The organism is Porphyromonas sp. C0026D3 (assembly GCF_056590775.1).
This window is the reverse complement of record NZ_JBWPWU010000001.1, coordinates 1-57,671: the sequence shown is the minus strand read 5'-3', so window position 1 is coordinate 57,671 and position 57,671 is coordinate 1. Positions and strand designations below refer to the sequence as shown.

Sequence of the window (57,671 nt, the reverse complement as noted above, 5' to 3'; positions counted from 1 at the left end):
TATTTGATTTTTTCAACGACATTACCGGGTCAGTTGAGAGGTTGGGACATGATGTAAGGAGTTTTTTCAGTCTGAACACTAAAGAGTAAAGTAATGGATATTCGTACAGCTGTATTTTACAAAAGTAGCTCTGTGCTAGAGCAATGCCCATCAGATGGTCGGGCAGAGTTTGCGTTTATTGGTCGATCTAATGTAGGGAAGTCTTCTCTGATCAATATGTTGCTACAAAAGGGGACTCTTGCCAAAACATCTCAGACGCCCGGTAAAACACAGCTTATCAATCACTTTTTGGTGAATGACCAATTTTATATTGTCGACTTGCCCGGATATGGTTTTGCGAAAGTTCCGAAGCCAGTCCAGCGTGACCTGACTCGAATGATTGCGGACTATACCGAAAAGCGTAATGAAATGGCGTGCCTTTTTATTCTTCTGGATATTAGGCATGACCCCCTTCGGATAGACTTGGACTTTATCAACAAAATGGGGGTGGCAGGGGTTCCTTTTGCGCTTGTTTTTACCAAATCGGATAAACTTTCCGCCACAGCCGCAAAAATCAAAGTCCAAGATTATATGAATAAACTAAGTGAGACCTGGGAGGAGCTTCCACCGTATTTTATAACCTCGTCCGCCAAGAAAAGTGGGCGAGAGGAACTCCTAGACTACTTGGAGCAAATCCTTGAGTCAATGTGATCCGTATCTCACTTTTGTATGCGATAGTACTCCATGAAGCTAAGAACTGAAGACCTCGTAAAGAAATACAAAAATAGGACTGTCGTCAATCATGTCTCCATTGATGTCTCCCAAGGAGAGATCGTGGGACTATTGGGACCGAATGGTGCGGGCAAAACGACTACATTCTACATGACAGTCGGATTGGTTACACCAAATAATGGTCGGATTTTTCTCGATGATCGAGAGATTACCAATGAGCCAATCTACAAGCGTGCTCGCCTAGGAATAGGCTACTTGGCACAAGAGGAGTCAATATTTCGCAAGATGTCAGTGGAGGACAATATCCTGTCTGTATTGGAAATGACCGGAATGACTCGTGAGGCCCAGATCAATAAGCTGGAGCAGTTGATCGATGAATTTGGCTTGGAAAAAGTGCGTAGAAACCTAGGTGAGAGACTGAGTGGTGGCGAACGTAGGCGCGCAGAGATAGCCCGATGCCTTGCGATTGATCCAAAGTTTATCATGCTGGATGAGCCCTTTGCCGGTGTGGACCCCATAGCAGTACAGGATATACAGTCTATAGTGGCAAAGCTCAAGCGACAAAACATAGGCATACTGATTACCGACCACAATGTCAATGAAACTCTCTCCATCACCGATCGAGCGTATCTCCTTTTTGAAGGGAAAGTGCTCTTTCAGGGCAGGGCTGAGGAGTTGGCAGATAATGAGATCGTACGAGAAAAATACTTGGGAAGAGATTTTGTCCTACGTCGCAAGCACTTCGATGATCTATGAGTCTTGGTAGCTATTCTCGACTGTTGCAGAAGGCCGTGGATGCTTTCTCGGGACTACCGGGAGTTGGTCGCAAGAGCGCTATGCGCCTGGCGCTCTTTTTGCTCCGACAAGACAAGGATTTCACACACCAGTTTACAGCTGATCTAAACGCCTTTGTTGATGAGATCCACTTTTGTGAAAAGTGCCACACTATCTCCGATGATCATATTTGCAGTATCTGTAAGGATCCTCAAAGGGATGATAGCATCCTCTGTGTCGTGGAGAGCATCCGTGAGGTGTTGGCCATAGAACGTACCGGGCTCTATAGAGGTAGATATCACGTGCTGGGAGGGCTTGTTTCGCCCATGGATGGAGTTCGAGCGAGTGACCTTTTCTTGGATGATCTTCCCAAAAGAGTGCAGGAGGAGGGGGTGACCGAAGTGTTGTTGGCCCTGAGTACGACTATGGAGGGGGATACGACCAATTTTTATGTCTATAAGTTGCTCGAGCCTCTCAATGTCCGAGTCACCGTTATTGCGCGAGGTGTGTCCATAGGTGATGAGCTGGAGTATGCCGATGAGGTTACTTTGGGCCGAAGTATCGAAAACCGTGTGGACTTCTCTTCTACCCTGAGAAAATGAATAAAGAAGCCCACTGTTACAGGAGACCAGTGGCTGATTTGGCTTTTGATGAGTGCTCGTTTTTGAGTAGGTTTGTAGGCTACCGTTGCGCTTTTGCTGGGTAGCGGAGCTGTTTTTACCAACAAGAACATCCAATGAAGGACGAGGATAAGGATCAATACATTGACGAAGAAAATCAAGTGAAACCATCAGAGGAGATCCCTCATGCCTCCAATCGAGATGCAAAGGGGGGGTACATCTTGAGTGGTATGTACCGCTCGTGGTTTTTGTCGTATGCTTCTTATGTCATATTGGAGCGTGCTGTTCCCCACATTTCTGATGGGCTCAAACCCGTCCAGAGAAGGATCCTCTATACCATGTCCGGTATGGGTGACCGCCTTACGAAGGTGGCAAATATCGTTGGTCAGGTGATGCAGCTGCATCCTCACGGTGATGCCAGCATTGGTGATGCGCTGGTTCAGCTGGGACAAAGAGAGCTACTGATCGATACGCAAGGAAACTGGGGAAATATTCTTACCGGAGATGGCGCGGCAGCTCCTCGATACATAGAGGCTCGACTGATGTCGCTGGCCAAGCAAGTCCTTTTTAGCCCCAAGATTACGGAGTATATGCCATCGTATGATGGCGTAAATATAGAACCCGTGGCATTGCCGGTGAAGTTCCCGTTGCTCTTGGCTCAGGGCGCGGAGGGTATCGCTGTAGGTCTGTCGTGTAAGATCCTGCCACACAATGTATCCGAGCTTTTGGAGGCCTGTGTGAAGTATCTGCGTGGTGAGGACTTTACACTTTATCCCGACTTTCCCACAGGTGGCCTGATCGACATAGGACGCTACAACGATGGTGAGCGTGGAGGGCAGGTAAAAGTGCGTGCCAAAATCGAAAAACGAGACTCCAGGGTCATTGCTATCACGGAAGTGCCGTTTTCTAGGACAACTACCTCACTCATCGAGTCCATCTTGAAGGCCAATGACAGTGGCCGGATCAAGTTGAAAAAGATTGAGGATAAAACCGCTGCAACAGCCAATATCGAAATTCACCTCCCCCCAGGAACGTCCTCGGACAAGATGATAGATGCTCTATACGCTGTCACCGACTGCGAAGTGAGTATCTCTCCTAACTGCTGTGTGATTAAAGATCAGACCCCACAGTTTTTGTCCGTGAGTGATGTGTTGCGTGATGGATGTGATCGGACGATGGGGTACATTCATGATGAGTTGCAGATTCAGCTCAATGAGTTACAGGAGAAGCATCTTGCAAACTCTTTGGAGCAACTTTTCATAGTTCGTCGGATATATAAGGATAGGGAGTTTGAGGACGCAACTGATATTCAGACTGCCCTCCGACACATACGCACACGTCTTGATGATGTCCTATGTACGATGATTAGGCCCGTTACCGACGATGATCTGAGGGTTCTGCTAGATATCCGGATGGCTCGCATACTCAAGTTCAACGAAGAGAAAAGCTCCCTCCTTATTGTCCAACTTGAGTCCGAGATGGAGGAGGTTCGTCTAAAGCTGGCAGATGTGCGTTCGGTCGCCATACAGTGGTATCAAGACCTATTGGATCAGTATGGCCCGCTTTTTCCAAGAAAAACAAGCGTTCAGAGCTTTGAGGTTATCGAGGTGGCTAAGGTTGTCATGAAAAATGAAAAACTGTATGTCAACCGCGAAGAGGGCTTCATCGGGACCTCCTTGAAAAAGGATGAGTACGTATGCGATATTTCAAATATTGATGACGTCATAGTCTTTTTGGAGGATGGGACCTACCAGATCCTAAAGGTTGCAGAAAAGACCTTTGTCGGGAAAAATATCATCCATGTGGCAAGGTGGATCCGCAATGATGCACGCACGATCTACAATGTGGTCTATCGGGATGGCAAAAGTGGCACCTCATACATCAAGCGGTTCAATGTAAAAACTGCGACACGAGACAGAGCGTACGATGTGACGCAGGGTACTCCGGGATCCAAGGTCCTTTATTTCTCTGCCAATGGCAACGGTGAGGCCGAAATGGTAAAGGTGGTACTCCGTCCCGGAAAGGTGAGAGGACACCGGCAACGAAAGCTCGTTTTTGAAAAAGACTTTGCCGAAGTCCTGATCAAGGGACGAGGATCCAAGGGAAATATATTGACCAAGGGGAGTGTATTCAAAATCACGCTCAAGGAGCAAGGCGGAAGTACTCTGGGGGGACGTAAGGTTTGGTTTGATTGGGATGTGTATCGGATCAACTACGATGATCGTGGAGAGTACTTGGGAGAATTCAAGGGGGAGGATAGAGTGCTTGTCATCCTGGAGGATGGCACAGTATATACCACCAACTACAGCGACACCACTCACTTTGAGCGGACTGTCTACCAGATCGAAAAATATGACCCTCAAAAGATCTGGACGGCAGTCTACTTTGACAAAGAGGCCGGTTATACCTATATCAAGCGCTTCCCGATAGAGGAAAATGTCAACCGCGAGAACCTTATGCAGGAAGATGCCAACGAACTCATTTACTTGACCGATGAGCGTTTTCCCCAGTTTGAAGTCCGCTTTGGCGGTTCTGATGAGCAACGAGAGCCTATTACCATTGATGCCGACGACTTTATAGGCACGAAAAGTATTCGTGCAAAAGGCAAGCGCATCAGCAACTACAATGTTGCGGAGGTGGAGGAACTTGAGCCTATCGCCAAATCTCACAAGGAGCCGGATGATCAAGACTCGGATCCCGCAGGAGAGCCTTCGCAGGATTCGCTGGACGATTCGGAGGATGATTTGGCTTTGATTGAGGAGGTGACGGGACAAAAAAGATTAGCTTTTGACGATCTCGAAGAAAAAGAAGATGAAGATATTCCGTAAGGCCCTATGCCTGGGGCTTATTTTTAGTGTTGGTCCGTGCATCGTATCTGCACAGACCTTTGGTCAAAAGCTGACGGAATGGATCGGAGGGATCCCATACCAAGCGACCAATCCACTTCCGATGACCCACACTACACTCCTGATGGGTGGAGGACAGGTAGGAGTTTTGGACACCTACCTTAGCGAAATCCCCCATACCGGTCATGCCTTTCAGCTCCTCTTCATGACAGACTATCCGGCCATACGTGGAGGAGCGTGGCACATCTATACGGACGCCAACCTACACTTAGGTCTTCCCAAAAACAAGGGAAATGGCTCCTTCATGTACTTATTGGGTGCGCGCTATTCAATTGCCGGGGTCTATCGGGCTTGTAGTTGGCGCGGTATGACAGTAGACTTAGCACCTATGCTGACCCTGCAGGCGCAAGGAAACCTCAAGTCGGCCAACACCAATAATATAGGGAATATCAAAGCCGGCATCGGACTGGATGGTTGGACAAGGATCAGGTATGTCCTACCTATTGACGCCATGCCCATAGCTATCGGGTACACTCTTCAAGTTCCACTGGTAGGGCTGGCATTTCAGCCGGACTATGGCCAGAGTTACTACGACTATGCGTCCGGTGGAAACAATGCCCCTATTCGTCTCCATCTTTCCTCTTTTCCCAACTACCGCTGCCTCCGACAACGCTTGCTATTGGAGCTTCCGATCCGAAACCTCACCGTCAGTGTGGGTGCTGAGCATGGCTACCAGAATCAGATGATTAGTCACCTAAACTTTCGGCAAGGGTACTGGTCCGTCCTTTTGGGCATCTCCTTTGACTCCTTTGCCTTGTCCGGAAACAGGAGTGCACGCTCCACAAACGTAATAAGATCCATAGAGTGATGAAAAAATATACTTCCGTATTACTCCTGCTTGCTTTGTCCCTATCCTGCATATGGGGCTGTATCCCCAACCAGCCACGTGTGACGGACTACGAAAAAAACTTTGAGGCACTGTGGCGGATCATCAATGAGCGTTACTGCTTCTTGGATGAAAAGGAGGTGGACTGGGATCAGGTGCATACCGAATACAGCAAGCGTATCAAGAGCGAGAAGCTAGACGACCTTACTTTCTTTAATATCATGGCAGAGATGCTCGAAAAGCTCAAGGATGGGCATGTCAATCTCATCACCCCCTTCAACACTTCGAGGTATAGTCCATGGGAAAAGCAGGATCCTACAGAGGGATTGAATATCTATGCACGTCGAAAAACTCTGGGAACAAAGCTGTTTATATCCGGTGGTATGGCGTACCATGTCTTTCTGAGCAAATCCGAGCAGTTGAAGTTCGGGTACATTATGTACGGTAGCTTCACCAGCTCCTTAGGCAACATGCCACTTATCCTGAGTCTCTTCAAGAATAATTCGGTAGACGGCATCATACTAGATCTTCGAGCAAATGGCGGTGGGTCGCTCCAAAATACGACGAAGCTACTTAGCTACTTTTTTAGTGAAAAGACACTCGTTGGTTACACCAGCCACAAGGTAGGCCCCGGTCGTAATCAGTTCTCGGAGCTGCGTGCGTTGTATGTGGAACCCGACAAGACGATCACTTGGGTGGACAAGCCTGTGATTGTCTTGCAGGACAAAGGGTGCTACAGTGCCACCAACGACTTTTTGTACAAGATCGCTTGCGCACCAAACGTGACCAGAGTCGGCATCAGGAGTGGCGGAGGAGCCGGACTGCCGGCCACTCAAGAGCTGCCGAATGGCTGGAGGATACGATACTCGGCAGTCAAAAACTACAATCGGGATCGCAAGTATGTCGAGGCGGGAGTGGAGCCGGATGTCTACGTCCAAAACCAAGGATACGGTATTGATCCGGGCGCATCGGACCTGATCCTACAGAAAGGAATCAAGGAGCTAAAAGAGCGGGTGAAAGAACAGAATAAAACGACAAATAACAATGGAAAATAACCCAAAAGAGAATGAATTCCTCCAGATAGAGGAGGACATTGTCTCCATCCTACACACTGTATACGATCCTGAAATCCCTGTGAACATCTATGACCTTGGGTTGGTCTACGATGTGGAGGTCAATCACGAGACCGGGCATGTGGATATCACGATGACTCTCACCGCTCCCAACTGCCCGATGGCAGACTTCATCTTGGAGGATGTGCAAATGAAGGTTGAGAGCATCAAAGGGGTAAAGAGCGTTGAAGTCCACCTCACCTTTGACCCGGTTTGGTCCAAGGATATGATGTCCGAGGAGGCGTTGCTCGAGTTGGGCTTTCTCTAGTATTTCTTGCCGGCATGAGAGACAAGGTCTACTTTGCTTCCGATATGCACCTGGGTGCCAAGTATCACACCGACCCCATGGCTGTGGAGCGCAAGCTCGTCCGGTGGCTTAGGGCCATTAGAGAGGATGCCTATGCCTTGGTGCTCGTGGGAGATGTCTTCGACTACTGGTTTGAGTACAAGCATGTAGTACCGAGAGGGTATGTCCGCTTTTTGGGTGCATTGGCCGATCTTGCCGACAGTGGGGTGGAGATTCACTACTTTACCGGTAACCACGACGTCTGGATCTTTGACTATCTCCCGAGTGAGATCGGGCTGACGTTGCACAAGTCTCCGGCGGAGCTGGAGTTTTTTGGCAAGCGTTTTTTCGTTGCCCACGGGGATGAATATGAAATTGAAAACAAGCGTTTCCAATTTCTCAGGCAGATTTTTCACTCCCCTATTTGCCAAAAACTCTATTCACTTATCCATCCGGACCTTTCCTCTGCTTTGGCGCAAGGGTGGTCCTTTAGCAGTCGCAAGCGCGGAACTCGTGAGTACGATGTCTCTCCGTACCAAGGGGAGCACGATGAGTACTTGGTGCGTTTTGCCAAGGAGTATACGGCGAAAGAGGGAGCAAATGCTCCCGACTTTTTTATTTTTGGTCACCGTCACATTATGTTGCACCTCATGATCACCCACACGACACAGGTTGTCATCCTAGGTGACTGGATACACTTCGATAGCTATGCGGTCTGGGATGGAGAGCGTCTTGCGTTGGACACCTTTGCCCCCCAACAATAGGAGTGCCCCCAAAATTAACCCCATCGCTTTCAAGCTGAGAGGCAAGCACTTGGTGGCCCGATAGAAGCAATCACTTCTATCGGGCTACCTTTTTCGTATTCTGTCTTTCGCTGACTCGGTCTTTTTACTTTTTCTTCCTAAAGTGTACCAGTCTCTTCCGATGAGACTATAGTCTCATCCCATTGAAACTTTAGTTTCTACCCGTTGAAACTGTAGTTTCTCCCCATTGAAACTACAGTCTCACCCGTTGGGACCAAGAGTTTAGTCCAGGGGAGCTAATTTTTCATCCACTTGCTACTCTTCTCATATAGCAAAGGGGGTGCGCCAAAGCTTTGGCACACCCCCTTTGGGGAAAATTAGGTGTACGTTGATCTAGAAGATGAGTCGTGCTCCGAAAAGCATGCCCCAGGTAGAGGTTATCCCGAGAACGTTGTCCCACCTATTGGCACGTTCTCTGAACTGCTCCACACTCGTGACCCCATTGAGTATGACACCGGTGCCCTTTCCCGCCATAGCGATGGGTAAAGTGTTGCCCCAGCTACTCTCGAGTGCGGCTTTTTTTCGAGTGCCCCAGTTGGGGTTGAGCAAGTTGCCAAAGTTGATGACATCCAGACTTAGCTGTAGGGTGTAGTCGCGCCTGGTCCCGAAGTTGTGATAAAAGTCTTGCTGGATCTTTAGGTCAAATCTGTTGAGCCATGGCTCCAAGGCGCCGGCGCGTTCTGCGAAGTTCCCTTTGCGACTCCGAAGGTAGTCGTTGCCGTTAACAAAGTCCATGAATGCCTGGTACTGATCGGCAGCGGTGGCGAGGAGCTTACCTTTTTTGTCTTTTAGGTCAACAAAGGTGAGCTTTGGGTCATTGACTCCTGTGGGGATGTAGAGCAAGTCACCGCTGGAGCCATCATGGTTGATATCCTTGGGGTATATGTAGCTGAAACGCCCTTGGTGTGATCCGCTGTAGTAGACCCCGATCGTCGTGGCCATGTGTCGTAGGTAATCTACCCTGTAGTTGAGTGACCCCACGACGCGGTGTGGCAGTGCGAACTGCGAATAGCTCATTTCCGGATCGTTTATGTCGGTGTAGGTGTGGTTGTAGGCCCACGCTGATGCTCCATTGTTACCGGGGTTGTCGGACTGACACTTTGCCACCGAGTAGGTGTAGGCAAGCATTAGGTCCAGACCTTTGATCGCTTTGTTGCGTATCTGAGCCGTGAAGGAGCCTTGGTAGCCCTTATTGGTATTCATGAGGACAGTCGCATTCTTCACCCCTTTTACGATCCGATTGCTGCTGTATTTTGGGCGACCATCTGGCATTGTGCCGGAGGGTGCAGGCAGGTTCACATTGCGCTGGATGAGTGCTTGGATATCCTTGGAGTAGAGAGCCTCCAATGTCAGGGTGGTGTTGGCTGGGAGGGCTATATCCACTGCGAGGTTGCTTCGCCAGATCTGTGGCATGCGGAAGGTTTTTTCAACCTGTGCGATATTTCCCTCAAAGTTCTTGTCTGTCTGCAGATTCTCCGGGAAGAGGTTGGGGTACTTGGCGATCTGATCTCTGAACTTTGGTTCAAACCTAAAGTCGTCGGGAAGTTCATTGCCTGGGATTCCCATCTCAGGGCTTTGTACGACACCGGAGTTGGAGGGCTGGTTGGTAAACCATACAAAGGGTAGCAGGCCAGAGAATAGTCCTGTACCACCACGTAGCTGTACGGAGCGGTCTCCCAGTAGGTCCCAGTTGAACCCGATGCGAGGGTTGATCATGATCTGGGGCTTTGGCCAACTGCTGACGTCTAGCTTGTAGTCGTAGCGAAGTTTTCGGATACGATCTACCTGTGGGTTGTTGGTGAGCTTGCTGTGGTATATAGGCATCTCAATTCTGATCCCCGGAGTGAGCTTGAGGCGTGATGAGATACTCCACTCGTCCTGTAGATAGAGCCCCACAAGGCCAAAGCTCATCCGGACTCCCTTGGGATCTTGACCGTTGTATCCGTAGGTGATGCCAAAGGCGTCCGGCTTTTTGTCGGTCATGAAGTCCTCCATACTGCGGTAGCGATAGTACGAGGTGCCGCAGCGGATGTACTGGTTGTGTACATAGATGTTGTCGTATCGAATACCGGCCAGCAGGGTGTGGTTGCCGAGTGTGTAGGTTAGGTCATCGGAGATCGAGAGGGTGTTGTTGACCACTTGGTTTTTGTAGCTAAAGAGCTCGTAGCCAAAAGTCATGTAGTACTTTCCATCTTTTAGGATATCCACGTGTGGAAAGATCGTCGATGGGCTTGTCCGTTGTGGGTCAATGGTGCCGGTGTAGGTGATCATCAGCTTGTTGGTGATGTTGTTGCCAAAGCGACTATTGAGCTCTCCAGCAAAGCCGTGGACCTCATTTTTGTTGCCGTACCAAGAGTTGGAGAAGGCCATACCTGTCTCTGAGATGCGACCAGGGTTTATGGGTTTGCCGATGCCATAGGGTATGGAGGTTTGGTTGGTGGTACTCCAACTAAAGTTTCTCAGATAGTTGTATCGGAGAGAAAGCTTGTGGTTGTCATTGATATTCCAGTCAATTTTGGCAAGAATTTTGTAGTTCTTTTGGTCCAAGCTAGGGAAGTGCTCGTACTCGCCGGGGTTGTATCTGTACTTTTTGAGCAAGAAGTCTTTCATGGCGGCCATGTCGGATAGCTTTGCTCGAGATAGGTTTTCGGCCTTTTTGGCAATTCCGTCTGCACTAGGCATGTATCCTAGGTAGGGATTTGCCTGGTTTTCAAACTCTCCGTTGACGAAGAAGAAAAGCTTGTTTTTGAGGATTGGACCACCGATGGAGAAGCCGTAGACTTGCTCGTCCTTTTGACTGTGCTTGCTGAGTGTCGCTTTGCCTACTTTGGTGCCGGTCATTCCTTTGCCCCTTTGGTAGGTGTAGGCTGATCCGGCAAAGGTATTGGTACCACTCTTTGTTACCGCATTGATGCTGGCACCGGTAAAGCTCGACAACCTGACGTCAAAGGGGGCAATACTTACGCTCACGGCCTCGATGGCGTCTAGCGAAATCGGCTGTGCAGAACCTCCGGGCATGAGCTTGTCGCTTAGACCAAAGTTATTTCTGAACTGCCCACCATCAATGGTAATGTTGTTTAGCCGTCCGTCTCGTCCACCAAAGGCAGAGCCATTGGCCTGTGGAGTCAGCCTCGTGAAGTCTGTGATGCTCCTACTGATCGACGGAAGTGTGGATATTTCTCGCTTGCTGATGGCAGTCATAGCCCCTGTCCGTTGGCTGTTGAATACGGGGTTGTTGCTACTGGCTGTCACGACGACCTCTCCGAGCTGTGCCACATCCTCCTCCATCTTTATATTCAGGACGAATGTCTCTCCAAGTGCCAGCTGAACGTTGGTGGCCGTGTGATCTTTGTAGCCGACAAAGGTGACTTTGACGTTGTAGGGGCCACCTATGCGCATGTTGTTGATAAAAAAGTTGCCCTCCGCATCGGTCAGCGCATGGTACCGTGTGCCGGAGGGTTCGTGCGTGGCTATGACGGTAGCGGCCATCAGTGGCTCGTGACCATCGGTGACCTGCCCTCGCAGAGATGAGGTCGTCACCTGCCCTTTTGCTCCCTGCGCAATGGCGAATGCGAAGAGGGAAAACAAGAGAAACTTGATTGTTTGTTTCATCGGTTGTTGAAAAATATTAAGTGAAAAAATCGGAGTGTTTTTGTGCTTTGTGAATTTTTGCCTTGATGCTTTGACGAAACTGAGAAATACAAAAAGCAGTCACCCTTGACCTTCTGGGCCAGACTGGGGCTATATTGGGTCAAGGGTGATCTGTCGCATTGTGCTGTCTTGGTGCGAACCCTATTTGATGGCTAGCTTTGATAGACTTCGGGCTACGTTTAGGAGGATGTATAGTCCAAGGCCTATGGCAAATCCTCCCCATCCAAGCCAGATAATCCCTCCTAGCGTGGACAGTGAAACGACGATGAGCATGACTAGCTCTGCCGAACCTTTGTCAACTTTCTTTAGCCCAAACATCGGAATGTCACTGACAAGCAAGAAACTCAATGACAAAATCAATACAAGGTATCCACCTTGAACCTTGTACTCGATCATACGGGGTAGGGTGGTCAGGATGTCGTTGTACTCCCTAAGCAATACGGAAAGCCCGGCGATGAAGAGTGCGTTGGCCGGAGTCGGAAGTCCCAAGAAGGAGGTAGACTGGCGCTCGTCGTGATTGAACTTTGCCAGCCTGTATACCGACGCGGCAATGATCAGAACTGATAGCCAAGGAGCGAAAAATGAAACCTGCTCAAGAGAAATCGCCAAAAGGATACTCGGAACAACGCCAAATGAAACGGCATCGCTAAGAGAGTCGATATCCTTGCCAAGTGGCGAAAAGGCCTTGAGCTTGCGAGCCGAAAACCCATCAAAAAAGTCGCAAATAAGACTGCCTACCATGCACCACAAGGTGTACTCTATGGCTTTGCCCTGTACGATGAAGTAGAGGCCAAGGCCACCGAAGAAGGCATTGGACAGGCTCAGAAGGTTGGGAATGAAAGCGCGTACTTTGTTCATGATTGTGCAGAGAGGTCTGCAATGACCGTTTGGTTGGCAACAACTTTTTCATCAAGATGTACACGGATCGTACTGTCTATCGGCAGGTAGAGATCAACGCGCGAACCAAACTTAATGAAGCCTAGGATATCGTTGGGGTGAACACTTTCTCCCTCTTCTATATAGGTGACGATGCGTTTGGCTAGCGCACCCGCTACCTGACGGACCAAGACTTGTCGACCGCATTTGGTCTCAATCAGTATGGTGGAGCGTTCGTTTTCGACACTACTTTTTGGCAGGTAGGCTTTCATGAAGTTGCCCTCGTGGTGTCTCACAACTCTCACAACGCCCTCTACAGGCACCCAATTGGCATGGACATTGGTGGCAGACATGAAGGTAGACACCTGTATGCACTCGCACTTGAGAATCTCAGGCTCATATACAGGCTCAATCGCCACAATGTGTCCATCGGCACTTGCAACAACGAGGTGCCCTGTGTCACCATCAAACTTCCGGTGTGGAATCCTAAAGAAGTTGATTGTCAACCAGGTCAAGGTCAGTACTACCGGCAGTACTAGCCAAAAGGCCAGTTTGTTTTCAAAAGCTAGGTACAGGTAGGCTTCGGTAAACCCAAAGAGCATAATAGCGCCAATGATCATCCCTGTGCCTTCATGGTGTATCTTCACGAGTATATATAGTTTTGGTTTTTATCACATTTGTTGCCGAGAATCCTTGCTGACCTTTCGGGGCAATTTCTTTGGTTCTTTTGCAACAAACCGTCAGATCTATTCTCAACTATTCCCACTCAATCGTGGCCGGCGGTTTGGAGGAGATGTCGTAGACGACTCGGTTTACCCCGCGTACCTTGTTGATAATCTCATTTGAGACTTTTGCGAGAAAGTCATAGGGAAGGTGTACCCAGTCTGCAGTCATGGCATCACGCGAACTCACAGCCCGAAGTGCTACTACCTGGTCATAGGTCCGTTCGTCACCCATCACGCCCACTGAGTGAATGGGCAGGAGTATTGCACCGGCTTGCCACACTTCATCGTAGAGCTTGTACTCACGCAAAAGGGAGGTGTAGATATGGTCAGCCTCCTGTAGGATTCGGACACGCTCCGGAGTGATCTCTCCGATGATGCGTATGCCTAACCCCGGACCCGGGAAGGGATGTCTGTAGACTAGGTCATGCGACATTCCCAACTCTAGCCCGACACGCCTTACTTCATCCTTGAACAGCAGACGTAGTGGCTCAACAAGCTTTAGCTTCATTTTGTCCGGCAATCCGCCGACATTGTGGTGGCTCTTGATCACCATGCCGGTGATTGAAATTGACTCAATGACATCAGGATAGATGGTACCCTGCGCAAGCCATTTGATATCCTTGAGCTTGAGGGCCTCTTGCTCAAATACGTCGATGAAGCCCTTGCCGATTATCTTGCGCTTTTGCTCGGGGTCGGTTATCCCAGTCAGTTGTTTGTAAAAGTAATCTTTCGCATTGACCCCCTTTACATTGAGTCCAAGGTGCTGATAACTTTCAAGAACGTTTTCAAACTCATCTTTTCGGAGCAGACCATGGTCCACAAAGATGCAGTGCAACCTTTGACCTATAGCTTTGTTGAGCAAAACAGCGGCCACGCTGGAGTCTACTCCTCCACTGAGTGCAAGCAACACGTGGTCTGTCCCTAGTTTCTCTTTCAACTCTTGGACAGTCATGCTTACGAACGATGCCGGTGACCAGTTTTTTTCGGCACCACAGATGTCTAAGAAGTTTTGGAGCAAACGGTTTCCATCTTCGGTATGCTGTACTTCCGGATGAAATTGCACGCCCCATACTTTCTTGCTCTTGGAGCGGTATATGGCAGTGGGTATGGTGTCGGTTTTTGCAAGAGCGCAAAAGCCTTCGGCTAGTTCAGTTATCGTGTCTCCGTGGGACATCCAAGCCTGCGAACCATTGTGAATCCCTGCGATAAGTGGGTCCTTTCCGTCAATGATGCGAAGGTTGGTGCGCCCATACTCTCTGGTCTCGGACTTCTCCACCTTTCCACCCAAGGCGTCCATCATCAGCTGTGCACCATAGCAGATCCCCAATACAGGTATGTCCTTGTCGAGTAGTGCAGGGATGTCTATCTTGAAAGCCTTTGCGTCGCTCACCGAATACGGACTGCCAGATAGGATGACCCCCCATACGTCGTCAAGGTTTTCCGGAAGACTATGGTAGGGAATAATCTCAGAATAGACGCCTAGGTCTCGTATGCGCCGTCCTATGAGCTGAGTGGTCTGACTTCCAAAGTCAAGTATGAGAATTTTCTTTAGCATAACTGTTTATTTAGTGTCTTCTTCGTTTTCGTGTAGTAGGTATGGGCGTAGTCGCTTGGTACGCTCTATGGCCTGAGATTGGCTCCAGTCAGCAATCATTGAGGTATTTCCGGAGAGTAATACTTCCGGTACCGTCCAGCCTTTGTATTCAGCCGGTCTTGTGTAGACCGGTGGCGCCAAAAGTCCGTCCTGGAAGGAGTCGGAGAGGGCACTTTGTTCGTCTCCTATGGCTCCGGGGAGGAGGCGGACAATGGCATCAGTCATTATGGCCGCCGGGAGTTCGCCCCCTGTGAGCACGTAGTCGCCTACACTAATCTCTCGGGTGATCAAGTGCTCTCGTATCCGGTGGTCTATTCCTTTGTAGTGCCCACATAGGATGACCATATTTTGGACCATGGATAGTTGGTTGGCAAGTGGTTGAGAAAACTCCTCCCCATCAGGCGAGGTGTAGATCACTTCATCGTAGTGGCGTTTTTCCTTGAGTGCACTGAGCGCCCTATCTACCGGCTCAATCTGTATGACCATACCGGCACTGCCTCCATAGGGGTAGTCATCGACTCTCCTCCATTTGTTGGTCGTGTAGTCACGGAGATTGTGTACCACAATATCCACCAGCCCCTTATCCTGTGCTCTCTTTAGTATAGAAAGGCGCAGAAAAGGCTCCAGCATTTCAGGCAGTACAGTTAGTATATCTATTCTCATTTGCTGAATTAGTGTATCTACCGCACAAAGTTAACCAAATTCACTCAGACTGTACGTTGCTAGTGCTACCGAATTGGTGGCCTAGAATGAGTGAGCAGTATTTTCAAAAAACGGCGAAGTTTTGACGGAAAACATCCGAAGGAACTCACGAGACGATACAGACTAAGAAAACCCAAGTTCCCGAGCACTTTTCAAAGTCTTCTTGTTAAATTTGAACCACTGTTGCACTAGAGGGTAAGGAGTCATGGCTATACAAAGTTGGGTTTTTACTTGGATAATAGTTTTTTGATTAGTTTTGTGCTGATATGGATGTAGCAATCATAGGGACAGGATATGTGGGCCTTGTGACAGGCGCTTGTTTTGCAGAAATGGGGGCTCGTGTGCATTGTGTGGACACCGATTCGAGCAAGATTGATGGACTTCGACGTGGTGTAATACCAATATATGAACCCGGACTTCAAGAATTAGTCTCAAAAAACAGTTCGGCCGGTCGCTTATCATTTCACAAGGATCTGCGTGAGTGCATAGAGACAGTCGATGTTGTGTTTATCGCAGTAGGGACCCCCTCTACCGATCGAGGAGAGGCGGATCTTAGTGCGGTGCATGCCGTTGCCGAGTGTATAGGCAGTGTGGCTATCCGACCGGTATTGGTCGTCACCAAGAGCACAGTCCCCGTGGGAACCACTTTTCGCGTAAAAGAGATCATCCTCTCAAAGATGCGAGAACGTGGACTGAACTTTCCACTTGAGGTGGCAAACAATCCGGAGTTTTTGAAAGAGGGAACAGCAATCAAGGATTTTATGAGTCCGGATCGTGTGGTCGTCGGAGTGGAAGGCGAGAGAGCCAAGCAGTTGATGAGCCAATTGTATCGCCCTTTTTTGATTAATCACTTTAGGGTCCTTTTCATGGACATACTATCCAGCGAACTGACGAAGTACGCATCCAACTCCATGCTGGCCACGCGTATCAGCTTCATGAACGAATTAGCAAACTTGGCTGAAAAACTAGGTGCTGACGTTGAGATGATTCGCGAGGGTATGGGGGCGGACAAACGAATCGGAAAATCCTTTTTGTATCCCGGATGTGGCTATGGGGGCTCCTGTTTCCCTAAGGATGTACAGGCTCTATCGCATACAGCTAGGCAAAATGGTATGCAAATGAGCATTATAGACCGGGTACATGAGGTCAACGAACAACAAAAGCGACGTCCGTACGAAAAGATTGTCAACCACTTTGGCCCCGATCTCTCGGGACGGGTAATCGCCCTGTGGGGGCTCAGCTTCAAACCCGAGACGGATGATATGCGAGATGCGCCCTCATTGGTTGTGGCTGACCTTTTGCTACAAGCCGGAGCAGAGGTCCGAGCCTATGACCCTGTCGCCATGATCGAGGCACGCAAAAAATTCCCTCACGGGATATACTATGCTGAGGATATATATGATGCGGCTCGTGGAGCAGATGCGGTAGTGCTTCTGACGGAGTGGAAACAGTTTCGACTGCCGGACTGGACTCGGGTAATGAATGAGATGAAAGAGCCGGTCATTGTAGATGGCCGAAATATATATGTTCCGGACGAACTGAGAGCCTTGGGCTTTTGGTACTCCGGTATTGGACGAATATAGAAATGAATAAAAAGGAACCAATCATTAGGAGCCTGCTTGACACAGACTTGTACAAGTTTACGACCGGATATGCCTACACCAAACTTTTTCCTCGGGCTTATGGTCGATTTGAATTCGTGGATCGTGATGGGATGGCGTACCCCAAGGGCTTTGGAGACAAGCTAATGTCGGAAATTCGGAAAATGAGTGAGCTCAAGCTTCAAGAGTCCGAAGCAGAGTTTTTGTCCCAAGAATGTCCGTACCTACCGCCATGCTATATAGACTTTCTGCGGGGGTATCGTTTTGATCCGAATGAAGTGACGGTTCACCAGGATGATGAGGGGCGGTTGCACATACAGGCCGAAGGATTGCTATACAGAATCACCCTCTGGGAGACCCCAATCTTGGCTATTGTCAGTGAGCTGTACTACGAGGAGACCGGACAAAAGCCGGATATTGCACACACCGTGCAGCAGGCGATCGAAAAAGCGGAGGAGATGAAAGCTCATGATCTGCAAGTCTCAATGTTTGGGATGCGCCGACGCTTTAGCAGTGATGTGGAGGATCGTATTACCGCTCTCCTGAAAGAGCATGCCGGCAAGAGCCTTTTTGGTACCAGCAATATGTATTACGCCATGAAGCACCATTTGCGTGTGACCGGTACGCATCCGCATGAGTGGGTGCAGTTTCATGCAGCAATATATGGGTACAAGATGGCCAACTATATGTCTATGGAGGACTGGATCAATGTCTACGATGGAGACCTGGGCACCGTGCTGACCGATACCTACACTACGCGTGTCTTTATGAGCAATTTTTCCAAGAAGCATGCCCTCCTCTTTACTTCGCTAAGGCATGATAGTGGTGATCCTTATCTTTTTACCGACATGGCGATTGCACGATACAAGGAACTCAAAATAAATCCGGCCACTAAGTATCTAGTCTTTTCTGACGCGCTGGATATCCCCAAGGCAGTGAAAATAAAGGAATACTGTGATCAGCGAGGTATCCGAGCTACCTTTGGCGTCGGTACCAACCTGACTAATGATGTCGGAAATCATACGGAGCCACGGAATATAGTCATGAAGCTCTTTGCTTGTAAAATCACCAAGGATCAGCCGTGGCAAAGCTGTGTGAAACTCTCAGACGTTGAAGGCAAGCATACAGGTTACGACAGGGAAATAGAACTAGCAACACAAACATTAGGAATAAAGTGACATGACCGACTCTAACCACATCAAGCGTGGCGAACTCGCCGATAATGCCTATCGTCCTCTGAAACCGGGCGAAGAGTACCATCCTTTTGTTCCCGATAGCCCCATGCCAAAGGAGCTAACCGGTTATAGCCTATTTTGGGGAATTCTGATGGCGATAGTCTTTAGTGCCGCAGCCGCTTACTTGGGACTAAAGGTAGGACAGGTATTTGAAGCCGCTATCCCAATTGCTATAATTGCCGCAGGGATCACCTCGGCAACCAACCGAAAGAATGCACTTCTCGAGAATGTCATGATACAAAGTATCGGTGCATCCAGTGGAGTAATAGTGGCCGGGGCGATCTTCACTATTCCGGCCATATTTATCTTGCAGGAGAAGTATCCGGAGATCTCTGTTAGTTTTTTGCAGATTTTTGTGAGCTCTCTTTTGGGAGGTGTCTTGGGAATATTGATGTTGATTCCTTTCCGAAAGTATTTTGTGAAGGATATGCATGGTCAATATCCTTTTCCGGAGGCTACCGCAACAACTCAGGTACTACTCAGCAGTGAGAAGGGTGGTGCTCAAGCAAAGCCTTTGCTGATTTCCGGCTTGATAGGTGGCTTGTACGATTGGTTGGTCGCTACCCTAGGTGCGTGGCATGAGACGATCTCGTCTACGGTTGTGTCGTGGGGCGCAATGGTTGCCGATCGTGCCAAACTGGTCTTCCAACTCAATACTAGTGCCGCTGTCCTTGGACTGGGCTACATCATCGGGCTGAAATATGCTGCTATTATTTGTGCGGGATCAGCACTGGTTTGGTGGGTCATAGTTCCCTTGATGAGTATGATTTGGGGTGGGGATATCTTGGCTTTTGGAGATCCTACGATCACAACAACAGTGGGCGAAATGTCTGCGCAAGAAATCTTCTTGCACTACGGACGTAATATCGGTATTGGAGGTATCGCTATGGCCGGTGTGATCAGCATATGGAACAACCGGAAGATTATTGGATCGGCTGTAGGCCTTGCCAAGAAAGAACTCGGAGGGGCTACTCATGCAAACGAAAACGATGAACTTGGGAAGGCTTTGCCTCGTACGCAACGAGATATCCCTATGGCGATAATCGTGTGGGGGATTGTTTTGGCTTTGGCTTGCATTGGTGTGTTTTTCTATTTCGGTGTTGTGCAACAAAACCTTCTATGGGCAGTAGTGGGACTTGTCCTTACTTCGCTCATTGCCTTTCTCTTTACGACCGTGGCTGCCAATGCTATTGCTATTGTTGGATCCAACCCTGTCTCCGGGATGACCTTGATGACCTTGATCGTTGCAAGTGTTGTCTTGGTCGCTTTTGGGATGAATGGCCCTTCGGGAATGGTCTCAGCTTTGGTTATTGGTGTTGTTGTCTGTACGGCGTTGTCAATGGCCGGAGGGTTCATTACGGATCTAAAGATAGGCTACTGGCTTGGATCTACACCTAGAGTCCAGCAAACATGGAAGTTTCTAGGGACTTTGGTCTCTGCCGCAACCGTATGTGGGGTGGTCATTGTGCTCAACAAAACCTATGGCTTTACCGGCCCTGATGCGCTGAATGCTCCCCAAGCCAATGCTATGGCTGCACTTATAGAACCATTGATGACCGGTCAAGGCGCCAAGTGGCTCCTCTATGGGCTTGGCGCAGCTCTGGCTTTGGCGCTAACTGTTGCGAAAGTGCCGGCATTGCCGTTTGCGTTGGGGATGTTTATACCGCTAAGCCTGAACCTTCCTCTCCTGGTGGGTGGGGCTGTAAGTTGGTATGTCTCCTCTAGGTCCAAATCTGCAGATCTCAATAAAGCCCGACGTGACAAGGGTACGCTGATTGCTTCAGGGTTCATTGCCGGTGGTGCCTTGATGGGTGTTGTCAGTGCGATCATGAAGCTTTCCGGAGTTGACTTGGTGCAGAAGGAGTGGCTAGACTCGGCATGGAGTCATGCCCTGACGGTTGTCGTGTATCTCCTTATTGTTTACTATCTGACCCATGCAAGTAAAAAGGCTGATGAATACAGAGACAATTAATTCGGCGCTACGGGTCGTAGACCGGCTCATCACAGAGGAATGCACCGCCCTGCACCGTTGTGAGCCAAAGGGCTTATATGAGCCTATCGCATATATCCTGGAGTTGGGGGGCAAGCGCCTCAGGCCGTTGCTTGCCTATTTGACCTATGAGCATTTTTCCGGAGCGGACTTTGACCTTCTTCAGATCGAGCCTATCGTTAAGGCAGTAGAGCTTTTTCACAATTTTACCCTCCTGCATGACGATCTGATGGACGACGCTCCGGTCCGGCGCGGACAACCGACAGTCTACAAAAAATGGGGGGCAAATACTGCCATCCTCTCCGGAGATGCCATGATGATTGAGTCCTACAAGGCTCTTAGTCAAGTGGATCCCAGTTTGTTGCCCAGGGTGTTGGCCATTTTCAATGACATGGCAACTGGTGTCTGCGAAGGTCAACAATTGGATATGGAGTACGAGTCCAAGGACTTGGATGCAATCACGATAGCAGATTACCTAGGTATGATTCGTCTCAAGACATCGTACCTCTTTAGGGGAAGCATGATGATGGGAGCATTGGTTGCAGGACTCGACAATGTGGCACTCAATACCATTGCCACAGCTGCCGATCGAATGGGGCTTGCTTTTCAGATCATGGATGATTATCTGGATGTCTTTTCTGATAAACCGGACTTTGGTAAGGTTACCGGAGGGGATATTGTTGAGGGAAAACGTACTTGGCTTTTGCTCAAGGCCTATGAGCTAGACCCTGCCAACCTTACTGTCGCATTGGGCTCTGAGAGTACAGAAAAACGTATCGCCGAGGTGACGCAAGTGTATATCTCCAATCACGTTGACCGTTTGGCACTTGCCGAGGTGGACAGACTTACAGAAGAGGCCATAGAGATGCTTGACTCTCTAGACAACCCACCGATCATGATCAAGAGCCTGTTTCGGGCTTTGGTGCAACGAATTTCGTAAATATAATCGCAGGGGTATTGTATTCATCAGAAATATTTGTATCTTTGCAACCAGAGAGTTCGGGATGTAGCTCAGTCCGGTTTAGAGTGCGCGTCTGGGGGGCGTGAGGTCGCTGGTTCGAATCCAGTCATCCCGACTAGTTAGAAGGTGTGTCAAAACAATTGTTTTGACACACCTTTTTCATATAGTTCTATAGGTGTTTCCTGTGACTGAGCTGAGTACATGGGTGAGAGTCCTCATGGGGCGCTCTTTCTGGTGGTTAAACGGTGGCCAAATAGTCCTCTGCACCACTACTTTACCATCCTTGTTCTCGCCTTTGTTTTTAGCATTTTGCAAATGATAGATAATCAGCAGATTGCAGGTCAGTGCGAGTTTCACGGATAGAAGCGAAAGTTTTCACGGATAGAAGCGAAAGTTTTCACGGATAGCAGCGAAAGTTTTCACAGATAGAAGCAATTGGTTAGATCGGATAGAAGGAAATACGAGGTATGGACGGATGAAAAATCAGTCCTCCTTTTTCAAGGATTTGGTTCTTGATGAATGGTTGGCAGTTTACTTTTGAAGCCCACTTGCTTTTTGGTACATTTGTACTACAAGACGATTTATTCAATAATACCCAATGAAAGGAGGTACGAGCATGCGAGATCATCCGGAGAATAGTGAGGAATATAAGGGACTGAAGGTGAATGCCGGTGTCCATGTTGCTCCTATGGTAAACCCTCACTTCCGAAGGGTGAGAAAAAAGGAGTTGACGGTGGAGGACTATGTCTCCGGTATCCTTGATGGAGACCGAGTGATGCTGTCTCGTGCCGTGACACTTGTGGAAAGTCGTCTGCCCCAGCACCGAGCGATGGCCCAAGAGGTTATTGAGCGATGCTTGCCCTTCAGCAAGCATTCTGTCCGTGTCGGGATTACCGGTGTGCCAGGTGCCGGTAAGAGTACATCTATAGATGCCTTTGGGATGCATGTTCTGGAAAAGGGACACAAGCTTGCTGTTTTGGCAATAGACCCTTCGAGTGAACTTACCAAGGGATCTATACTGGGAGACAAGACATGTATGGCTGAGCTGTCGAAGCAAGAGAATGCCTTCATCCGTCCCAGCCCGTCAGCAGGGTCCTTGGGTGGTGTTGCTCGGAAAACGCGCGAGACAATAGTATTGTGTGAGGCCGCAGGGTTCGATACCATATTTGTGGAGACTGTGGGGGTGGGGCAGAGTGAAACAGCAGTCCACTCGATGGTAGACTTTTTCTTGCTCATACAGTTGGCCGGAACAGGTGATGAACTTCAGGGGATCAAGCGAGGCATCATGGAAATGTGTGATGGTATCGTGATCAATAAGGCTGATGGTGATAATGTGAAAAAAGCTGAGCTGGCAGCCTCGCACTTTCGCAATGCGCTACACCTTTTTCCAAAGTCTGAGAGTGGCTGGACCCCAAGGGTCGAAACCTACTCCGGCTTTTATGGCCTGAACATAGATAAGGTATGGGCGATGGTGGAGGAGTATATTGACTTTGTGAGAAAAACGGGCTACTTTGATCATAATCGCAACAAGCAGGCCAAGTACTGGATGTATGAGACCATCAACGAGGCACTGAAGAGTTCGTTTTACCAAGATCCACGTATTCGAGCTCTATTACCACGTATGGAAAAGGAGGTGCTTGACGATCACATCAGCTCATTCGTGGCAAGTGGTCGATTGTTGGAGACCTATTTCCAAGAAAAGAGACCGTGTGATGAATAATCGATCGTTCTACATGATTATCTCCGTCCTTTGTTTGGTGGATATGGTGCTTCTGCTACGACCTAATCCTGAGGTTGCCTCTGTGGTTCGGACGATAGTCTGTGGTGGTGCGCTCTACTATGCGGTGAAGCGACTCCGCCGTCCTGGGCCAATGACTGTTCTTTTTATTGCCGTGGCTGTGGTGTACAATCCATTTTGGACACTACGTATGGAGCCTGTTTGGTGGTTGCTGTGCGATGTGGTGTCAATGGCTCTCTTTTATTTACTTTCCCGTATTACTCCTATTCGCGAGTCGGGGGTGAAGCGTTATGTTGAGTGCGATGAGTCGGATAAGTAGGTGTGTTTGGCTCTGCCTACTCCTCGCTCTTGTCGGGTGTAAGTCCGAGAGTTCGCAAGATCTACCAACCCTTTTGCGCGATCTAGGCGAGGTCCGAAAGTTGGACCTCGTAGAGATGCGTACTGAGGAGACGATTATTATCTCCGGCAGCCCCTATACGTTAGCGACTATTCGTTCGTTGGATGATGCCGTGGGGTATATTGATGACCTACTCAGAACCGGGAATCGGGTGGGGGTGTACTCTTTTGTGAGCTATGTAGGGGCTTTTGTGGACTTATCCTCATTGGCCGCAGCTGATGTCCGGGTTGATCCTTCGCGGCACAGGGTGGAACTTACGTTACCGGCTGTGCAGGTCGAACCTCTTGGGCGAGGTACAACACTGGAGAAACTGCACGAACGGGTGACCGGTACTCAAAAAAGTATCACGAATGAGGAGCGAACTGCTCTCCAAAACAAAGCTTCAGAGCTTCTCCGCCGGCGGATAGAGCCCGGAGAACCACTCTATAACGAATTGGTGGTACGGGGACAAAATAAGGCGAGAGCCTACTTTGTCGGCATGCTCCATGCTCGTGGATATGATGAGGTGACGGTTTCGTTTCAGAAAGAGGTCTTGGAGCATGAATAAGCGTATCCTGAAGTTGGGCGTTGGAGTGATCGTCCTTTTTGTTGTCGCCCTTTCCGCCTTTTTTATCGTCAAGCATCGTACCACCGGACACCAAAATAGTGAGGCAGTCTACGCCTCCATGATCAAGGACATCAAGGAGTTGATCCGTGTCACCACACTAGAGGGAGATCGTATGATTCCGGTGACACTGGAGGATAAAGGGGTGGGGGCTTTTGCACTCGGAAGCTACAAAGTGAGGATCTCGTACAATGTAGAGGCCTTGGAGACCTATCAACTGGGAGATACACTCTTGGTGCGCCTTCCGCGAGAGGAGGTGACTATCCTGGAGAATGATCGGGTGGGATTTCGGGTCATTGATGTGTGGGGAACAACCGTCTGGTCACGGTTGCGTGGTGTCACACTCACCCTTGAGCAAGAAAATCGTATGCGTGAGATAGCCAAAAGCCGGCTCCGAAAAGACCTACAGAGAGATGGCTCCATCCAAGAGGCTCGGAACAATGCGATACATGCGGTCAGCGATATGCTCAGTGTGGTCCCAGGCACTGTGATTGTACTCGAGCCGGCAGCGACAAGACCGGGTTTGCCACCGGCAACCGTCCGTCGACTGGGCACTGAGGTCTTTGAAAAAGAGCCCTCCAAACAATTTTAAATAAACAACAACAATACTTCTATGCGACCAACCAATATCTCTCTATGCTTGATGCTCTTGCTAGGGCTGACAGCTTTTGCATGCGACGACAAGGGAAAAGGCGATGAAGAAAAGGAGACCGTAGAGGCGCAAGTGGTGACCGACAGCCCTTTCTCAGGAGACAATGCCTATGAGCATGTGCGAGCTCAGGTGAAGTTTGGCCCAAGAGTCCCCAATACCGATGGACATGAGGCTTGCCTAGCCTATCTACAGGAAACTCTTGTCGCTACCGGACTGGAGGTACGCACCCAGCCGATGCTACTCACGGCCTACGATGGTACGCAACTCCGGGCAACAAATATCATTGCGAGCTACAAGCCTGAGCGAAAAAACAGAGCATTGCTCTTTGCCCACTGGGATACTCGACCAATGGCTGACCACGATGATAATCCTGCCCTGCGTGACAAGCCCATAGATGGGGCAGATGATGGAGCGAGTGGCACGGGGCTTTTGCTGGAGATGGCTCGGCTGATAGCGACGTCCGACCTGAAAAATATAGGGGTGGATATCCTCCTTTTTGATGCTGAGGACTATGGGGTCCCCGAGGGAGTCGACTACAAGGGGCGTACCGAAACAACCTGGGCACTGGGTACCCAGTATTGGACTAAGCACCCACACGTGGAGGGATATATGGCGGACTTCGGGATATTGGTGGACATGGTTGGGGCCAAGGATGCCACTTTTTACCGTGAGTACTTCTCTGTCAATTCTGCCAGCCGGTATGTCAATAAAATATGGGCTACCGGACGCCGTCTAGGGCATGCCAAGTACTTTATCAATGAGATGGGGGGAGCCATCACGGATGACCACTACTTCGTGATCGAAAATCTACGCATTCCGTGCGTCAATATCGTTAATTATGACCCGACCCGTGCTAAGGGATTTGGCGACTATTGGCATACGCATAATGACAATTTGGACAACATCAGCCGAGAGACACTGCAAGCAGTCGGAGAGACTGTCTGGCAGGTGCTTTTGGACTACGATGCGGAGCAGGCGAAGCAGTGACTCATAGGGCCCTCTATTTGTGGAAAATCGCCTGTGAACGAATAGACAATAGACTTTGATATTTATGGAAACAATCAAGGAGCGTCAGGACGAATTGATAAGCGAATTTTCGCTGCTGGATGATTGGATGGATCGCTATGCACTCATTATTGAAATGGGAAATGAGCTTGAGCCTCTCTCCGATTCCGATAAAGTGCCCGAGCATACCATCGAAGGGTGTCAGAGCAGAGTGTGGATTGTAGGAACTCCACAGCCGGACGGAACGCTCAAGCTACGGGCCGACTCCGATGCGGTCATCGTCAAGGGGATAATCGCTATGCTTTTGCGTGTCCTTTCCGGACAAAAGGCGCAAGACATAGCATCGGCCGACCTCTACTTTATTGATCAGCTGGGGTTGCACGAACACTTCTCACCCACTCGGTCCAACGGACTGCTCGCCATGGTCCGTCACATCAAGATACTTGCACAGGCAATGCTCATGAGGTCATGATCAAGATTCTAGCTGAGCAGTCAATCCCCTATTTGCGTGGGGTGCTAGAGGAGCTGGGCGAAGTCACTTACTTGCCCTCGGCTGAGTTTACCCCGTCATCTGTCCGAGATATGGACTGGCTGATCGTCCGCAGTATCACCAAGTGTACCGAGCAGTTGTTGGCGGGCTCTCGTGTCCGCCTCATTACTTCTGCCACGATTGGGTATGACCATATAGATACGGACTATTGCGACCGTGCCGGGATTGCTTGGTACAATGCCCCGGGTTGTAATGCCGGCGGGGTGGGGCAATATTTTGGGGGCGTGCTGTCTTACTTGGCGGTGAACCACCTTTTTGATCCTAGAGGAAAGACGATCGGTATCGTAGGAGTGGGACATACAGGTACGTATGTCGCACGCTATGCGGAGGCGATGGGGATGAAGCTGCTCCTGAACGACCCTATTCGTGCCGAGCGTGAGGGATCGCAGGGATTTGTCGACTACCCCACACTGATGCACAAATCGGATCTGATTACGTACCATGTGCCTCTTACCTACGATGGAGAGCATGCCACCTATCATCTCTTTAGCGACGCAACACTCCGGCTAATTGGCAAGCGTCGACCTTTGTTGGGCAATTTTTGCCGTGGCGCAGTGACTGATACTTCCGCTCTCCTAAGAGGGGTGCGCAACGGCTACCTAGGCGGTCTGCTCATTGACTGCTGGGAAAATGAGCCCCACATATCTACGGACCTTTTGGAGCGAGTCCTCATCGGGACGCCACACATTGCCGGCTTTTCGGCCGATGGCAAGTCCAATGCCGCACGTGCCTGTCTCCTCCGAGGGCTAGAGTTTTTTGGACTAAAAAGTACACGTCTCTCTCGTGTGGCTCCGGAGCCACCTCAGGTTTCCACGATTGATCTGTCGGATTTTCCGAATGATGGTCTGCGCCTTTTCCGAGCCGTACTTTCTACCTACGACCCCTATCCCGTAGACCGTCGGCTGCGAAAGGAGTATGGAGACTTTGAACTCCTGCGACGTACCTATTCATATCCTCGTGAACCACATGCCTACCTCGTCCTAAATGCTACGGATGAGGAGGCCGAGCCTTTGAGCCACATTGGCTTCGGTATTGGATAAAAAACATGGAAGCAAAACTCATTGCTATAGCTCACTCCCCGAAACAAAAGTTGCAACTAGAGGTCCAGCAGAGTGGATCGGATCTTTCTTTCAGTTTGATCCACGGGGGATGTCTCCTTTTTGACCGCTCATCGCTTGGCTTGGATTTTGTCGGTGGCGGTAAGGAGCCCATCACGCTCACTTGGACAGATATGTGTGCGATGCCTGAGGATGGGGTGGAGCTGATGACCACCTTTTCCAGAGGAGCAGAGTGGTTTGTGATCCGTTTTTTGTTGCGCGATGATTGTTTGTCGTTTCGCTACGAACTGTACAATACCGGTGATCGGAGCGTTGTGGGAGAAAAGACCTGCTTCCACTTCGGCCCCGATGCTAACTTTCTCATAGACCAAGATGTCTACAAGGTAGTCGATGCTCGGGGGCTGAAGTTGCCTGTGTTGCTCGAGATGGACAATGGTCTCTATGTCGGTGTTCGTCGGACTCCCTCGCTCTCCTCATCTGAGCCCATGCTTCGGCTAAAAAGCGGACGACATCTCGAGGTCCTTTGTGGTACCGAGCGGGAGTCCAAGGAGGCAGTCGGCCATCTCATTACTCCGTGGTGGATCCTTGCCATCACTCAGCCGTAGACGCTTGGTGAATGTCCTGATCTTATCGACGTTCGTGTCGGGTGGAGGTGCGGCCGCTGCCGCCTACAAGCAGTTGGAGGCCCTGCATCGGGTGGGTGTACCTGCTCGTATGTTGGTGGCGGCACCGCTCACCGGATCGGATGACCACTTGCCCATTCGCTCTGTGGGGGGCATGCGGTGGCGACTTTTTCGCTACTTGGAAAAGCTGGGTACGCTCTTGAGGGTAAAGGATCGGTCGTTGTTGTTTCGTTTCTCGGACGCTACGCTGGGGGTGGAGGTGGCGGATCATCCTTGGGTCAAATGGGCTGACGTCGTACATATTCACTGGGTGCAGCAGAGTTTTTTGTCCTTCTCGGGTCTTCAGTCCTTGCTTTCGTTGTCGGACAAACGCTTTTTTTGGACACTTCATGACCTTTGGCCCATCACCGGAGGTTGTCACTCGCCCTATGTGTTGGGGGCGGGCGGGACTACTCTGTGTGATCACTTCTTGCATGGCTGCGGGGGATGCCCCTTGTTGCCCGGACAAGCGGAGGAGAGCTACACGAGGCATCATTTTGACCAAAAGCTCCGACTGCCCCTGGACAAGGTCCACTTCTTGGGGGTGAGCCGTCCGATCGTGGAGCTTGCTCAAAAGTCACCCATAACTCACAGAGTCTCTTACTTGCCTAATTTTTACGACTCCACCTTGTTTTTCCCAGCCCCTGAGCGACGGGCGAATGAGATGCCATTTCGCTTGCTTTTTGTGGCAGCGCGTCCGGACGATCCAGTCAAGGGACCGGATCTGCTCCGTGACATTCTAGACCGATGCTGTCGTCTCTCGGAGTCGTTTCGGTCACGGGCTGTGTTGATCTGCATCGGTAGGCCCAAGCGACCGGAGGTGTTTCGTGATTGGCCGATCAGTCTGGAGCTGCACGGACCGGTCTTTCCGGAGGCGTTGGCAGAGTATTACCGCGCCTCAGATCTGACCCTCTCCACCTCCCGCCATGAGACGTTTGGGCTGACCTTGCTTGAGTCACAAGCTTGTGGCACTCCGGTTTGTGCCTTTTCGGTGGGGGGTATTCCTGACGTTGTTCCTCCGGAATCTCTTGTGGCGCCTTATGACACGCTGCAGTTTGCTCAGCGGATCTTGTTTTATTTCGATCGGCAAAAAGGCTCCGACTCCTTTTCTATGGGCACGAGTGTGGAGCGTTTTTCTCAACATGTGGTTCTCCCGAAACTTTTGGCACTCTATGAGGCTGAGGCCTAAAGGCTTCTCGTTGCCTTGTCGTCCTTGGAATTAGACCTCGGTAGTATGTGCCGGGGTGTACTGTCGGTTAATACCGGTTTTTTCCTCTTTTTTCCGATTTCTCCTAGTCCGACTTGATGGCCGATGGCCTCTAGTCCGGATTTTCGTCTTTCATTTGCCTGTCGCCTTTCTCGTCTTAGGATCGTCCTAGAGTCTCTTTCGCATGAGACTGTAGTTTCTTCCGCATGAAACTACAGTTTCTCCCCGTTGAAACTGCGGTTTCTCCCCGTTGAAACTACAGTTTCAACAGATGGAACTTAGAGTTTCGTCCAGCGTGGATTTTTTTCTCAAGGGGATGGCGTGGGTGGAGGAGTGTGCTGATGGTGACCATTGTCTTTGTATTGGGCAAGAAAAAGTCCGCAAGTCATTCTATGTGGAATGGCGTGCGGACCTAGGTCTCTGTGTCTCGTTGCTTTTGGTGCGGGTGATCGGTCTTTAGTTGTAGCTGAAGGCGCGCTCGGTGATGGTGTATTGGTACTCTTTGCCCCTTTTCTTTTGGGTGGTGATTCGGCGGTTCCAGTTGCCTTTTTGGTCGTAGTTGTAGAGGTAGGCTCTGATCGCCAGTGTGTCTGTGGCATTGGTCTCGATCTCTTGTGTTGGGTCTCCCATTTTGTTGATGGCGTAGACTTTTTTGGAGACGATGATGCCGTTGGTACTTTGTGTGATGGCTGTGACGTTCCCTCTGACGTCGCGTTCCCAGAGGGTTTCGTCAATGGCTTCTCGGGCGTCGGAGGGAGTGCTTGTGGCCTGAAGAGGTAGGGCCTTTTTGTTGATTTTTATTTGGATGGTCTTGGTGACTTGTCCGTTGTTGTCCCGGTAGATTTGTTGCATGGTGCCGGCTTCAAGGTCACGGGTGGTGGTCACAGTGCCTTCGGATGTGGTCATCACGGTCTCTTTGGGGCTGTCTTTGTAGCTTCGGTGTGTTTCGGATAGGGTGTTTCCGTTGGCGTCCATCACTTTTTGGTGGGTGATCATGCCTTGGTTGTCAAAGGTGTAGTCGGAGGATTCGATGGGGTCTCCCAGGGTGAAGGCCAGGTCGCCGTTGCCTTTGGTCGCCGTGTAGTCTTTTTGGGACATCTGTACGACATTGCCGTGTAGGTTTAGGAGTAGTGTGTCTCGGGTCATGTGTGCGACACTTTTGTCGCATCCGGTGGTGAGGAAGAGTGTGGAGAGGGTGAGGAGGAGAGTTGTTTTTTTCATGGTGTCAGTGGGCTTTGGGGTGGTTGTTTAGTGCGAGCTCAAAAGCTTGTCGGTAGTCTTGGAAGAAGTGTTTCCAGTCGGCTTGAGAGGCCAGTTTTTGGGCATTTTGGTGTGCTGTTTCTTTTAGGGAGTCAGGTGCCTGGCTGTAGTTTTGGATGGTTTGGGCGAGCTGATTGGCCACGTCATCGTAGTTGTCATCGCTTCGGTCGAGTACGAGTACTCCACTGTTGAGTGTGTCGGTGTTGACAAGGCTCCTTGCCCATAGTCCGAACCCCGCCTTGTCGGTCGTGACGGTAGGTATCCCAAAGGCGATGCTCTCAAGTGGGGTGTAGCCCCAGGGCTCATAGTATGAGGCAAAGACGGTGAGGTCTATGGCAGGTAGTAGGTCGTAGTAGCGGATGTCCAAGATGCCGTCGTGTCCGTCGAGGTAGGCGGGGATGAAAAGAGGGTAGACGTGTTTGCCCCAGGTGTGTCTCAGCCGATCGAGCTGACGGATGAGGATGTTGCTATCTTGGTCGTTGAGCCAGTGGGTGCAGTAGGGCTGTTTGGCAGGAAGGGAGAGCTGTCGGTCACTATTCAGCCCGAGCCGGATCTCCGGTCGGGGTTCTTTCACCCAAGCCGGAACAGCGATGATCGGGAGTATGTCGGTGGTGGCTGAGGGGATGCGAGCAAGTGCATCAACAAAAAGGTCAAGCCCCTTGTTTCGGTACTCGAAGCGACCGCTCGATAGGATGATGCTTGCATCATCGCTGATCTTGGCTCCGTAGAGGGTTCGTGCGATATTGAGCAACTTTTTTCGTCCCTCTGCGCGGAGGAGGCTCCGCTTGTTGTTGCTTGGGACAAAGTCCGGCTCAAAGCCGTTTTTGGTCACGACGTCCACCGGTCGCTCCAGTAGCTGGGCGCACTCTACGGCGGTGACCTCACTCACGGTGCAAAAGACAGTGGCCTCGTGTGCGGCTTTTTTTTCCACTGCATGCTTGGCGACTACCCCTAGCTCCTGGGCCATTTGGTCGCCATGGTAGCCGGTCATGTACTTGTAGAGCTCTTTGTTGTTGCCTGATATAGATCGGCCGACTGTCGTGGCATGGGTGATGAATATTGTGGGGAGGCCAGGTTCATTTTTTTTGAGCCAAAGGAGCCCCATGCCTGTGGTCCACTCATTGAATATCGCCACTGGGCGCTCGCTCCCGTGTAGGGTGCTGTATGCTTTCATGACACGTGCGGATGCGGTGGCAAAAAGGCAGCTCTCATCGTAGTCACCGTATCCACTCTCGCTGCTGAGACGGTAGTCCTCCCACATGTCGTAGTAGATGAGGTCTCGTTCGGCATAGAGGGGCTGAAAGTCTACCAATGCCACTCTAGGCTCTCCGGGAACAAGCCAGGTGCCGAGGTAGGTCGGCAACCCACAGAGTTGGGAGAGAACGCTGTCGGGCTCCTCGCTGTCGAGGCGGACATCTTCTTGCCTGAAGTGTCGCCGGAAAGGCCCGACGAATAGGACGGCATCTCTGCCATAGCTCTCCACCATAGTGGCTGCACGAGTGCTGAGAACGGCATAGATACCGCCCACTTTGTTGCAAACCTCCCATGAGGTCTCCATGATCAGGGTGGGGGCTGTGCTTTGTCTGAGTGCTGTCATCTTTTTGTCTTTGTACTGAAGGATCTTTTTGCTCTGTCGGTGGACACCAGCGTAGGGAAAGAGATTGCTTGTATTTGTTGCGAACAGAGACAAAAGTACTGATTTTTTGATGATTTCTCATCTCGGCTCATCGCTCAATTGTGAGTTTAGTTGAGTAGTCACTTTGTTTTTTTTGTACCTTTGTGCAGTTTAATTAGCGTCAAATCAGTAATCAACAAAATATGCTACAACGCCAATACAAGCAGTGGGAGCGTCTGCTTAGCTACTTGGTCTTTATCGCTAGCACTGTGGTCTATCTCCTTACGATGGAGAAAAGTGCCAGTGTGTGGGACAACCCCGAGTTTATCACGACATTTAGCAAGCTGGAGGTGGGGCACCCGCCCGGAGCACCATTCTATATGCTGGTGTACAACCTCTTTTCCCACTTCTTTCCAGCGGGGATTCCTTGGATTGCGATTTCGGCGAATAGCTTGAGTGCCCTCCTTGCGGGGCTGACCATCCTGATCCTCTTCCGGACCATTAGCCACTTGATCCGTCGTAGCTATGGCCTTAGGTCCTCCCTGATGCTTGATTCGGCATTACCTATGGAGCAGGCAATCCTAGGTCTCGGGGGTGCCTTGGTGGGGTCTTTGCTCTTTGCATTCACGGATAGCTTTTGGTACAGTGCTGTGGAGGCTGAGGTATATTCCTTCTCCTCTTTCTTTACCGCTTTGGTCTTTTACCTCATGCTGAAGTGGGAGGAGAGTGCGGACGATGCTCAGGCGGACAGGTGGCTGATACTTATCGCCTATCTCATGGGATTGAGTGTCGGAGTGCACTTGCTTAACCTCCTCACTATCCCGGCGATGGCGTTGATCTACTACTTCAAAAAGTCCGAAAAGACCACTTGGAAGGGCGGAGTCGTGGCGATCTTGACTTCGTTTGCCCTGATTGTGATTATAATGTTTGGGATCATACAGGGGGTTCCGCAAGTGGCCGGTTACTTTGACCTGTTTTTTGTGAATACCCTTGGGCTGCCGTTCAATAGTGGTTTAGCCTTTTATATCATCTTACTCTTTGTTACGCTGATTGCAACGTTTGCCGGCATAATGTCCGGTCGGAGTACCATCTTGGTTCGTGTAGGCTTTTTGTGCAGCGTAATATTGATGGGTATCCCATTCATGGGGAATGGCTGGGTGGTACCACTTGTGCTGATTGCAGCCTTGGGTTGGTACCTCTTTAGTCGCAAGAGCCTGCCCTTGCATACATTGGGGCAAAGTACGCTGGCGATGTTTGTGTTCTTTATCGGATTGAGTACCTACGGTGTGATTTTGATTCGTGCCAACTCGGATATCCCGATGAACCAAAACACACCATCGGACGTCTTTTCGCTCCGGTATTATTTGGCACGCGATCAGTACGGTAGCACACCGCTTATCTACGGTCAGACCTATGCCTCATTGCCCAAATATGATGCTCAGGGGAATGCAGTAACGACCAAGACAACAACCTATCGTCGTGCGCCAAAGTACGATCCATCCGACAAGGATAGGTACATGGCGGTTGAGTCCGAGAAGCTGGAGTATCGTGACGATATGAAGATGTTCTTTCCGCGTGTCTACAGCAATATGCTCCCTCACTTCAAGCAAGGCTATGAAATCTGGGGTAATATTACGGGCGAGCCGATGAATATCGTCCAGCGTGGTGAGCACCGGACAGTAGTGGTGCCAACTTTCTTTGAAAACCTCCGGTATTTCTTTTCGTATCAGCTCAACTACATGTACTGGCGCTACTTCATGTGGAACTTTAGCGGTAGGCAAAATGACCTCCAAGGACAAGGCGAAATCACGAAAGGAAATTGGCTTACCGGGATACCACTTATAGACGGACTGTTTTTGGGGCCTCAGAAAGACTTGCCCACATTTGTCAAGGACAACCCAGCATACAATCGCTACTTCATGCTACCCCTAATATTGGGAATACTGGGGTTGTTGATGCAGCTGTATGGTCGACGGCGAAGTCAGGAAAACTTCTGGATCGTCATGGCTCTCTTCTTTATGACCGGGATAGCCATTGTGCTGTATGTGAATCAAACCCCTGCTCAAGTCCGGGAGCGTGACTACTCGTATTTGGGATCATTTTATGCTTTCGCGATATGGATTGGATTTGGCGTGCCTGCTCTTTACAACCTCTTTGCGAAAAGGAAAGGTACCGGAGCCCCCAAGCTGGCGGCACTCATCACGATCCTTTGCCTAGGTGTCCCGGCTCTGGTACTCGCCGAAAACTATGATGACCACAACCGAAGTGGTCGCAGCTTGGCGAGTGACTTTGGACGCAACTACTTGGAGAGCTGTGAGGAGAATGGTATCATTTTTTGCAATGGTGATAATGACACCTTCCCTCTATGGTATGCCCAAGAGGTGGAGGGGGTACGCCGTGACTTAAAGGTCTGCAACACCTCCTACTTGCAAGCGGACTGGTACATTGAGCAGATGAAAAGGTGGCACTATGACTCTGCACCACTGCCTATCACCTGGGGACTGAAGGAGTACGGAGGTGACCGTCGAGGAGTGGCCTACATCATACCGTCCGGGAGCGAGTCTATCCAGGTACGTACAGCTCTGGACTTTATCGCCAGCGATGACCCCAGGCTCAAGCGAGTGCCCGGTATATCGCAGGAGGTTGATTACCTTCCGACCAACAAGCTAACCCTGGCCTACAATCCAGAGAAGCTCATACAAAGCGGAGCCATCTACCCCTCCGATACAGCGTACATCACCGAGCCTGTGATGCGCTTTGACCTCAGCAAAAAAAGCTATCTGGGTAAGCAGGAGATGATCATCTTGGATCTGATGGATAGTAACCGCTTTGAGCGTCCTATATACTACTGCATCACTGTGGGCGAAGGTGAGCATGTGGGGATGACACCCTACATGCGCCAGACCGGTATGGCCTTTCAGGTTATGCCTTTTGTGACAGAGGGTACACCGGCCAGGATAGATACTGAGAGAATGTATCAAAATGTTACTAAAAAGTTTCGTTGGGGTGGCGCCGACCTTCCCGGGGTATATATGGACGAAAACAATCGCCGTATGTGCGAGACCTACCGCTCTCAGGTATTTGGAAAGCTCGCCCTTGCCCTGATAGAAAAGGGTGATTCGGTCCGTGCAAAAGAAGTGCTAGACTTGTCTCAGCATGCTATTCGGGCAGATGTTATTCCGCACGGTGCATCCTCTCTCAGTATCATCACAGCATATACTGCACTAGGGGCTATTGATGTGGCGGAGGCCATCTCAGCAGAGATTCTCGATAATGCTTTGCAGGATCTGGACTGGTACTACAGGCTCAGGGCCAACTATTTTGCACTCAACCTACGTGAAGTAGAGATGGAGGTGATCATTGCCTCCGAATTGCTTCGGATCAATGAGGCTGCAGGAGGTAAGCTCAAGGCTAAGTATGGAGAAAAAGTAAAGTACTACCAAGAGAGCTATCTGCAAATAGCCAAGCAACTACAAAAGTAGACGACATATGCTCATAGAGCAGCCCCCCGCACTATACCGCTTGTTATTTAGACGAGCAACATGGCGCATGCCCACGCTGGAGCTTACCGGTCGCAAGACTGTTTACCTCACTTTTGATGATGGTCCTATACCTATTGTTACTCCTTGGGTATTGGAGCAGCTTCGTACCAGAGGTATTCGGGCCACTTTTTTCATGGTGGGGGATAATGTCTATAAGTATCCACACGTCTATCAGCAAGTGATTGATGCCGGTCATGAGGTGGGAAATCACACGCATCATCACCTCCATGGGCTCCTATTTCGTACCAAAAACTACGTGGAGGATGCTCTGGAGGCGCACGACCTGATACAATCTTCGCTCTTTAGACCCCCAAATGGTCACATGCGCCTTCGTCAGAGCCTCTCCATCGCCAAGTATTTTGATACCATCATGTGGGATGTCGTGACGAGGGACTATAGTAATCTAGTCACACCACAGCAGGTGTTGCATAATGTCAAGCAATACACACGTGATGGGTCGATCATTGTTTTTCACGACTCCATAAAGGCATGGGAAAAACTCACCTATGCACTCCCTCGAGCACTTGATTGGCTAATAGGTGAAGGCTACGTCTTTCAGACTATATCGGAAGGGCTAAGGATCAAGGAGAGGGCAAATCGACGCTAACAGTGTGTCTATGCGTGTCTTGGTGATCGCACTCAGATGACTCAGAAGGGGATTGTTATGAAACGATCCCCTTTTTTATGTTTCATAGGCTCTCCGATGATACTGCAATGGTGAACTGCCGTGGAGACTCCCCCCAGAATTTGCCTAAGAGAGGAGAAGAACGACAAGCAATTGGGCAATGATGACCCTCAGAAACATCCCCATCGGATAGACACTCGCATAGCTAATGGTAGGCGTGTCGTCCTCCAGTCGCCCGGCCATGTAGTCCAGCGCAATGGGATTGGCCATGGCACCACAGATCCATCCGGCAATTGTACTAAACGTCTGCTTGGTCATAAGGAGTGCCAGCAGACCGACTAAAAATGTCGGGACAATCGTGAGTACAGCACCCATCCCCAGCCACGATAGTCCGGGACCCTTTGTGAGCATACCAAAGAACTCCCCACCACTCGCCAAGCCAAGCCCGCCGAGGTACAGTGTGATACCGAGTGTTCGCAACATGAGGTTGGCGGAGTGTGTAATATAGGTATTGAGCCGAAATCGGACACCATATGCACCGATAATGATACCCATGATGATGGGACCACCCGCTATACCTAGCTTGATAGGAGAGTCCATCAGAGGCAAGTGTATAGGGATTGCCCCAAGGATCAGTCCCATCCCCATGCCTAAAAATATACTGACCAGATAGGGGGTGTCGAGTGGCTTTAGCTGATCGCCAAGTTCTTTGGCCAAGCGGTCGACTTTGTCTTCTGGCCCGACGGCTGTAATACGGTCTCCAAGCTGTAGAATGAGGTTGGGCGTAGGCACAAGATCCATTTCCGAACGATTGACACGCGTGATATTGACTCCGTATCGATTGCGCAATTTTAGTTCGCGCAGGGAGTGCCCGTTCACTTCAGGTTTGGAGACAATGATCCGCTTGCTCACAAGGGTGTCACTGCTCTCTATGCTATGCCAGTCCGTGCGCTTTTCTTCCTCCCCTACAAGTTGACCAAATACATGCTCCAGCGCCTCCGCAGAGTCGACCTTGCAGACGACCAAAAGATGATCCCCCAGCTCATAAGTGGTGTCGGGGGTTGGTGTAATCAGTTCTGATCCACGATAGATACGGGAGATGACATAGTCGTGCTTGAATGTCCGATGCACCTCCTCCAGAGTATGTCCCACGATTCCTTCGTTTGCAAGGTAGTACTCTGCCACAAAGTGTTCGTTGGGGTCCTTTGTGGCCTTTTCCTTCGCCCGTTTCGGAAAAAGATAGCGCAGTGCCTCTAGGACGACAAATACACCGACAGTGCCGATAGGATAGGTTATGGCGGTGGCAAGAGCCATGTTGTTCATGGCCACGTTGGTTGACTCACTGCCTCCTTGTGTACTTAGGAGTGCTTGCTGTGCGGCACCAAGTGCAGGCGTGTTGGTTACGGCTCCGGATAAGATCCCCATGACATTGCCAACCGTATCGTAGCCAACAAGGATCAGCAGGATTGCGGCTAGGGTGCCGGCAAGGATGAGAGCTAGGCTCCATAGGTTCAGACTCAGACCGGCGGTCTTGAATGTTGCCACGAAACCAGGCCCAACTTGCACACCAAGTGCGTAGATAAAAAGCACAAGACCGAAGTTTTGTGCGAAGATAAGCATAGGCTCATTGACTCGTACCCCAAAGTGAGCCATCATGATGCCCAGGAAAAACACACAAACACCCCCAAGCGAAATGGGTCCCATGCGGAGTTTGCCAAGCCACAAGCCTATGCCACAAGTAAAACACAGCACAATGATCGTTTGCACAAGTGACTCTTCGACCAAAAAAGCTTTAGTAATCTCCCACATTTGCCAATATCATTATTTGTTGTGTCAAGGGAACCCTTTTTATCTCTACTCATACTTTCCGTATGAGATTATCTACTGTTACAGGTTGCAAAGGTACCAAAAAGAGAGATGTCCTTTCTTCATGAGCAATTCTTCTATCCGTGAAACCGATCACTTCTATCCGTGAAACCGATCACTTCTATCCGTGAAAAGTTTTGCTTCTATCCGTGAAACCGATCGCTTCTATCCGTCTAAAATTTAGAGATCTATAATGCTTTTGTTTTCAGCGGTTTGGATTTTTGTTTTTTGCACTCCTCGGAATGTGGTAAATTTGAGTAGATCAATAAGAAAAATGAGGAATAGATGATAGAAGATAAAAAAGGCATTGATGCGATCCGACGACGTTTTCCGGGGTTGGATCAGCAGCTCTACGACGACAAGCGAAGACTGGTGTACCTAGACAATGCCGCCACTACGCAACGACCGGAAGAGGTAATCCGGGCATATGAAAAACACAGCCTGTACTGCAACGCCAATATCCACAGAGGCGACCACTATCTTAGTCGCAAGGCAACGGAGGCGCATGAGGAGGCTAGGGCGTATGTAGCGGACTTCGTGCACGCTGAGGAGGCAGCTGAGGTGCTTTTTACGCGTGGAACGACTGAGGGGATCAACCTCGTGGCAAGTACCTTTTGCTCTACTCTCATGAATCCGGGGGATGAAGTCATCGTCTCCGAAATGGAACATCACTCAAATATCGTACCGTGGCAGATGGCTGCCGATCGGTATGGGATCAAAGTAGTCCCGGCTCGTATACATGATGATGGAACCCTGGATCTAGATCATCTCTATGGGTGCATGGGCGAACGAACTCGTTTAGTTTCGCTCTGTTTTTCCTCCAATGTGCTAGGGACCGTGAATCCCATACAGCAGATCACCGAGCACGCTCACGAGATGGGGATCCCAGTACTTGTGGATGCTGCTCAAGCTGTGGCACATCGACCAATCAATGTCCAAGAACTGGGCTGCGACTTCTTGGCCTTTAGTGCTCACAAAGTATATGGCCCTACGGGGATAGGTGTGCTATATGGTCGACGTAAGTGGTTGGAGCAACTGCCTCCGTACCAAGGTGGCGGAGAGATGATTCAGCGGGTTAGTTTTGGGGGAACCACGTACGGCGAGATACCGTATAAGTACGAGGCAGGTACGCCGGACTTTATCGGAAGTGTCGCTCTGAAAAGGGCTTTGGAATTTGTCCAAGAAGTGGGCTATGATACGATTCGCCGGCATGAGGACGACCTACTGAACTATGCGACCAACAAACTCTTGTCAATAAGTGGTCTGCGAATATATGGTACCGCTTCGGACAAAGAGCCGGTCCTCTCCTTTTTGGTGGACGGAGTGCATCCATATGATCTCGGAAAATTGTTGGATCGTATGGGGATAGCTGTCCGAACCGGTCACCACTGTGCGCAACCGCTGATGGAGCACTATGGTATCGAGGGAACCTTGCGGGTGAGTTTCGCTGTCTACAATACAAGGGAGGAGGTCGATGTGTTGGAGCGTGCGTTGACCCGATTGATCCCGATGTTGCGTTAGAGAATGCAGAGCTGTTTTTTCGAGAAAATGGACGTGACAGAGAGAAGTGATTTGCTTTGTGACAGCTTCATGTTTCTAGACATGTTTTTATGAGTACACAGATGGAGGAGAGAATGGTGCAGGTGGAACTTGGAGGTGTTGGCAACCTTAGCAATAACCCCGGGGTGGTTGTTTTGCTCCTGACACCTGTTGATTCTCTATATAGACCGTACCCTGATCGGCATGAGCCTGTATTTCCGGTGCCGATAGACTATCTCACGGGACAACTGTACTTGAGTAGACTGTATCAAGTCCTGAAAGGGCACTTCACCAGCAATGAGGTGCTGGCAGGCTACTGTAGAGCCCTAAATATTTCTCTTGATCGGGTGAATATACGCCTAGAGGACTCTTCGGTAAAGACTTCACTGGAGGTTACACATGCGCAGGGGATGAAGGAGTCGCTGACGGTGCATTTGCACCGAACCGTACTGGGGGCCGTACTAGGTAGAATTCCTATTTTTGTGGAGGCTACCTTGCTAGATCGGATGGCACAACGGGTAAGGATACAGGGGCGAGACACGATTTCGGGTGAGCCAATAGATCTCAATCAAATCCAAGTGAAAGAGCTCCGGCAAATGATTGCAGATGGAGCTACTCCTGACCACATGACAGAAGTACAAGCGCAGTTTTTGCAAAATCAGAAGAGCGATGTACTGGAAGAGTTGCTGGAGGTGGCAGTTCAGGTTGAAAACTTTGAATGGGCAGCTTGTCTGCAAAAGATGAAAAGAAAAAATGCTGAATAACCTAAGTGACTTTGGCGCAGAGATGGCTCCCCCCATTGATCACACGATCCAAATGTCCTACAACCGAATAGTGAAATCCAACGATCGATCTATGGTCGTCCTGAGAGCTGTGGAATCAGCCGGGAATCCGAGTGAGTACTCTGTCGTTATTTCGAAACAGGACGAGCATGACTTTGAGACGGCCGAGAGGTGCTTTTCCGGACTATTACGAGAGGATCAGGATTTGCTCGGAGAGCTGGTGGAGCACTTTGGGGTCTCAATCAGTTCTGTCCTGATATGGGAGTCTATTTCGGACGAAAAACTCTGTGCACAAGTATCTCTGCTAGCTTTATCAGGGGAGCGGGTGTCATTTCCGACAAGACCTCAGGAGGCGATACTCTATGCAGTGTTGCATAATATCCCGATCTTGGTGGAGAAGGGTTTGGCCAATACGACAGAGCCCCAAAGTGAAAAGCATGGTAGGACTTCCGTAGCCGGTAGGGATTATCTGGAATCTTACCGTCGGGCTATAAAGTCCGGAAAACTGCCTGCGGACTATAGTGTCCCGGAACTAGAGTGGGGATTTGCTCAGATAGATCAGACTGCCCTTTTGGCACTTAGACAATTGGCGATAGAGCTTGAGTGCTATGAGTGGGCTCAAGTGATCAGTGATTTTTTGGAAAGTGACGACTTGGATATTGATCAGACCGATTAAAAAATGGAGGATTATCCGCTATTTGTTGTGCCCGATGTGGCGATTACAGGCATGCTTTCGGAGGAAGAGTCCCATCATGTGGGGCGCGTATTGCGTATGCAAATCGGTGAAAAACTGTATGTGACAGATGGGGCAGGATCTCTATATCTGGCTGTGCTGAAAGGAACTGACGGGAAGGAGCTGCCTGTGGAGTTGGTCGAAAAAGTACGAGAGGTCGCTACACCTCATCCTGAGCTTCACCTAGCAGTCGCGCCCCTAAAAAATGCAGACCGACTGGAGTGGTTGCTGGAAAAGCTCGTGGAGGTGGGCTTGGCATCGCTCTCCTTGGTTATGACGGAGCACACGATCCGAAAACACAATAATATGGTGCGTCTCCAAAAAGTGATGCTTGCGGCAGTGAAACAATCTAGAAAACGAATGGTGACCCGGATAAATGAATACCCCGGCGGAATTCGTGACTTGTGCCAATCCGAGTTGCCGACGCAAAAATTCATTGCCTACTGTGGCGATGAATACCCAAAGCTAGAATTGGCAAAAGCTTTGCGTCCGGGGTGCTCGACGGTCGTACTTATAGGGCCGGAGGGTGACTTTTCGTCGGAGGAGGTTGAGATGGCAGTGCGGTATGGATTTGTCCCTGTCGCACTTGGTACGGAGCGTCTAAGGAGTGAAACAGCCGCCGTATATGCAGGAATGCTCCACCATATCATTAATACACAAGCAGAAAAATGAAGATAGCGTGCCCATACTGTGCCAAGGATATAGAGATCATTCCGCCGAATGTGGTGAAAGCAAAGGCTGAAAAGGTGGTGTGCCCTCATTGCCATAGACCAATAGCTGTGTATGCCAGCCAAGCTACCTTGCAAATGCATAGAGATAGGGCTGTAAAAGCAGTGGCAGTCAGTCTACATGACTTTTCTGAGCAAGACCCTTACCTCGAGATAGTGGAGAGCCGGTTAGCTGATTCTCAGAGGTTGCCTATTCCGATAGGAGAGTCTGTCCTCGGTCGATTTACCCCAAATAGTAAGGCAGAGATACAAGTACTCACTGATGACATTGATCTAGGGCGAAACCATGCACGGCTATGGCTTACCAAGAAAGGGAGCTTGTCAGTCGCTGATAATGACAGTGTCTCCGGAACCTATGTGAATGGACAACCTTTGGCCCCGACCGATAAGGTGCGCTTGTGGGACGGTGATGTATTGACTTTGGGAGCCACTACCTTCATTGTCCACTTGTAGCAATTACTCGTCGTTTCTTAGAAATTTACGCCGCTGTTTTCTTAGTTTTCTGTTGTAGAAAAACCTTGTGGCGTACTGTCCTATCCTAATCACGATAGCAGTACAACCAAGGAGGTAAAACCAACTCTTATCATCGGCGAAGGTGAAAAACACAATTGCGCTGGCAATTGCCAAAAGCATAAAGAGTACAGTGACGAGGGAGTCTATTTGTTTGAAATCCATATTGATAAGTTGTGGTTGTATAGCAGTGGATCTTTGAGTAATGCGCAAGGACGCCTTGCGTCTCATGAATGACCCTTATAGCACGGCTTGAATATCTTTGGCAACAATGTGTTCGTGGTTGTATCGGTCTACGCGAGTGATGGTAAACGATACTTTGTACTTCTTTCCCAGATCTAAAGGCCTATATCTTGTCGCATTGGTTATGGCGGTGATGTTTTCTGCTTTTAGGATTTCTCGGATAGGTGCTTTGCGTTGATGCGTATAGATGACGTAGTATCGTGTCTCAAGTCCTTTGGGCATGGTCATGTCGCCCAGCCATACAAGCTCTTGGTACAACTCTCCTTTCAGCAGGTACGCTGATCGCGTTGGTTCTTTATAGCCTTTGAGGTCAGCAGGGTAGGGGGTCGGTGGAATCAGAGCCGGGTATTTCCAGTAATGATTGGCGATAATACTTCGGATCCCTTTGTAGTTCGCAAATAGCTCATCTGCAGGCCAGATGACATTGCCCTCTGAGGTCTCTCTTGCAATATTCAGTTTGGGATGCAATTGCTCATGATCCATGGTGGGACGTACAGATTGCCCGATGTAGTAATGGGCATTTTGAATGTTTTTGTTCCACCAATAGGCCAACTCGGTATAGTCAGCTAACTTGTGTCCCATGTGCCAGTAGATCTGTGGGACTATGTAATCTACCCAGTGCATCTGATCCCAAAGTAAAATGTCTGCATATAGGTCATCATAGTTTTGTAAGCCCTTTGTCTTGGATCCTGTGGGATCGGTCCGTTCATTGCGGTAGATGCCAAACGGACTGACTCCAAATCGTACGTATGGCTTGGCCTGCTTGATGGTCTGATGCATTTGCTTGATCAGAAGGCTTACATTTTCCCTCCTAAAGTCAGCGATAGACTGTCCGCTTTTCTTCATGCGGTTGTAATCATTTTGGTCAGGAAACGGGACTCCTGCTACGGGGTATGGGTAGAAATAGTCATCGATATGTAGACCATCAATGTCGTATCTATTGACTATGTCAGCCACTATCCGGCAGGTGTAGTCGCGTACTTCTTGTAGTGCGGGGTTGAATAGCAGTAGGTCACCATACTGTACAAACCACTCCGGGTGCCGATAATACGGATGGTTGCTTGCCAAGGGTTGTCCTACCTTTGTGGAGGCTCTATAGGGGTTGATCCAGGCGTGTAGCTCCATACAACGTTGGTGGCACTCATCGATCATAAAAGCCAGAGGATCCCAAAATGGCTTTGGTGATGTTCCCTGTTGTGTCGATAAAAACCTGCTCCAAGGCTCGTATTGTGACTCATACCAGGCATCGGCTTCGCAGCGTACTTGAAAGAAGACGGCATTGACTCCCATCTCCTTGAGTTGGTCTAGTTTGGCTCTGAAGTAAGCCTGAAGTTCCTCAGCCCCCATCTGTGCATAGTTGTTGCGAAACACAGTCGGAATCCATGCCGCACGCATCTCGATGCGTGCGGGGATGTAGTCGGACCTGGTGGCTTTTTCAGCATGCTTTTGGGTGACAGTCTTCTCGGGACCACAGCCTATGACCAAAAAAAGTAGTGCGAGCGAGCAAAGGATCCTCTTCATTGTAGAATAGCAAAAAGCATCTGGGTAATGGTCATGTAAATAAACATCCCGACAAGGTCATTGGTGATTGTGATAAAAGGCCCTGTCGCTCTTGCAGGATCCATCTTCAGCTTGTTCAACGTCAAGGGTACGATTGTTCCAAAAGTGCTGGCAAAGAGCACAACGGTAAACAGACTGATAGAAACACTAGCCATGATGATGAGATCACGGATATAGAAGTAGTTGTAGACAAAAACCACAAGTGCTATAATACTGGCATTGATAATAGCAACAGCCAGTTCTTTCCCTATTAGGTGCAAAGTCTTCCCCGGACGTAGTGAGTTGCTTGCGAGGTCTTGGACAATAATAGCAGAGGATTGCATCCCCACATTACCACCGGTCCCGCCTATCAGGGGAATGAATACTGAGAGTGCTGGCAGTTGGGCAAAGACGCCATCGTATTGTCCAAGGAGGACGGAATTGAATATCCCCCCCGCCATACCTATGAGCAACCAAGGTAGTCGTGCACCCGTCTGGCGGAAAACCGAGTCTGAGCTTTCAATGTCTTGCGATAGACCGGAGGCCAATTGGTAGTCTTTCTCATGTTGTTCGCGCATCTCGTCCACCACGTCGTCTACCGTGATTACCCCGACAAGTCTGCCGATAGAGTCTACTACCGGTATAGCGACTAGGTCGTAGCGGTCAAAAGCGTTGATGACCTCCTCTATTGAGTCACTTACGTGTAGCATTATCGGATCACGTTGCATGACATTTCTGATCCGATTGGCCGATGGGTTGGTGATCACTTTTTTGATCGGTAGAGTACCTACTAGTTTTTTGTCATCATCTACGACATAAATATAGTAGAGTTCGTTTAGGTCTTCTGCCTGAGAACGCATTTCGTCCACACACTTCGGCATGGACCAGTTCTCGTTGATCACGACCATCTCCTTGCGCATGACTCCACCGGCTGTGTCCTCATCGTAGTGGAGCAGGTCTATGATATCCCCAGCTTGTTCGACGTTATCTACCTTGGAGAGGATCGACTCTTGCTGGTCTTCGTCCAGGTCACGGATGAGCTCGGCAGCATCATCGGTATCCATGTTGGAGAGGAGTTTCGTCGCGATATCCTCATCCGAGATGTGCTGTAGGATGTTTTGCTGGTCTTCATCGTCAAGCTCCAGGAGCACATCCGCCGCCGTCTCATTCGGCAGTAGTTGGTGCAGATAGATGGCATCGTCCGTCCCGAGCTCCTCCAGCAGTTCGGCAAGCTCGGTGGCATGGAGTGTTGGGATCACCTTATTCAGTTCCTCATCATTGTGCGCTTTGATGAGGGCTATCAGTCTGTCCTTTTCCTTATACTTTTGGTCCATTATCTTTCGGCTTGGTTCACTGCATTGGTTAGTATTACAAAGTCCTCCACGCCCATTTGCTCAGGTCGCATTGCCATGAGTCGGTCTACACTGTCGGGTAGGTTGGCGGTTCCGAGCAGTGGTTTGATGGAGTTTCGGATCGTTTTTCTCCTTTGGTTGAACGTTGTCTTGACCACACTCCTAAATAGTTGTTCGTCACAGCCCAGCTTTGTACGACCATTCCGAGTGATTCGGATCACTCCACTTTTTACTTTTGGAGGTGGGGTGAATACTCCGGGTTCTACGGTAAATAGGTACTCTACATCGTACCATGCTTGGAGCAATACGCTCAGGATTCCGTACTCTTTGCTACCCGGCGGAGATGCGAGACGGCTTGCCACCTCTTTTTGGAGCATTCCCCCGGCTACCGGTATTAGGTCTTTGTACTCAAGGATCTTAAAAAAAATCTGTGACGAGATGTTGTAGGGGTAGTTGCCTATGACCATAAAGGGTCTGCCGGCACCAAACAGTGTGGAGAGGTCTACCCTGAGAAAATCCCCGTTGATGATGTCTTGCTTGAGGTCCGGAAATGCGACCTTCAGGTACTCTACCGACTCGGTATCTAGTTCGATCACCTTGACCGTCCTGTGCTCTTCCAGCAGATATTTGGTCAGTACTCCCATTCCGGGGCCCACCTCCACTACGGGTAGGCCCTGACCGGGTAAAATCTGGGCAATACGCTCAGCTATCCTTTCGTCTCGGAGGAAGTGCTGTCCTAGTGCTTTCTTGGCGTGTACCGGCTTCATGAGTTTTGATTTTTTGATTTGACGCAAAACGATGTCCATGAAATATGGTACTTTTGCGAGTAAAAATAGCCACAGGCTTGCGCAAACTTACCAAAAATGGACGGGATAGTGTCGGGCTTGATGTGGAGTATCTAGCTCATACTCCGATTGTGAGTTGGGAAAAATCATATTTCCGTTTATGAATATTACATCCAAAGGGGTATTGAAAGTTGTGTTGCCACTATTGCTCGGTGGGGTGATCCTCTGGTTTTTGTATCGAAACACAGACTTCAACAAGCTGTTGGAGACGCTGAGGACCGACTCCAAGTGGTGGGTGATCATCGGGGCGTCACTTTTCGGTACTATTGGCAATACATTCAGGGGACTGCGGTGGAATATTATGCTGCGCCAGCTGGATCCCCCGGGCAAGACGCTTGTCAATTCAATCCTCACCACTCAAGGTACCTATGCCGTGAATATGGCACTGCCTCGGCTGGGCGAGATCTGGCGTTGTGGTGCTATGAGGTTGTACACTGGCCTCTCGTTTTCCAAGCTGTTTGGGACCATGGTTATGGATCGGACGCTTGATGTCTTTGTGGGTATCTTGCTTGCGCTAGTGGCCACGTTTCTCAATTATCCATTCTTTCAGACTTTTTTTTACGAAAACCCCACTTTGGTTGACTGCTTTTTGGACTTTTGGGGTTCTGCCACTTCTTGGGTGCTTGTCTTGGTGATGCTTCTAGCCGTGTCTATTGGTGCGGTTTTGGCTCATCGGTATGCTTTTTGGACAAAAATAAAGCACACACTGAGTGGGGTTTGGAGCGGAGTCCTGACGGTGTTTACGCTTCGCCGGCGTTGGAGCTTTTTGCTGTACACCGTGCTGATATGGGGGAGTTATTTCCTTCAGTTTTACCTGACCTTTTACGCATTTAGTTTTATGAGCGGCCTTGGCTGGGAGGTGGCTCTAATGGCGTTTGTGCTGATCACCTTTTCGATGATCGCACCGGTTCAGGCCGGGCTGGGCGCATGGCACTTTATGGTCATTTTTACGCTTGTGTTTTTTGGTGTTGGTCGTGACGATGCCGGCTCTTTTGCTCTGATCGTCCACACTGCCCAGACCTTGTGGACGACACTCATTGGGCTATTGAGTATTGTCGGGCTCTCTTTCTACAACAAGTCTGCACGCCTATAAGTACAAGTGGTATCTACTGATGATATACTGAGGCTGGCCAAGGAGATGGGGGCAGATGCCGCAGGGGTGGCTCGGCTTGGCCCTGTGGATGATCTGCACAGTCAAAAGTACACGGCCTGGATCAATAGTGGCCAAAACGCCGGAATGACCTACTTGGAGCGCAATCAGGCTGTGCGGTTTCATCCCGGCTCGGAGATACTGCCGGAGGCCCGCTCTGTGATAGTGGTCGCTGTTAGCTATTACCCCCGCGAGCGACAACGTCCGGATGCCCCACAGGTCTCCAAGTACGCCTATGGACAGGACTACCACCTTGTCCTAAAAAAGTACTTGGAGGACCTCGGAGAGAGGATTGATCGTGAGGTGATGGGGCACTCATATAGGCCTATCGTGGATACGGTCCCCTTCTTGGAGCGTTATTGGGCCGAAGTGGCCGGGCTGGGCTTTATAGGCCGGAATCGTAATCTGATTGTCCCGAAAGTCGGTAGCTACGTTTTTTTGGGCGAACTCCTTACCACCTTGGATCTGGAGCCCACTCGCCCGGCTCGCCTCCACTCCTGTGGCACCTGTAGCCGTTGCCTGGATAGTTGCCCGACTCAGGCCCTGACCTCTAAGGGGCTGGATGCACGCAGATGTGTCAGCTACCTCACGATTGAGCACCGAGGAGATATCCCATCGGAGCTGGCCAAAAAGTTTGGACGTCGCTTTTATGGGTGTGATACTTGTCAGGATGTCTGTCCGTACAATCACCGGCCTCTGCCACAGCGACTTTTTGCCGGATCCGGACAGATCCTTGCCCTCTCGAGCGAGGATATGACCGACTTTTCCACGGAGTTGTACTCCACTCTCACCAAGAATAGTGCTATGTCTAGAGCCAAGTTTTTTCAGCTCAAGCGAAATGCCGACCTATTTGTCCAAAACAATCCTGAACTCACCACGGATAAAATCCCCTAACTATACCGGGATGTCTGCTTGGGTACTTTCTGTGCCCATTGAGATAAATTGAGCGAAGAAAAGGGCAGGACGTTTTTTTTGACCGAAAAACGTCCTGCCCTTTTGTCGTCCTAAGGGGGAAAGCTTTTTTTTGAGAGGAGAAAAAAACAACTTGCGAGGGGGAAAATGCAACAACCTCGGAGAAAAAGATGCCCCTCTTCCATGACAAAGATAAAATCACAGTGTGATTTCTAGAAATCACTAAGTGATTTATTCAAATCACACAGTGGTTTGTTCAAATCACATTGTGATTTTGAGTTTTCCGACTGGGGAAAATAGTTTGTGAGTACATAGAGATAACTTTGTAACCTTTGGTGAAATGTTGTTATCTTTGAGCCTTGTGAGAGTATAAACCTAGGGTGAAGGCCAGTGGTTATTTTTTCCCACCCCAGCCCCTCTCTTTCCGGATGACTATATATACGTGTGATGTATGAGAAATAATGGCACGACTGAGGCCCCGAGATATGACCTCGAGGATCTAAATGAAGCTCTCCGCACCCTCAAGGCCGGAGGGCTAATCCTATACCCAACGGATACGATATGGGGGATTGGGTGCGATGCGACCAATGAAGATGCGGTACGCCGTGTCTTTGAGCTAAAAAAACGAGATGACGCCAAGGCGCTCATCAGTATCGTCCAGACGAATGCAATACTTCCCCTCCTCATGGATGAGGTGCCGCGTGTAGCCTATGACCTGATCGATGCCGCACTTCAGCCCCTGACGATCATTTACCCCAATGTACATGGGCTGGCGCACAATCTTTTGGCCGAGGATGGCAGTGCCGGGATACGTGTCGTGGATGAGTTGTTTTGCAACAAGTTGTGTGAGCGTTTTCGGAAGCCTATTGTCAGCACCAGTGCCAACATCTCCGGAGAGCCGTCTCCGGCAAGCTTTTCGGCCATCAGTGATGAGGTAAAGGCCGGAGTGGACTATATCGTCCGATATAGGCAAAAGGAGCGAACCCCGCATGTGGCGTCCAATATCATCAAGCTGGAGGTGGATGGCGCATTCAAGATTATCCGATGAAACATCAAAAGCCGACTAGCAATGCGGTACTGAAGTTCCTGCGCTGGCGCGAGGAGCGTATCCCCGAGCGGGTCTTGGTCGTGGGGCTGGCGTTTCTGACCGGGATAGCCTGCTCAATAGCCGCAGCGACACTCAAGGGGACCATACACCTGATACAGAATGTGGTGATGAGTGCCAATGGGTTGGCTCAGTTCAACTACAGTTACCTCATCACCCCGGTACTGGGAATCTTTTTGTCCGGGTTGTTTGTCCGCTACATCGTCAAGGATGACATCGGACACGGTATCTCCAAGATCCTTTTCGCAGTCAGTCAGAGAAAGAGCCGGATCAAGGTCCACAACACTTGGACTTCTCTTGTGGCTTCCTCAGTCACTATCGGCTTGGGGGGATCGGTGGGGGCTGAGGCTCCAATCGTCTTGACCGGCTCGGCGATTGGTAGCAATATTGGTAAGTTTTTTAGGCTAGAGCATGGGAATCTGATGCTCTTGGTGGGCTGCGGGGCCGCCGGAGCGGTGGCGGGGATATTCAAGGCTCCTATTACGGGCTTGGTCTTTGTGATCGAGGTCCTCATGATGGATCTGACCCTCAACTCTGTCATGCCGTTGCTGGTGGCATCGGTTACGGCTGCGACCATGAGCTATTTCTTTTTTGGGATGGAGGCAATGTTTCCCTACGTTGCTGAGAATCCGTTTACTCTGGAGCGGATACCGATGGTCTTCTTTTTGGGCATCAGCTGTGGCTTGGTGGCCATTTATTTTGTCAAGATGACCGTGGGGCTGGAGGGTCTGCTCAAAAAAATCGGGCGGTGGCGTAGGTTTGGACTATGTGCCGTTGTTTTGAGTGCGCTGATCTTTCTTTTTCCCCCTTTGTATGGTGAGGGATACACAACGATACTGGACTTGATCACAGCGCAGACGGGGGAGGTGATGAGTGGTTCGCCGTTCGAACTATTGCGTAACTCCGGCTTTTTTATCCTGCCCATTTTTTTGCTTTTGGTGATTTTTACCAAGGTCGTTGCGACTGTTGCCACCAATGCCGGAGGGGGTAGTGGTGGCGTTTTCGCACCTAGCCTTTTCGTGGGCGCTTTGGTGGGCTTTGTCTTTAGTTACTTGATGAATCGGTTTGGGGTGGGGCCATTTTTACCTTCAGAGAACTTTACTTTGATGGGGATGGCCGGACTAATGGCTGGAGTGATGCATGCTCCCCTGACCGGTACTTTTTTGATCGCAGAGCTCTCCGGAGGCTACAACCTCTTTTTGCCACTATTGGTTGTGTCGGTCACTAGCTACGGTGTGTCTCGCCTGTTTTTGGATCACAATATCTATGCGCTGAGGTTGGCCGAGGAGGGCATGCTCGTGACGCACCAAAAGGATCAGGCTGTGCTCACCCTGATGGGCGTGGATCAAGTCCTAGAGGATGATTTTAGCCCTCTGGCACCGGACATGACTCTGGGAGATGCCGTGCGTATCTTCTCCAGCAGCAAAAGCACGCGGAATATCATGCCGGTACTACAGGACGATGGGCACATGGTGGGTATGATCCTCCTTGATAATATCCGCAATATTATGTTTCGGCCGGAGCTGTATGATCGGATGCAGGTGAGCAAGATCATGGTCGTCCCAAGCACCAGGATATTGACCACCATGAGCATGGACGAGGTGATGCATGCATTTGAGGACTCCAAGATGTGGAACCTCCCGGTCGAAACACCGGAGGGGAAGTATGTGGGGTTTGTGAGCAAGTCCAAGATATTCAATACGTACCGAGAGATTCTGAATGAAAACTTTGGGGGAGACTGAGAGCCTATGGAAATGAAGGAAAATATGAGGATCGTCTTTTTTGGCACACCCGACTTTGCCGTAACATCGCTAAGACAACTGGTGTCCAACGGGTATCAGGTCGTAGGAGTAGTGACTGCCCCGGATCGGCCGTCGGGGCGTGGATACAGACTGCAACCATCGGCAGTGAAGGAGATGGCCCAAAAAATACTCCCCAATGTGCCTATCCTGCAACCAGAAAAGCTCCGTGACCCAGGCTTTTTGTCGTCGTTGAAAGAACTTGGTGGAGACCTCTTTGTCGTCGTTGCCTTCCGGATGTTGCCCATGGAGGTATGGGCTATGCCACCCCGAGGAACATTCAACCTCCATGCGTCACTTTTGCCCAAATATCGTGGAGCGGCACCTATACAGCATGCTATCCTAAATGGTGAAAAGAAGACAGGGGTGACGACCTTTTTCTTGGACGAACAGATAGATACGGGACGAATCATACTCCAGGAGGAAGTACCTATCTCCGAGGAGGATGATGGCGGAAGTTTGCACGACAAACTTATGGAGGTTGGCGCCAATCTCGTGTGCAAAACGATTGATAGGATAGCGGAGGCTAAACCTGATGAGCGACTCGGAACCTGCCAAAGTACACTCGTCGATGACAGTGATTTGCCCCTCCCCTGTGCTCCAAAGATTTTCAAGGGCGATCGGGCGTTGTCCTTTAGGGAACAGGATGCTGAGCAGATCTTACTTCGTGTGCGCGCTATGAGCCCATATCCTACTGCATTTGCAACATTGAATGATGGAAAAAAAACAGAGATAAAGGTCTACAAAGCAGAGGTCGTGCCGGATGTGGTAGGCCTAAAGCCGGGGGAGCTCCTAGTCACTCCGGCGCGAGAGCTTATCGTACAGACAAAGCGTCTGGCCCTTCGTCTGCTTGTCCTCCAACCTCCCTCCAAACGAACAATGAGAGCGGAGGATTATCTCCTTGGAAATGAGATTTCCGGATCCTTTTTGTAGCATAGGTCTTTTAGCTCACGAAATACGAGTATGCCTAACCAACTTTTTCTAAATCTAGTAGCCCTTCTCTCCACGCTTCTATTCCCTCTCTGCGGTGTGGCACAAACGCTCAGCATAGAGCAGTTTGGTGGTAGAGCTAATGATCCGACCTATGATAATGGTCCGGCTCTAACCAAGCTCCTAAATCAGGTGCAAAAAGCAAATCGCTCCGGCGAGGAAGTGATCGTAACCCTCCGCCAAGGCGAGTATCATATTTGGGACTCAAGTCTGCCTACGCATGAGTTGTTTATTTCCAACCATGACCATGTTGATCAGAGACCAGTAGCTTTTTGGCTCAAAGACTTGAGAAATGTCAAGATTGTTGGTGCCGAAACACGCTTGCTCTTTCATGGCAGACTTATTCCTTTTGTATTATCAGGCTGTGAGAATGTAACCATTCAGAATGTTAGTATAGACTATCCCAGACCGGCCCTGACACAAATAACCATCAAGAAGATCGAGAATGACGTAGTCACAGCTGAGGTCTTGGATGAATCCAGGTGGAGTATAAAAGATGAAAACCAAATTGTCCTAGAGTGTGAGGGTTTTCAAGTTGTCCCGAAGTGGTGTATGCCATTTTCCGAAGATGGGCACATGAAGTGGAATCGTGCCGATGTCTCATTCAATCCCACGAAAATTGAAAGGAGTGGCAAAAACCTGCTTAGGATCTATGGTTGGGGTGAAAGTGGGTACCTCATGGTCGGTGATGTATATGTCCTCAGATCCTCAGAGCGTCCAACCCCCGGCATTGTCCTAACAGAGAGCAGAGACATCTTACTACGTGATTTGGTCGTACACTATGCAGAAGGAATGGGATTGTTGGCGCAAAATAGTGACAATCTCACATTGGATCATTTCGCAGTGCGACGTTCTGAAAAATCGCCCAGATTCTTTACGACTCAAGCTGATGCGACGCACTTTTCGGGGTGCAGAGGCTATATTCGATCAACGGATGGCCTGTACGAAAACATGGCAGACGATGCAATCAACATTCATGGAACCTATCTACGAGTAGACAGTGTCCTAAGTGACAACCGACTGAAAGTGGCATTTGCTCATGGTCAGACTTTTGGGATCGGGTGGTATAGGGATGGAGATGAAGTCACGCTTATTGACCGCAATACCTTGAGGCCGGTGTTTAGTACCACGTGCATAGGCTATCAATCAATCTCCCCCAAGGGAGCTTACCTCATACTGCGAGATTCGTTGCCAAGTCAGATTACAGATGGTGCTACCCCATTGGCTGTCGAAAACACATCAGCCTATCCTACAGTTGACTTTGGCTACAATACGATCCGAAACAATAGAGCCCGTGGTGCACTGTTTTCTACACGGAAGCGTGTCGTCTGCCACCACAACCTATTTGACCACACGCACGGGAGTGCTATCCTACTGTGTGGTGATGCCAATGGATGGTATGAGAGTGGCCCGTGCGAAGAGATCATTATTTCCGACAACCACTTTGTCAATGCCCTTACGGCCAAGTATCAGTTTACTCATGCAGTGATTTCCATAGATCCTGAAATTCGTCAGAAGAGCCTAGGGTTTAGTTATCACGGTAGAGTCGTTGTACAAAACAACACCTTCACAACTTTTCCCTCTCCTCTTTACTACTCAGAATCAGTTAGAGAGCTCACCATCAAGGATAATCTGCTGATACCAACGAGTGACTATACGCCTATTTTTGACAACACGGATTCGCGGGTTATTCCCTGATTATCTGCCTATTTTGCTCCCTGTATTCGAGCGGTGAAAGCCCGGTGATCAGCTTGAATTGCCGAGACAGCGACTTGTAGTTGAGAAATCCCAGATCGGCCGCTACTTCTTTTACTTGCCCATCGGATAGCAGCAACGCCTGAGCAAAGCGTGCAATCCTTAGCTCAAGAATATATTTATACACAGATAGGTGTGTAGCCTCTCTGAAGCGTTTCTCAAACTGTCGTCTACATAGGGGAACTTGCTTCAGTACATCTACTACGGATATCTCCGTGGTGGCATGCTCGTGTATGTACTTCAGTGCAGTTCGGACGTGTGGGTCATCCGTTGTGATCATATCGGTAGAGATGCGTTCGACTACTTTTACCGGCTTTCCAATGACTGTCGTGGCGACCGATCGTGTGCCATTTATCAGCTCTGTTATCTGTTTGGCAACATCATATGCCGTCTGCTCTACGTCTTGCAAAATACTGGATAGGGGAGGATCAGACAGCGAACACACTGTCTCATCGTTGTCCACTCCTAGGATCGCTAGGTGTGTTGGTATCTTGATGTCATTTACTTTGCAGATTTCCGTGAGACGACTCCCTTGGTTGTCATCACATGCAAAAACAGCAGTGCCTTGAGGAAGTCCTTTCAAGAATGCAACTAGGTTGGGCGTATCATAAAACCAAACGTCATCGATCGACTGCTCCTCGTACACCCAAAGGTTGCCACTGTATCCGACTTCATCCAAGTAGTCCCTATAGCCCATGCATCTCTCTTTGCTCCAAAAAGCATCCTTGTATCCCACAAAAGCAAAGTTTGTGTAGCCCTTTTGTACAAAAAACTGAGCCGCCATCTCCCCGGTTGCCTTGTAGTCAAAAGAGAGACTGGGTATCTCCGAAAAACGTTGCTTGTAGTCTTGGGCAAAAACGACCAGCCCGGAATTCCGATATGCGAGGGCTTCCCTTTCACTCTCAAAGCGTCCTAAAATGGCATCTGCTCCCCAAAACTTAGCCCACTCCAACACCCCTATGATGCCATTTTGTTCACGGTAGGAGGGGGGCATGCGACTGACTACCCAGGTGCTATTTTTTCGCGAGTAGTTGAGCACACCTTTCAGGATTTTGTAGGCAAACGACTCCGTAAAGTCCGATAAGAGTATGAGCTTGATCATCTAGACGCTATATTTTGGTGTCGAATCTTGTGCGAGTCAATAGGTGCCGCTTTCGTTGATCTTCAGGTGCTCTTCTTTCCCTCCGTACCTGAGTACAAGAGTAAATGGTGTATTGGTCGTTATTGCTATCGTTGGGCGTTCGTTTCGCTTGTTTCGTTTTGAGGCTCGCAACGAGATTTCTCCATCTTTGCCATATGGGTAGCGATCAACCCCGTGAGCCTCTAGTAGGTTTAGATCCCAGCTGATTACCTTTTCGGTATAGTCTGCCCTTATTCCCATCACATACTCTAGGAGGACGGCTATAGGTGCTACACCTCCCCATCCGACAAAGTTGTCCCTAGCCATAAATCCCGGCTCCGTACTCTCCGGAGCATAGTATTCCCAAAAAGTCCCTGTGTTTTCATACACCCGTAGCACATTATTGTAGTGGTTCATTGCCAATTGATGAGCCAAGTCATAGTAGCCTTTTTCGGCCAAACCGTAGAGAACCATGTAGTTTGTACCCGGCCATACCCCTCCTTGCCAGTACCGACCATTTGCCCGATACTTGGCATGGTTGGCCGCAAGCGATGGGATACAATGCGTACGAGCAAAGGTGGTCGTGTCCGTTAGGTGTGCGACTAGTCGGTCCGTCTGCTCTTTGTTCAGCACATCTGTTAGTAATGCCCAGTAGGCACTGATGCCCATAGTTTCACAGAGTTTGCCGTCACTGTACTGATCGTACAAAAAACCACTTTTCTCATCCCATAAGTTTTTGCGAATATATTCGGTTAGGTGTTCGGCTTCGGTTTCATAGTCCTCAATCTCCTGCCAGCGTTCAATATAGAATCCCATCCTCAAAAGCTCGTGCGCTGTGAAGATCTGCTGTAGGTTTGTGTCCAGCCAAACCATGTGCCCATGCGAAAAGATGGGGTTGTATTGCTCCGGGACACGAGGCATGTTATCCATACCCGTCCCCCAACCACTAGACCAATAGGTGCCATTCGGCCATGTCCGGTTGAGGTGAAGCCAGTTATAGTATCCACATAGTACCGGAAACACTTTGTGTAGGCGGTCCAGATCCCCGTACTGCCTAAAGTAGCACATCTCGGCCCAGGGAATCAAGTTGGGGCCGGTGCTAGTGGGGTCATATCTATGAAAGGCATCCGACCCATCTGCACGAATCTCCCGACAAATAAATCCGTCCGGATGTTGGTGTGAGTAAAAGTTGTCTAGGGTTCGATGAAAAGGAAAAAAACGCTCGCCATACTTTGCAAACATGAGTATGAAAGAGGTGTCCCACATGAAGATATTGCCATTGTACGCTGTGTCAATGTAGGTGCAGACAAACCCACTGCCATCCTTAGGGTCCGTGATGTTTTTGATCGCGATCTTCCATGCCGACCAGTACATCTCTATCTCTTTCTCGTGCCCTTCCCACACCGGACTCGGAAGGATCTTGCGAGCCTCCTCATAGCTTCCGTGTCGGATCACCTCCGGCTTGGAATTGATGAATGAGTTTTCGGTCACAAAAAGTTCTTTTACGTACGTATTCTTGTACGGCAAATGATATTTTGGACGAGGAGCCCCATCCATTTGTCCCAGCATTGGAGCACTGAACATGAGGTACAGAGCGACGGCTATAAGGAGTCTGTAGATATTCTTTTTGTCGGTCATTATGATGGTTTTTTAGGTTTGGAGAACTATCTGAGGGTAAATATACCCAATATAATATATCATCAGGGTGGGGGATTCAGGACCTAAAGCCTGGATTATACTGAAGATAAGGTGTCAGTGGGTTGTTGATAGTCCTGATTTTTAACCATCCATGTGCTTACTATTTTTCGTTTCTGGCCTCCCTTTCCTTTTGACGTTTTTGGATGAGTTTTTGTGGTTTTCTAGGTGACTGGTGTACAGGGTGTTGGGGTGGAAGTGGAGTTTCACGGATAAAAGCGATCGATTTCACGGATAGAAGCATTTGGTATCACGGATAGAAACGATTGCTTAGACGGATAGGAGCATGAGGTCGGATGTGAGTTGGAAGGAACGGAGGATCCGGAGTGGTGCGTTTTGAGATCGTTTTTCCGTGGGGTGGATTAAAATCTTATTTATTTGGTTTTTAGCGAGTTGTCAGTTTTTGTGTGTTGGTGATTTGTTCAGGTCGGAAAATGTTTCTATCTTTGCACTCGCAAACGGGACAGAGAGCTTGTCCGCAGATCTTCGATAGTGAAGAGAATTGACTTTTTTGAGTCGGTTGTTTTTTTTGAAGTTTTGCAGAGAAAGAAACTTTTTGTACCTTTGCAAAACCGACGCCGAAAGAGGTGACGGTTTGAAAGAGGAGGTCATAGACATAATGAACAAGGGCATCGCGCCAAATAAAGCTGAAGGTGCGATGCGAACAAACAAGTAGTACAAGGGATATTTTTATAGATATAAGAATGTGCCACGTCGATT

General features: G+C 49.6%; 49 protein-coding genes and 1 tRNA gene (1 of these 50 running past the window's edge). 36 read left to right on the top strand and 14 right to left on the bottom strand.

What is annotated here, in order from left to right; all coding sequences use genetic code 11:
• From AC1EK1_RS00250 to AC1EK1_RS00210, 9 genes are all read left to right on the top strand, one after another.
• Positions 1 to 89, top strand: the final stretch of a protein-coding gene (locus AC1EK1_RS00250) for a diacylglycerol/lipid kinase family protein (RefSeq protein ID WP_480305040.1). 895 nt of this gene lie to the left of the window's left edge; 89 of the gene's 984 nt are visible here — the last part of the coding sequence; its start codon lies off the left edge, out of view; its stop codon occupies positions 87 to 89.
• 4 nt (positions 90 to 93) lie between these two features.
• The gene (gene yihA, locus AC1EK1_RS00245; RefSeq protein ID WP_480305038.1) at positions 94 to 690 is read left to right on the top strand and encodes a ribosome biogenesis GTP-binding protein YihA/YsxC; all 597 of its coding nucleotides are present in this window, start codon (positions 94 to 96) and stop codon (positions 688 to 690) included.
• A gap of 33 nt (positions 691 to 723) precedes the next feature.
• Complete coding sequence (gene lptB / locus AC1EK1_RS00240) at positions 724 to 1,467, top strand: LPS export ABC transporter ATP-binding protein (protein WP_480305036.1); 744 nt, start codon at positions 724 to 726, stop codon at positions 1,465 to 1,467.
• Positions 1,464 to 2,087: a recombination mediator RecR gene (gene recR, locus AC1EK1_RS00235; protein ID WP_480305035.1), complete on the top strand. Its 624-nt coding sequence runs from the start codon at positions 1,464 to 1,466 to the stop codon at positions 2,085 to 2,087. Before lptB ends, recR begins: the two co-directional genes overlap by 4 nt.
• Positions 2,088 to 2,221: 134 nt before the next feature.
• Positions 2,222 to 4,933 carry a DNA gyrase/topoisomerase IV subunit A gene (locus AC1EK1_RS00230; RefSeq protein ID WP_480305033.1) on the top strand — a complete coding sequence of 904 codons (2,712 nt, stop codon included), beginning with the start codon at positions 2,222 to 2,224 and terminating at the stop codon, positions 4,931 to 4,933.
• Entirely contained in the window at positions 4,917 to 5,819 is a 903-nt protein-coding gene (locus AC1EK1_RS00225; RefSeq protein ID WP_480305031.1) for a hypothetical protein, read from the top strand. The genes AC1EK1_RS00230 and AC1EK1_RS00225 overlap by 17 nt, the downstream gene beginning before the upstream one ends.
• Positions 5,819 to 6,892 (top strand): S41 family peptidase, encoded by a 1,074-nt coding sequence (locus tag AC1EK1_RS00220; RefSeq protein WP_480305029.1) that lies wholly within the window; start codon positions 5,819 to 5,821, stop codon positions 6,890 to 6,892. The genes AC1EK1_RS00225 and AC1EK1_RS00220 overlap by 1 nt, the downstream gene beginning before the upstream one ends.
• Positions 6,882 to 7,217, top strand: a complete 336-nt coding sequence (locus tag AC1EK1_RS00215; RefSeq protein ID WP_480305028.1) for a metal-sulfur cluster assembly factor — start codon at positions 6,882 to 6,884, stop codon at positions 7,215 to 7,217. The genes AC1EK1_RS00220 and AC1EK1_RS00215 overlap by 11 nt, the downstream gene beginning before the upstream one ends.
• 14 nt (positions 7,218 to 7,231) lie before the next feature.
• A complete protein-coding gene (locus AC1EK1_RS00210; RefSeq protein WP_480305027.1) occupies positions 7,232 to 7,999 on the top strand; it encodes a UDP-2,3-diacylglucosamine diphosphatase in 768 nt (255 codons plus the stop codon).
• Between the two features lie 372 nt (positions 8,000 to 8,371).
• On the opposite strand, the gene AC1EK1_RS00205 is transcribed toward AC1EK1_RS00210, so the two are convergent.
• The 5 genes from AC1EK1_RS00205 to trmD all read right to left on the bottom strand — a co-directional run bounded on the left by AC1EK1_RS00205 (position 8,372) and on the right by trmD (position 15,547).
• On the bottom strand, positions 8,372 to 11,650 hold the full coding sequence (locus AC1EK1_RS00205) for a TonB-dependent receptor (protein ID WP_480305025.1): 3,279 nt from the start codon (positions 11,648 to 11,650) through the stop codon (positions 8,372 to 8,374).
• A gap of 180 nt (positions 11,651 to 11,830) precedes the next feature.
• Positions 11,831 to 12,547 carry a CDP-alcohol phosphatidyltransferase family protein gene (locus AC1EK1_RS00200; protein WP_480305024.1) on the bottom strand — a complete coding sequence of 239 codons (717 nt, stop codon included), beginning with the start codon at positions 12,545 to 12,547 and terminating at the stop codon, positions 11,831 to 11,833.
• Positions 12,544 to 13,212: a phosphatidylserine decarboxylase family protein gene (locus tag AC1EK1_RS00195; RefSeq protein ID WP_480305023.1), complete on the bottom strand. Its 669-nt coding sequence runs from the start codon at positions 13,210 to 13,212 to the stop codon at positions 12,544 to 12,546. Before AC1EK1_RS00195 ends, AC1EK1_RS00200 begins: the two co-directional genes overlap by 4 nt.
• A gap of 109 nt (positions 13,213 to 13,321) precedes the next feature.
• A complete protein-coding gene (gene guaA, locus AC1EK1_RS00190) occupies positions 13,322 to 14,845 on the bottom strand; it encodes a glutamine-hydrolyzing GMP synthase (protein ID WP_480305021.1) in 1,524 nt (507 codons plus the stop codon).
• Positions 14,846 to 14,851: 6 nt separating this feature from the next.
• Entirely contained in the window at positions 14,852 to 15,547 is a 696-nt protein-coding gene (gene trmD, locus AC1EK1_RS00185) for a tRNA (guanosine(37)-N1)-methyltransferase TrmD (RefSeq protein WP_480305020.1), read from the bottom strand.
• 305 nt (positions 15,548 to 15,852) lie between these two features.
• On the opposite strand from trmD, the gene AC1EK1_RS00180 reads away from it, so the two are divergent.
• The 14 genes from AC1EK1_RS00180 (at position 15,853) to AC1EK1_RS00115 (ending at position 29,228) form a co-directional block, all read left to right on the top strand.
• Positions 15,853 to 17,169, top strand: coding sequence for a UDP-glucose dehydrogenase family protein (locus AC1EK1_RS00180; protein WP_480305018.1), 1,317 nt, complete (start codon positions 15,853 to 15,855; stop codon positions 17,167 to 17,169).
• A 2-nt stretch (positions 17,170 to 17,171) separates the two neighbouring features.
• The gene (gene pncB, locus AC1EK1_RS00175; RefSeq protein WP_480305016.1) at positions 17,172 to 18,365 is read left to right on the top strand and encodes a nicotinate phosphoribosyltransferase; all 1,194 of its coding nucleotides are present in this window, start codon (positions 17,172 to 17,174) and stop codon (positions 18,363 to 18,365) included.
• 1 nt (position 18,366) lies between these two features.
• Positions 18,367 to 20,394: an OPT family oligopeptide transporter gene (locus AC1EK1_RS00170; RefSeq protein ID WP_480305015.1), complete on the top strand. Its 2,028-nt coding sequence runs from the start codon at positions 18,367 to 18,369 to the stop codon at positions 20,392 to 20,394.
• Positions 20,375 to 21,352, top strand: coding sequence for a polyprenyl synthetase family protein (locus AC1EK1_RS00165; protein ID WP_480305013.1), 978 nt, complete (start codon positions 20,375 to 20,377; stop codon positions 21,350 to 21,352). Before AC1EK1_RS00170 ends, AC1EK1_RS00165 begins: the two co-directional genes overlap by 20 nt.
• Positions 21,353 to 21,412: 60 nt before the next feature.
• Positions 21,413 to 21,488, top strand: a tRNA-Pro gene (locus AC1EK1_RS00160).
• 483 nt (positions 21,489 to 21,971) lie between these two features.
• Positions 21,972 to 23,093 carry a methylmalonyl Co-A mutase-associated GTPase MeaB gene (gene meaB, locus AC1EK1_RS00155; protein WP_480305012.1) on the top strand — a complete coding sequence of 374 codons (1,122 nt, stop codon included), beginning with the start codon at positions 21,972 to 21,974 and terminating at the stop codon, positions 23,091 to 23,093.
• Positions 23,086 to 23,430: a DUF6804 family protein gene (locus AC1EK1_RS00150; protein ID WP_480305010.1), complete on the top strand. Its 345-nt coding sequence runs from the start codon at positions 23,086 to 23,088 to the stop codon at positions 23,428 to 23,430. Before meaB ends, AC1EK1_RS00150 begins: the two co-directional genes overlap by 8 nt.
• A complete protein-coding gene (locus AC1EK1_RS00145) occupies positions 23,414 to 24,055 on the top strand; it encodes a DUF4230 domain-containing protein (RefSeq protein WP_480305008.1) in 642 nt (213 codons plus the stop codon). The genes AC1EK1_RS00150 and AC1EK1_RS00145 overlap by 17 nt, the downstream gene beginning before the upstream one ends.
• Positions 24,048 to 24,704, top strand: coding sequence for a DUF4230 domain-containing protein (locus tag AC1EK1_RS00140; protein WP_480305006.1), 657 nt, complete (start codon positions 24,048 to 24,050; stop codon positions 24,702 to 24,704). Before AC1EK1_RS00145 ends, AC1EK1_RS00140 begins: the two co-directional genes overlap by 8 nt.
• 21 nt (positions 24,705 to 24,725) lie before the next feature.
• The gene (locus AC1EK1_RS00135; RefSeq protein ID WP_480305005.1) at positions 24,726 to 25,751 is read left to right on the top strand and encodes a M28 family peptidase; all 1,026 of its coding nucleotides are present in this window, start codon (positions 24,726 to 24,728) and stop codon (positions 25,749 to 25,751) included.
• 64 nt (positions 25,752 to 25,815) lie between these two features.
• The gene (locus AC1EK1_RS00130) at positions 25,816 to 26,241 is read left to right on the top strand and encodes a SufE family protein (RefSeq protein ID WP_480305004.1); all 426 of its coding nucleotides are present in this window, start codon (positions 25,816 to 25,818) and stop codon (positions 26,239 to 26,241) included.
• A complete protein-coding gene (locus AC1EK1_RS00125) occupies positions 26,241 to 27,359 on the top strand; it encodes a 4-phosphoerythronate dehydrogenase (RefSeq protein WP_480305272.1) in 1,119 nt (372 codons plus the stop codon). The genes AC1EK1_RS00130 and AC1EK1_RS00125 overlap by 1 nt, the downstream gene beginning before the upstream one ends.
• Before the next feature lie 5 nt (positions 27,360 to 27,364).
• Positions 27,365 to 27,982 (top strand): glycoside hydrolase family 97 N-terminal domain-containing protein, encoded by a 618-nt coding sequence (locus tag AC1EK1_RS00120; RefSeq protein ID WP_480305003.1) that lies wholly within the window; start codon positions 27,365 to 27,367, stop codon positions 27,980 to 27,982.
• Entirely contained in the window at positions 27,963 to 29,228 is a 1,266-nt protein-coding gene (locus tag AC1EK1_RS00115; protein WP_480305002.1) for a glycosyltransferase, read from the top strand. Before AC1EK1_RS00120 ends, AC1EK1_RS00115 begins: the two co-directional genes overlap by 20 nt.
• A 474-nt stretch (positions 29,229 to 29,702) precedes the next feature.
• Here the strand turns inward: AC1EK1_RS00115 and AC1EK1_RS00110 are convergent, their stop codons facing one another.
• Both AC1EK1_RS00110 and AC1EK1_RS00105 read right to left on the bottom strand, forming a co-directional pair.
• Positions 29,703 to 30,467 (bottom strand): hypothetical protein, encoded by a 765-nt coding sequence (locus tag AC1EK1_RS00110; protein WP_480305001.1) that lies wholly within the window; start codon positions 30,465 to 30,467, stop codon positions 29,703 to 29,705.
• A gap of 4 nt (positions 30,468 to 30,471) precedes the next feature.
• Positions 30,472 to 32,103, bottom strand: a complete 1,632-nt coding sequence (locus tag AC1EK1_RS00105; protein WP_480305000.1) for a glycosyltransferase — start codon at positions 32,101 to 32,103, stop codon at positions 30,472 to 30,474.
• A 221-nt stretch (positions 32,104 to 32,324) separates the two neighbouring features.
• On the opposite strand from AC1EK1_RS00105, the gene AC1EK1_RS00100 reads away from it, so the two are divergent.
• A complete protein-coding gene (locus AC1EK1_RS00100; protein WP_480304999.1) occupies positions 32,325 to 35,603 on the top strand; it encodes a protein O-mannosyl-transferase family in 3,279 nt (1,092 codons plus the stop codon).
• Between the two features lie 7 nt (positions 35,604 to 35,610).
• Positions 35,611 to 36,270 carry a polysaccharide deacetylase family protein gene (locus AC1EK1_RS00095; protein WP_480304997.1) on the top strand — a complete coding sequence of 220 codons (660 nt, stop codon included), beginning with the start codon at positions 35,611 to 35,613 and terminating at the stop codon, positions 36,268 to 36,270.
• A gap of 144 nt (positions 36,271 to 36,414) precedes the next feature.
• Here AC1EK1_RS00095 and AC1EK1_RS00090 read toward each other — a convergent pair whose 3' ends face one another.
• Positions 36,415 to 38,097, bottom strand: a complete 1,683-nt coding sequence (locus AC1EK1_RS00090) for a putative transporter (RefSeq protein WP_480304996.1) — start codon at positions 38,095 to 38,097, stop codon at positions 36,415 to 36,417.
• A gap of 342 nt (positions 38,098 to 38,439) precedes the next feature.
• Between AC1EK1_RS00090 and AC1EK1_RS00085 the strand changes: the two genes are divergently transcribed.
• From AC1EK1_RS00085 to AC1EK1_RS00065, 5 genes are all read left to right on the top strand, one after another.
• Positions 38,440 to 39,675: an aminotransferase class V-fold PLP-dependent enzyme gene (locus AC1EK1_RS00085; protein WP_480304994.1), complete on the top strand. Its 1,236-nt coding sequence runs from the start codon at positions 38,440 to 38,442 to the stop codon at positions 39,673 to 39,675.
• Positions 39,676 to 39,764: 89 nt separating this feature from the next.
• A complete protein-coding gene (locus AC1EK1_RS00080; protein ID WP_480304993.1) occupies positions 39,765 to 40,457 on the top strand; it encodes a hypothetical protein in 693 nt (230 codons plus the stop codon).
• The gene (locus tag AC1EK1_RS00075) at positions 40,447 to 41,151 is read left to right on the top strand and encodes a bifunctional nuclease domain-containing protein (RefSeq protein ID WP_480304991.1); all 705 of its coding nucleotides are present in this window, start codon (positions 40,447 to 40,449) and stop codon (positions 41,149 to 41,151) included. The genes AC1EK1_RS00080 and AC1EK1_RS00075 overlap by 11 nt, the downstream gene beginning before the upstream one ends.
• Before the next feature lie 3 nt (positions 41,152 to 41,154).
• Positions 41,155 to 41,880 (top strand): RsmE family RNA methyltransferase, encoded by a 726-nt coding sequence (locus AC1EK1_RS00070; RefSeq protein WP_480304990.1) that lies wholly within the window; start codon positions 41,155 to 41,157, stop codon positions 41,878 to 41,880.
• Positions 41,877 to 42,389 (top strand): FHA domain-containing protein, encoded by a 513-nt coding sequence (locus AC1EK1_RS00065; RefSeq protein WP_480304989.1) that lies wholly within the window; start codon positions 41,877 to 41,879, stop codon positions 42,387 to 42,389. Before AC1EK1_RS00070 ends, AC1EK1_RS00065 begins: the two co-directional genes overlap by 4 nt.
• 297 nt (positions 42,390 to 42,686) lie before the next feature.
• On the opposite strand, the gene AC1EK1_RS00060 is transcribed toward AC1EK1_RS00065, so the two are convergent.
• The 3 genes from AC1EK1_RS00060 to rsmA are packed head-to-tail and all read right to left on the bottom strand — an operon-like array spanning position 42,687 to position 46,347.
• Positions 42,687 to 44,210, bottom strand: coding sequence for a glycoside hydrolase family 10-like protein (locus AC1EK1_RS00060; protein ID WP_480304988.1), 1,524 nt, complete (start codon positions 44,208 to 44,210; stop codon positions 42,687 to 42,689).
• On the bottom strand, positions 44,207 to 45,562 hold the full coding sequence (gene mgtE, locus AC1EK1_RS00055; RefSeq protein ID WP_480304987.1) for a magnesium transporter: 1,356 nt from the start codon (positions 45,560 to 45,562) through the stop codon (positions 44,207 to 44,209). The genes AC1EK1_RS00060 and mgtE overlap by 4 nt, the downstream gene beginning before the upstream one ends.
• On the bottom strand, positions 45,562 to 46,347 hold the full coding sequence (rsmA, locus tag AC1EK1_RS00050) for a 16S rRNA (adenine(1518)-N(6)/adenine(1519)-N(6))-dimethyltransferase RsmA (RefSeq protein WP_480304986.1): 786 nt from the start codon (positions 46,345 to 46,347) through the stop codon (positions 45,562 to 45,564). The genes mgtE and rsmA overlap by 1 nt, the downstream gene beginning before the upstream one ends.
• A gap of 178 nt (positions 46,348 to 46,525) precedes the next feature.
• Here rsmA and AC1EK1_RS00045 point away from each other — a divergent pair, with 178 nt between their 5' ends.
• The 6 genes from AC1EK1_RS00045 to AC1EK1_RS00020 all read left to right on the top strand — a co-directional run bounded on the left by AC1EK1_RS00045 (position 46,526) and on the right by AC1EK1_RS00020 (position 54,079).
• Positions 46,526 to 47,518, top strand: coding sequence for a lysylphosphatidylglycerol synthase transmembrane domain-containing protein (locus AC1EK1_RS00045; protein WP_480304985.1), 993 nt, complete (start codon positions 46,526 to 46,528; stop codon positions 47,516 to 47,518).
• A gap of 6 nt (positions 47,519 to 47,524) precedes the next feature.
• Entirely contained in the window at positions 47,525 to 48,469 is a 945-nt protein-coding gene (gene queG / locus AC1EK1_RS00040; protein WP_480304983.1) for a tRNA epoxyqueuosine(34) reductase QueG, read from the top strand.
• A 469-nt stretch (positions 48,470 to 48,938) separates the two neighbouring features.
• A complete protein-coding gene (locus tag AC1EK1_RS00035; RefSeq protein ID WP_480304982.1) occupies positions 48,939 to 49,535 on the top strand; it encodes an L-threonylcarbamoyladenylate synthase in 597 nt (198 codons plus the stop codon).
• Positions 49,532 to 51,334, top strand: a complete 1,803-nt coding sequence (locus AC1EK1_RS00030) for a chloride channel protein (protein ID WP_480304981.1) — start codon at positions 49,532 to 49,534, stop codon at positions 51,332 to 51,334. The genes AC1EK1_RS00035 and AC1EK1_RS00030 overlap by 4 nt, the downstream gene beginning before the upstream one ends.
• Before the next feature lie 6 nt (positions 51,335 to 51,340).
• Positions 51,341 to 52,324, top strand: a complete 984-nt coding sequence (fmt, locus tag AC1EK1_RS00025) for a methionyl-tRNA formyltransferase (RefSeq protein WP_480304980.1) — start codon at positions 51,341 to 51,343, stop codon at positions 52,322 to 52,324.
• A 30-nt stretch (positions 52,325 to 52,354) separates the two neighbouring features.
• Positions 52,355 to 54,079, top strand: coding sequence for an alpha-1,3-galactosidase-related protein (locus tag AC1EK1_RS00020; protein WP_480304978.1), 1,725 nt, complete (start codon positions 52,355 to 52,357; stop codon positions 54,077 to 54,079).
• On the opposite strand, the gene AC1EK1_RS00015 is transcribed toward AC1EK1_RS00020, so the two are convergent.
• The 3 genes from AC1EK1_RS00015 to AC1EK1_RS00005 all read right to left on the bottom strand — a co-directional run.
• Positions 54,069 to 55,238, bottom strand: a complete 1,170-nt coding sequence (locus AC1EK1_RS00015; protein ID WP_480304977.1) for a substrate-binding domain-containing protein — start codon at positions 55,236 to 55,238, stop codon at positions 54,069 to 54,071. The two genes, AC1EK1_RS00020 and AC1EK1_RS00015, sit on opposite strands and share 11 nt — an antisense overlap.
• Positions 55,239 to 55,274: 36 nt before the next feature.
• Complete coding sequence (locus AC1EK1_RS00010) at positions 55,275 to 56,840, bottom strand: MGH1-like glycoside hydrolase domain-containing protein (protein ID WP_480305271.1); 1,566 nt, start codon at positions 56,838 to 56,840, stop codon at positions 55,275 to 55,277.
• A gap of 496 nt (positions 56,841 to 57,336) precedes the next feature.
• A partial coding sequence (locus AC1EK1_RS00005) for a hypothetical protein (protein WP_480304975.1) occupies positions 57,337 to 57,671 on the bottom strand: 335 nt, incomplete at its 5' end.

Bases quoted from the DNA above. Each gene is read 5' to 3' on its own strand.
- yihA (WP_480305038.1), top strand. From the start codon at position 94: ATGGATATTCGTACAGCTGTATTTTACAAAAGTAGCTCTGTGCTAGAG.
- lptB (WP_480305036.1), top strand. From the start codon at position 724: ATGAAGCTAAGAACTGAAGACCTCGTAAAGAAATACAAAAATAGGACT.
- recR (WP_480305035.1), top strand. From the start codon at position 1,464: ATGAGTCTTGGTAGCTATTCTCGACTGTTGCAGAAGGCCGTGGATGCT.
- AC1EK1_RS00230 (WP_480305033.1), top strand. From the start codon at position 2,222: ATGAAGGACGAGGATAAGGATCAATACATTGACGAAGAAAATCAAGTG.
- AC1EK1_RS00225 (WP_480305031.1), top strand. From the start codon at position 4,917: ATGAAGATATTCCGTAAGGCCCTATGCCTGGGGCTTATTTTTAGTGTT.
- AC1EK1_RS00220 (WP_480305029.1), top strand. From the start codon at position 5,819: ATGAAAAAATATACTTCCGTATTACTCCTGCTTGCTTTGTCCCTATCC.
- AC1EK1_RS00215 (WP_480305028.1), top strand. From the start codon at position 6,882: ATGGAAAATAACCCAAAAGAGAATGAATTCCTCCAGATAGAGGAGGAC.
- AC1EK1_RS00210 (WP_480305027.1), top strand. From the start codon at position 7,232: ATGAGAGACAAGGTCTACTTTGCTTCCGATATGCACCTGGGTGCCAAG.
- AC1EK1_RS00205 (WP_480305025.1), bottom strand. From the start codon at position 11,650: ATGAAACAAACAATCAAGTTTCTCTTGTTTTCCCTCTTCGCATTCGCC.
- AC1EK1_RS00200 (WP_480305024.1), bottom strand. From the start codon at position 12,547: ATGAACAAAGTACGCGCTTTCATTCCCAACCTTCTGAGCCTGTCCAAT.
- guaA (WP_480305021.1), bottom strand. From the start codon at position 14,845: ATGCTAAAGAAAATTCTCATACTTGACTTTGGAAGTCAGACCACTCAG.
- trmD (WP_480305020.1), bottom strand. From the start codon at position 15,547: ATGAGAATAGATATACTAACTGTACTGCCTGAAATGCTGGAGCCTTTT.
- AC1EK1_RS00180 (WP_480305018.1), top strand. From the start codon at position 15,853: ATGGATGTAGCAATCATAGGGACAGGATATGTGGGCCTTGTGACAGGC.
- pncB (WP_480305016.1), top strand. From the start codon at position 17,172: ATGAATAAAAAGGAACCAATCATTAGGAGCCTGCTTGACACAGACTTG.
- AC1EK1_RS00170 (WP_480305015.1), top strand. From the start codon at position 18,367: ATGACCGACTCTAACCACATCAAGCGTGGCGAACTCGCCGATAATGCC.
- AC1EK1_RS00165 (WP_480305013.1), top strand. From the start codon at position 20,375: ATGAATACAGAGACAATTAATTCGGCGCTACGGGTCGTAGACCGGCTC.
- meaB (WP_480305012.1), top strand. From the start codon at position 21,972: ATGAAAGGAGGTACGAGCATGCGAGATCATCCGGAGAATAGTGAGGAA.
- AC1EK1_RS00150 (WP_480305010.1), top strand. From the start codon at position 23,086: ATGAATAATCGATCGTTCTACATGATTATCTCCGTCCTTTGTTTGGTG.
- AC1EK1_RS00145 (WP_480305008.1), top strand. From the start codon at position 23,414: ATGAGTCGGATAAGTAGGTGTGTTTGGCTCTGCCTACTCCTCGCTCTT.
- AC1EK1_RS00140 (WP_480305006.1), top strand. From the start codon at position 24,048: ATGAATAAGCGTATCCTGAAGTTGGGCGTTGGAGTGATCGTCCTTTTT.
- AC1EK1_RS00135 (WP_480305005.1), top strand. From the start codon at position 24,726: ATGCGACCAACCAATATCTCTCTATGCTTGATGCTCTTGCTAGGGCTG.
- AC1EK1_RS00130 (WP_480305004.1), top strand. From the start codon at position 25,816: ATGGAAACAATCAAGGAGCGTCAGGACGAATTGATAAGCGAATTTTCG.
- AC1EK1_RS00120 (WP_480305003.1), top strand. From the start codon at position 27,365: ATGGAAGCAAAACTCATTGCTATAGCTCACTCCCCGAAACAAAAGTTG.
- AC1EK1_RS00110 (WP_480305001.1), bottom strand. From the start codon at position 30,467: ATGAAAAAAACAACTCTCCTCCTCACCCTCTCCACACTCTTCCTCACC.
- AC1EK1_RS00105 (WP_480305000.1), bottom strand. From the start codon at position 32,103: ATGACAGCACTCAGACAAAGCACAGCCCCCACCCTGATCATGGAGACC.
- AC1EK1_RS00100 (WP_480304999.1), top strand. From the start codon at position 32,325: ATGCTACAACGCCAATACAAGCAGTGGGAGCGTCTGCTTAGCTACTTG.
- AC1EK1_RS00095 (WP_480304997.1), top strand. From the start codon at position 35,611: ATGCTCATAGAGCAGCCCCCCGCACTATACCGCTTGTTATTTAGACGA.
- AC1EK1_RS00090 (WP_480304996.1), bottom strand. From the start codon at position 38,097: ATGTGGGAGATTACTAAAGCTTTTTTGGTCGAAGAGTCACTTGTGCAA.
- AC1EK1_RS00085 (WP_480304994.1), top strand. From the start codon at position 38,440: ATGATAGAAGATAAAAAAGGCATTGATGCGATCCGACGACGTTTTCCG.
- AC1EK1_RS00080 (WP_480304993.1), top strand. From the start codon at position 39,765: ATGAGTACACAGATGGAGGAGAGAATGGTGCAGGTGGAACTTGGAGGT.
- AC1EK1_RS00075 (WP_480304991.1), top strand. From the start codon at position 40,447: ATGCTGAATAACCTAAGTGACTTTGGCGCAGAGATGGCTCCCCCCATT.
- AC1EK1_RS00070 (WP_480304990.1), top strand. From the start codon at position 41,155: ATGGAGGATTATCCGCTATTTGTTGTGCCCGATGTGGCGATTACAGGC.
- AC1EK1_RS00065 (WP_480304989.1), top strand. From the start codon at position 41,877: ATGAAGATAGCGTGCCCATACTGTGCCAAGGATATAGAGATCATTCCG.
- AC1EK1_RS00060 (WP_480304988.1), bottom strand. From the start codon at position 44,210: ATGAAGAGGATCCTTTGCTCGCTCGCACTACTTTTTTTGGTCATAGGC.
- mgtE (WP_480304987.1), bottom strand. From the start codon at position 45,562: ATGGACCAAAAGTATAAGGAAAAGGACAGACTGATAGCCCTCATCAAA.
- rsmA (WP_480304986.1), bottom strand. From the start codon at position 46,347: ATGAAGCCGGTACACGCCAAGAAAGCACTAGGACAGCACTTCCTCCGA.
- AC1EK1_RS00045 (WP_480304985.1), top strand. From the start codon at position 46,526: ATGAATATTACATCCAAAGGGGTATTGAAAGTTGTGTTGCCACTATTG.
- AC1EK1_RS00035 (WP_480304982.1), top strand. From the start codon at position 48,939: ATGAGAAATAATGGCACGACTGAGGCCCCGAGATATGACCTCGAGGAT.
- AC1EK1_RS00030 (WP_480304981.1), top strand. From the start codon at position 49,532: ATGAAACATCAAAAGCCGACTAGCAATGCGGTACTGAAGTTCCTGCGC.
- fmt (WP_480304980.1), top strand. From the start codon at position 51,341: ATGGAAATGAAGGAAAATATGAGGATCGTCTTTTTTGGCACACCCGAC.
- AC1EK1_RS00020 (WP_480304978.1), top strand. From the start codon at position 52,355: ATGCCTAACCAACTTTTTCTAAATCTAGTAGCCCTTCTCTCCACGCTT.
- AC1EK1_RS00015 (WP_480304977.1), bottom strand. From the start codon at position 55,238: ATGATCAAGCTCATACTCTTATCGGACTTTACGGAGTCGTTTGCCTAC.
- AC1EK1_RS00010 (WP_480305271.1), bottom strand. From the start codon at position 56,840: ATGTTCAGTGCTCCAATGCTGGGACAAATGGATGGGGCTCCTCGTCCA.